47 protein-coding genes, 1 tRNA gene and 2 pseudogenes (1 of these 50 running past the window's edge) are annotated in these 57,671 nt (G+C 67.7%); 22 read left to right on the top strand and 28 right to left on the bottom strand.

What is annotated here, in order from left to right; all coding sequences use genetic code 11:
* Positions 1-17: 17 nt before the first annotated feature.
* Complete coding sequence (gene tcmP, locus NS3_RS09505; protein WP_067856840.1) at positions 18-1,187, top strand: three-Cys-motif partner protein TcmP; 1,170 nt, start codon at positions 18-20, stop codon at positions 1,185-1,187.
* On the opposite strand, the pseudogene NS3_RS30530 reads toward tcmP, so the two are convergent.
* A pseudogene (locus NS3_RS30530) lies at positions 1,174-1,260 on the bottom strand (hypothetical protein); the annotation flags it as partial. The gene tcmP and the pseudogene NS3_RS30530 sit on opposite strands and share 14 nt — an antisense overlap.
* Before the next feature lie 66 nt (positions 1,261-1,326).
* Here NS3_RS30530 and NS3_RS09500 point away from each other — a divergent pair.
* Both NS3_RS09500 and NS3_RS09495 read left to right on the top strand, forming a co-directional pair.
* On the top strand, positions 1,327-2,547 hold the full coding sequence (locus NS3_RS09500) for a tyrosine-type recombinase/integrase (RefSeq protein WP_218018207.1): 1,221 nt from the start codon (positions 1,327-1,329) through the stop codon (positions 2,545-2,547).
* Positions 2,537-4,972 (top strand): tyrosine-type recombinase/integrase, encoded by a 2,436-nt coding sequence (locus NS3_RS09495; RefSeq protein ID WP_218018206.1) that lies wholly within the window; start codon positions 2,537-2,539, stop codon positions 4,970-4,972. Before NS3_RS09500 ends, NS3_RS09495 begins: the two co-directional genes overlap by 11 nt.
* A gap of 7 nt (positions 4,973-4,979) precedes the next feature.
* Here NS3_RS09495 and NS3_RS09490 read toward each other — a convergent pair whose 3' ends face one another.
* Positions 4,980-5,870 carry a DUF5131 family protein gene (locus NS3_RS09490; RefSeq protein ID WP_067856837.1) on the bottom strand — a complete coding sequence of 297 codons (891 nt, stop codon included), beginning with the start codon at positions 5,868-5,870 and terminating at the stop codon, positions 4,980-4,982.
* A 147-nt stretch (positions 5,871-6,017) separates the two neighbouring features.
* Between NS3_RS09490 and NS3_RS30700 the strand changes: the two genes are divergently transcribed.
* The gene (locus tag NS3_RS30700) at positions 6,018-6,524 is read left to right on the top strand and encodes a nucleotidyl cyclase domain-containing protein (protein ID WP_245649538.1); all 507 of its coding nucleotides are present in this window, start codon (positions 6,018-6,020) and stop codon (positions 6,522-6,524) included.
* A 50-nt stretch (positions 6,525-6,574) separates the two neighbouring features.
* Here NS3_RS30700 and NS3_RS30695 read toward each other — a convergent pair.
* The 6 genes and pseudogenes from NS3_RS30695 to NS3_RS09465 all read right to left on the bottom strand — a co-directional run.
* A pseudogene (locus NS3_RS30695) lies at positions 6,575-7,234 on the bottom strand (DUF5131 family protein); the annotation flags it as partial.
* A gap of 229 nt (positions 7,235-7,463) precedes the next feature.
* Positions 7,464-9,254, bottom strand: coding sequence for a hypothetical protein (locus NS3_RS28985; RefSeq protein ID WP_157101248.1), 1,791 nt, complete (start codon positions 9,252-9,254; stop codon positions 7,464-7,466).
* 694 nt (positions 9,255-9,948) lie between these two features.
* A complete protein-coding gene (locus tag NS3_RS28980; protein ID WP_157101247.1) occupies positions 9,949-11,364 on the bottom strand; it encodes a hypothetical protein in 1,416 nt (471 codons plus the stop codon).
* Positions 11,361-12,440: a tyrosine-type recombinase/integrase gene (locus NS3_RS09475; protein WP_218018205.1), complete on the bottom strand. Its 1,080-nt coding sequence runs from the start codon at positions 12,438-12,440 to the stop codon at positions 11,361-11,363. Before NS3_RS09475 ends, NS3_RS28980 begins: the two co-directional genes overlap by 4 nt.
* Entirely contained in the window at positions 12,437-12,763 is a 327-nt protein-coding gene (locus NS3_RS09470) for a hypothetical protein (RefSeq protein WP_067856829.1), read from the bottom strand. Before NS3_RS09470 ends, NS3_RS09475 begins: the two co-directional genes overlap by 4 nt.
* Positions 12,764-13,004: 241 nt before the next feature.
* Positions 13,005-13,089: transfer RNA gene (locus tag NS3_RS09465), tRNA-Leu, on the bottom strand.
* Positions 13,090-13,299: 210 nt separating this feature from the next.
* Here NS3_RS09465 and NS3_RS09460 point away from each other — a divergent pair.
* The gene (locus NS3_RS09460; protein ID WP_067856826.1) at positions 13,300-15,105 is read left to right on the top strand and encodes a multicopper oxidase family protein; all 1,806 of its coding nucleotides are present in this window, start codon (positions 13,300-13,302) and stop codon (positions 15,103-15,105) included.
* A 69-nt stretch (positions 15,106-15,174) separates the two neighbouring features.
* Positions 15,175-15,702, top strand: a complete 528-nt coding sequence (locus NS3_RS09455; protein WP_084495241.1) for a pyridoxamine 5'-phosphate oxidase family protein — start codon at positions 15,175-15,177, stop codon at positions 15,700-15,702.
* 27 nt (positions 15,703-15,729) lie between these two features.
* On the opposite strand, the gene NS3_RS09450 is transcribed toward NS3_RS09455, so the two are convergent.
* Both NS3_RS09450 and NS3_RS09445 read right to left on the bottom strand, forming a co-directional pair.
* Positions 15,730-17,466 carry a sensor histidine kinase gene (locus NS3_RS09450; RefSeq protein WP_067856941.1) on the bottom strand — a complete coding sequence of 579 codons (1,737 nt, stop codon included), beginning with the start codon at positions 17,464-17,466 and terminating at the stop codon, positions 15,730-15,732.
* A 66-nt stretch (positions 17,467-17,532) separates the two neighbouring features.
* Positions 17,533-18,180 carry a response regulator gene (locus NS3_RS09445; RefSeq protein WP_067856823.1) on the bottom strand — a complete coding sequence of 216 codons (648 nt, stop codon included), beginning with the start codon at positions 18,178-18,180 and terminating at the stop codon, positions 17,533-17,535.
* Between the two features lie 177 nt (positions 18,181-18,357).
* Here NS3_RS09445 and NS3_RS09440 point away from each other — a divergent pair, with 177 nt between their 5' ends.
* Positions 18,358-19,353: an Acg family FMN-binding oxidoreductase gene (locus tag NS3_RS09440; protein WP_067856820.1), complete on the top strand. Its 996-nt coding sequence runs from the start codon at positions 18,358-18,360 to the stop codon at positions 19,351-19,353.
* A gap of 193 nt (positions 19,354-19,546) precedes the next feature.
* On the opposite strand, the gene NS3_RS09435 is transcribed toward NS3_RS09440, so the two are convergent.
* From NS3_RS09435 to NS3_RS09375, 14 genes are all read right to left on the bottom strand, one after another.
* Positions 19,547-20,476, bottom strand: a complete 930-nt coding sequence (locus NS3_RS09435) for a universal stress protein (RefSeq protein ID WP_067856817.1) — start codon at positions 20,474-20,476, stop codon at positions 19,547-19,549.
* A gap of 131 nt (positions 20,477-20,607) precedes the next feature.
* Positions 20,608-21,036 (bottom strand): nitroreductase/quinone reductase family protein, encoded by a 429-nt coding sequence (locus tag NS3_RS09430; RefSeq protein WP_067856938.1) that lies wholly within the window; start codon positions 21,034-21,036, stop codon positions 20,608-20,610.
* Between the two features lie 157 nt (positions 21,037-21,193).
* Entirely contained in the window at positions 21,194-21,595 is a 402-nt protein-coding gene (locus NS3_RS29985) for an RNA-guided endonuclease InsQ/TnpB family protein (RefSeq protein ID WP_281205250.1), read from the bottom strand.
* A gap of 23 nt (positions 21,596-21,618) precedes the next feature.
* Positions 21,619-22,341, bottom strand: a complete 723-nt coding sequence (locus NS3_RS29980) for an RNA-guided endonuclease InsQ/TnpB family protein (protein WP_245649534.1) — start codon at positions 22,339-22,341, stop codon at positions 21,619-21,621.
* A 195-nt stretch (positions 22,342-22,536) separates the two neighbouring features.
* On the bottom strand, positions 22,537-23,043 hold the full coding sequence (locus NS3_RS28975) for a hypothetical protein (protein ID WP_157101246.1): 507 nt from the start codon (positions 23,041-23,043) through the stop codon (positions 22,537-22,539).
* Between the two features lie 215 nt (positions 23,044-23,258).
* Positions 23,259-24,710, bottom strand: coding sequence for an aldehyde dehydrogenase (locus NS3_RS09415; protein ID WP_067856810.1), 1,452 nt, complete (start codon positions 24,708-24,710; stop codon positions 23,259-23,261).
* 20 nt (positions 24,711-24,730) lie between these two features.
* On the bottom strand, positions 24,731-25,051 hold the full coding sequence (locus NS3_RS09410; RefSeq protein ID WP_067856806.1) for a hypothetical protein: 321 nt from the start codon (positions 25,049-25,051) through the stop codon (positions 24,731-24,733).
* Positions 25,052-25,100: 49 nt separating this feature from the next.
* The gene (locus NS3_RS09405; RefSeq protein ID WP_067856802.1) at positions 25,101-26,345 is read right to left on the bottom strand and encodes a metal-dependent hydrolase family protein; all 1,245 of its coding nucleotides are present in this window, start codon (positions 26,343-26,345) and stop codon (positions 25,101-25,103) included.
* Positions 26,342-26,677: a hypothetical protein gene (locus tag NS3_RS09400; protein ID WP_067856799.1), complete on the bottom strand. Its 336-nt coding sequence runs from the start codon at positions 26,675-26,677 to the stop codon at positions 26,342-26,344. Before NS3_RS09400 ends, NS3_RS09405 begins: the two co-directional genes overlap by 4 nt.
* The gene (locus tag NS3_RS09395; protein ID WP_067856796.1) at positions 26,674-27,948 is read right to left on the bottom strand and encodes an aromatic ring-hydroxylating oxygenase subunit alpha; all 1,275 of its coding nucleotides are present in this window, start codon (positions 27,946-27,948) and stop codon (positions 26,674-26,676) included. Before NS3_RS09395 ends, NS3_RS09400 begins: the two co-directional genes overlap by 4 nt.
* A 30-nt stretch (positions 27,949-27,978) precedes the next feature.
* Positions 27,979-28,818 (bottom strand): TauD/TfdA dioxygenase family protein, encoded by an 840-nt coding sequence (locus tag NS3_RS09390; RefSeq protein ID WP_067856793.1) that lies wholly within the window; start codon positions 28,816-28,818, stop codon positions 27,979-27,981.
* Between the two features lie 25 nt (positions 28,819-28,843).
* Positions 28,844-29,179 carry a hypothetical protein gene (locus NS3_RS09385; RefSeq protein WP_067856790.1) on the bottom strand — a complete coding sequence of 112 codons (336 nt, stop codon included), beginning with the start codon at positions 29,177-29,179 and terminating at the stop codon, positions 28,844-28,846.
* On the bottom strand, positions 29,176-30,471 hold the full coding sequence (locus NS3_RS09380) for an aromatic ring-hydroxylating oxygenase subunit alpha (protein WP_067856787.1): 1,296 nt from the start codon (positions 30,469-30,471) through the stop codon (positions 29,176-29,178). The genes NS3_RS09385 and NS3_RS09380 overlap by 4 nt, the downstream gene beginning before the upstream one ends.
* Positions 30,472-30,559: 88 nt before the next feature.
* On the bottom strand, positions 30,560-31,330 hold the full coding sequence (locus tag NS3_RS09375) for an SDR family NAD(P)-dependent oxidoreductase (protein WP_067856785.1): 771 nt from the start codon (positions 31,328-31,330) through the stop codon (positions 30,560-30,562).
* Positions 31,331-31,727: 397 nt separating this feature from the next.
* Between NS3_RS09375 and NS3_RS09370 the strand changes: the two genes are divergently transcribed.
* The 14 genes from NS3_RS09370 to NS3_RS09305 all read left to right on the top strand — a co-directional run bounded on the left by NS3_RS09370 (position 31,728) and on the right by NS3_RS09305 (position 46,371).
* Entirely contained in the window at positions 31,728-32,324 is a 597-nt protein-coding gene (locus NS3_RS09370; protein ID WP_067856782.1) for a TetR/AcrR family transcriptional regulator, read from the top strand.
* A 494-nt stretch (positions 32,325-32,818) separates the two neighbouring features.
* Positions 32,819-33,991: a spirocyclase AveC family protein gene (locus tag NS3_RS09365; RefSeq protein WP_067856779.1), complete on the top strand. Its 1,173-nt coding sequence runs from the start codon at positions 32,819-32,821 to the stop codon at positions 33,989-33,991.
* A gap of 1 nt (position 33,992) precedes the next feature.
* Positions 33,993-34,811: a CbbQ/NirQ/NorQ/GpvN family protein gene (locus tag NS3_RS09360; RefSeq protein ID WP_067856777.1), complete on the top strand. Its 819-nt coding sequence runs from the start codon at positions 33,993-33,995 to the stop codon at positions 34,809-34,811.
* Entirely contained in the window at positions 34,808-36,511 is a 1,704-nt protein-coding gene (locus tag NS3_RS09355) for a nitric oxide reductase activation protein NorD (protein WP_067856775.1), read from the top strand. The genes NS3_RS09360 and NS3_RS09355 overlap by 4 nt, the downstream gene beginning before the upstream one ends.
* Before the next feature lie 47 nt (positions 36,512-36,558).
* Positions 36,559-37,419, top strand: coding sequence for an MlaE family ABC transporter permease (locus tag NS3_RS09350; RefSeq protein ID WP_067856773.1), 861 nt, complete (start codon positions 36,559-36,561; stop codon positions 37,417-37,419).
* Positions 37,419-38,273 carry an ABC transporter permease gene (locus NS3_RS09345; RefSeq protein WP_067856771.1) on the top strand — a complete coding sequence of 285 codons (855 nt, stop codon included), beginning with the start codon at positions 37,419-37,421 and terminating at the stop codon, positions 38,271-38,273. The genes NS3_RS09350 and NS3_RS09345 overlap by 1 nt, the downstream gene beginning before the upstream one ends.
* Before the next feature lie 4 nt (positions 38,274-38,277).
* Positions 38,278-39,567 carry an MlaD family protein gene (locus NS3_RS09340; protein WP_067856769.1) on the top strand — a complete coding sequence of 430 codons (1,290 nt, stop codon included), beginning with the start codon at positions 38,278-38,280 and terminating at the stop codon, positions 39,565-39,567.
* On the top strand, positions 39,564-40,601 hold the full coding sequence (locus tag NS3_RS09335; RefSeq protein WP_067856768.1) for an MCE family protein: 1,038 nt from the start codon (positions 39,564-39,566) through the stop codon (positions 40,599-40,601). The genes NS3_RS09340 and NS3_RS09335 overlap by 4 nt, the downstream gene beginning before the upstream one ends.
* Positions 40,598-41,677 (top strand): MCE family protein, encoded by a 1,080-nt coding sequence (locus NS3_RS09330; protein WP_245649532.1) that lies wholly within the window; start codon positions 40,598-40,600, stop codon positions 41,675-41,677. The genes NS3_RS09335 and NS3_RS09330 overlap by 4 nt, the downstream gene beginning before the upstream one ends.
* Positions 41,674-42,777: an MCE family protein gene (locus tag NS3_RS09325; RefSeq protein ID WP_067856766.1), complete on the top strand. Its 1,104-nt coding sequence runs from the start codon at positions 41,674-41,676 to the stop codon at positions 42,775-42,777. Before NS3_RS09330 ends, NS3_RS09325 begins: the two co-directional genes overlap by 4 nt.
* Entirely contained in the window at positions 42,774-43,895 is a 1,122-nt protein-coding gene (locus NS3_RS09320) for an MlaD family protein (protein WP_084495221.1), read from the top strand. Before NS3_RS09325 ends, NS3_RS09320 begins: the two co-directional genes overlap by 4 nt.
* Positions 43,892-45,166 carry an MlaD family protein gene (locus NS3_RS09315; RefSeq protein ID WP_067856761.1) on the top strand — a complete coding sequence of 425 codons (1,275 nt, stop codon included), beginning with the start codon at positions 43,892-43,894 and terminating at the stop codon, positions 45,164-45,166. The genes NS3_RS09320 and NS3_RS09315 overlap by 4 nt, the downstream gene beginning before the upstream one ends.
* A gap of 114 nt (positions 45,167-45,280) precedes the next feature.
* Entirely contained in the window at positions 45,281-45,883 is a 603-nt protein-coding gene (locus NS3_RS09310) for a TetR/AcrR family transcriptional regulator (RefSeq protein ID WP_067856759.1), read from the top strand.
* Between the two features lie 164 nt (positions 45,884-46,047).
* Positions 46,048-46,371: a hypothetical protein gene (locus NS3_RS09305; protein WP_067856757.1), complete on the top strand. Its 324-nt coding sequence runs from the start codon at positions 46,048-46,050 to the stop codon at positions 46,369-46,371.
* Positions 46,372-46,402: 31 nt separating this feature from the next.
* Here the strand turns inward: NS3_RS09305 and rox are convergent, their stop codons facing one another.
* The 4 genes from rox to NS3_RS09285 form a co-directional block, all read right to left on the bottom strand.
* The gene (rox, locus tag NS3_RS09300) at positions 46,403-47,830 is read right to left on the bottom strand and encodes a rifampin monooxygenase (RefSeq protein WP_067856755.1); all 1,428 of its coding nucleotides are present in this window, start codon (positions 47,828-47,830) and stop codon (positions 46,403-46,405) included.
* Between the two features lie 301 nt (positions 47,831-48,131).
* The gene (locus tag NS3_RS09295) at positions 48,132-49,577 is read right to left on the bottom strand and encodes an aminotransferase class I/II-fold pyridoxal phosphate-dependent enzyme (protein WP_084495219.1); all 1,446 of its coding nucleotides are present in this window, start codon (positions 49,575-49,577) and stop codon (positions 48,132-48,134) included.
* Positions 49,577-56,542, bottom strand: coding sequence for a type I polyketide synthase (locus NS3_RS29975; RefSeq protein ID WP_067856753.1), 6,966 nt, complete (start codon positions 56,540-56,542; stop codon positions 49,577-49,579). Before NS3_RS29975 ends, NS3_RS09295 begins: the two co-directional genes overlap by 1 nt.
* Before the next feature lie 17 nt (positions 56,543-56,559).
* Positions 56,560-57,198: a GNAT family N-acetyltransferase gene (locus NS3_RS09285; RefSeq protein ID WP_067856752.1), complete on the bottom strand. Its 639-nt coding sequence runs from the start codon at positions 57,196-57,198 to the stop codon at positions 56,560-56,562.
* Positions 57,199-57,446: 248 nt separating this feature from the next.
* On the opposite strand from NS3_RS09285, the gene NS3_RS09280 reads away from it, so the two are divergent.
* On the top strand, positions 57,447-57,671 hold the 5' end (the start) of the coding sequence (locus tag NS3_RS09280) for a cytochrome P450 (protein ID WP_067856750.1). 1,299 nt of this gene lie beyond the right edge of the window; the window shows 225 of its 1,524 coding nt (coding positions 1-225); its start codon is at positions 57,447-57,449; the stop codon falls past the right edge of the window.

The following is a 57,671-nucleotide window of genomic DNA, read 5'->3' as shown; positions in this document are numbered from 1 at the left end:
CGCTCTCTGGGGGAGACTTGACCAGCTTCCATAAGACGAAGAAGTCGGCAGCGGTGCTGAAGCACGAGATCCTCAACCAGTACATATCGCCCTTCGCGAGCAAGACTGGCCTGTGGTCGCAGGGCCATCGGGTGGCCGTGATCGATGGGTACGCCGGACCGGGCCGCTATGAGGACGGGAAAGAAGGATCCGGCGCCATGTTGCTGCGTAAAGCGCATCAGGCTGCCGCGATGAACTCTCCGCGCCAGGTCGAGCTCCATTTCGTGGAGAAGGAGGCTGCGTTCGCGGCGCGGCTTCGAGAGGTAGTCGTGGCCGAAGGCGTGGGCCTCACGTGCACGATCAACCAGGGTGAGATTTCGCAGCACCTGCCGAAGCTGCTGGACGCCGCAAAGGCCATCCCGTTGTTCACCTACCTCGACCCGTGCGGCCTGATCATCCCGCTCGATGAGGTCGCCAGCATCTTCGTCGACCGCCCCGGAGGGCAAGGTGCGCCCGCGACCGAGGTTCTCATCAACCTCACCGCGCATCTGCGTCGCTTCGGCGGAATGTTGAACAGTCCCAACCCGGTAGAGGCTTCTCTGAAGCGAATCGACGGGGTGTGCGGCGGGGAGTGGTGGCGCGACGCGTGGCTGGAGAAGTGCCCTTCCCAGGATCCCTCGGACGATGAGAAGACCGCCGCCGAGCTGGCTGTGGTCGAGGGATATGCCGCGAGGCTTCGCGAGCGCGCCGGCGGCGCAGGCACGTGGATCATCGATGTGCGCCCGCGCGCTGACCGCAAGCCTCTCTACTACCTCATCTTCGCGACCCGGAATGTCAACGGCATGGTCGTCTTCGGCGAATCGGCCTCCCTGGGCCTCAAAGCCTGGCGGAAGTACCACGCCGAACTCGCCGCCGAGGACACGTTGTTCGGCGCTGACGGTGCGTGGGAGGAAGCCTGGAAGGATCAGGAGAAGGTCTTGGACCGGCAGTGGATCGACACGCTCGCTGAGCGGCTCACCGGTGAGCTCGCGAAGGGCGAACCCTTCAGCATCCTCCAGAGACCAGCCGAAGTGCTCGGCGATCTTGCCGGGGTAGTCCGCGGTACTCACTTCCGCAAGGCCATCGACAAGGTTCGAAACGAGGGAAAGACGACGACCGATCCAAAGGGAGTGAACGACCTGTGGAGCCTGAAGCTCATGCCCGCGTAGGCGTCGGCATCTCGTCCCACACACGCCCGTCGAGCTCACGGCCGGCGGCCTTCGGTGTCCGTCCACCCCACTGCCCAGTTGACTGCACTAACTCCGGGCTGAGCTCGCCGCTTCCGGCCGGGCTGTTGATGATCTCCGGGTGCCGTTGAATCACGAGTTCTCCTGTGTGCATGTTGATTTGATTGAGGGCCGCTCTCGGCTGCCCCGGATAGGTGAGGTGGTGTCGGCAGACAGCCCGGTATTGCCATGGCTGGTGGTGGACGGCGCGGGCCGCGAGGAAGAACCGGTCAGCAGCTACCTGCGCGACCGAATGCTCACCGACGCAAGCCCATCCACATGCCGCAGTTACGCCTTCGATCTGCTGCGCTGGTATCGCCTGCTGTGGGCGGTCGACGTCGGCTGGGAACAGGCCACCGAAGCCGAGGCTGCCGCGCTCGTTGGTTGGCTGCGCTCGGCTCGTAATCCGCAGAGGGAGCGGCGTCAGAGCAACGGCTATCCGGCGGGTTCGGTGCACCCGAAGACCGGCAAGCCGATCCCTGCCGCCGGATACGCGCCGGCGACTATCGCGCACAACCTGTCGGTGGTGCACGGCTTCTACGCCTTCCACCTGCATTTCGGCCGCGGTCCGGCCGTCAACCCGGTCCCGGAGAACCGTGCTCGCCGTGCTGCCCTTGCGCACGCGTCGCCGATCGAGCGGCGTCGTCCGCATCGGAGGGGTCGGCTGCGCCCGAAAGTGCCTGCGCGGCAACCACGTGCAATTCCCGATTCCCAGTGGGACGAGCTGTTCGCGCGGATGGGCTGCAACCGCGATCGGGCGCTGCTGGCCTGCTACGTCAGTTCCGGCGCTCGGGCTTCGGAACTGCTCGGGGTCCGGCTGATCGATGTCGAGTGGCAGCGCGGCAAGCTTTGGGTTGTTTCCAAGGGCACTCGCCTGCGGCAACCGGTCCCGGTCTCCCCGCAAGCCCTGGCCTACCTGGCCGCCTACCTCGACGAGATCGGCCTGCCGAGCGACGGCGGCCCGATCTGGCGCACTCGCCGCGGCAAATCCCGACCGCTGACCTACTGGGCGATGCGACGCATCCTGCAGCGTGCGGGCGAACGGCTCGGCATGAACTGGACGCTGCATGACCTGCGGCACACCGCGGCTACGCGCATGGCGCGCGACCCGAGCCTGACACTGGCAGAGGTGCAGACGATTCTGCGTCATGCGCATATCACGACCACCGCCCTCTACACCGTGACCGGGTTGGACGACCTGATCGACAAACTGGCCGAGCACTACCAGCGACCAGTGCAGCCGACCCGATGGAATGCGCGCTACGACGCCGACGACATCGCGGCGGTGTTCGGTGACCAGTAACTCCGCGGCCGTCGGGCCGAGCATGCGTCCGCACCTGACGTCGAACCGGATCCAACGCCACCACCCCGACCCGCAGCCGCACCTGCTGGTCGGCCTCGATGCGACGCCCAAGCTCGTTCCGGCGCCGCCACCTGCCCAAGAGGCTCCGCCGAGGCCGTTCGGAGACCTCAGCGCCGCACCGATCGGGCATATCGCTGAGTTGGCGGGCCAGGGCTTCGGTGTCGAGCGCAACGGCATCAGCAGCTATCGGAAGGGCATGACGGCGCTGCTTGAACGGCTGGAACAGTTCCCCGGAGCCACCTGGCAGCAGCGCTGGGAGGCTGCAGGCCTCGACGAGGCCGGGCACCCGGCCCGGGATCTCGCTGGCGATGACGCAGACCTGCAGACGCGGGTGAATACTGCTGCGCTGCAAGCATTCTGCATGCGACTGATCCGTCCGACACTTCCCGCCCTTCGCTCGCAGCGGATGGTCCGATACAGCACGATGTTCCAGCGCGTTGCCGCAGACGCGCTGCTGGACGAGTTCAATGAGCGGCTCACCCAGCAGCCGGTGAGCGCGCTCAGGCGCAGGGAAGCGTTTTTCGACGTCTGCGCGATGATGACCGTCTACGGCGTTGATCTGAGCGGCCTGACGGCCGAAGCCTTGCTGCACTACTCCCAGCAGATGCCCACACACACCGCCACGGCGACTGCCTGGCCGGTGCTCCACGACATGGGCCTGATCCCGTCGTGGGCGCCCCGCACACTCCAGGACGCCACGATCCGCGGCAGGCAGACGATCGAGGAACTCGTCGGTCGGCATCAGCTGCGCAACACCGAGGTCCGTGACCTGCTGATCGACTACATCCGCCGCCGATCGGTTGAGATCGACTACTCCACCCTGGACAACCTCGTTCGCAAGCTGACCCAGTACTTCTGGAAGATCATCGAGGACATCAACCCCGACCAGACCGACCTGCGCTTGGACGAGCAGGTCGCTCAGGAATGGAAGCGGCGGCTCAGTATCCGCGCCGACGGCAAACCGCGCCAGCACATCGAGGGCCCACTGCTGACTATCCGCGCCTTCTACCTCGACATTCAGACTTGGGCGGCTGCTGAACCGCACATTTGGGCACGATGGGTCGCGCCTTGCCCAATCCGTGACGCCGACCTGCGCGGATTCAGCCAGCGCCGACGACGCCTGACCGAGCGCATGGCCAACCGCACCCGCGAACGCCAATCGCTGCTGCCGGTGCTGTCCGAATACGTCACCACCCACTGGCACCGCATGCGAGCGATCCTCGAAGCAGCCGAAAAGGCAGCTCTCGCTGAGGAATTCGTAGTCGATGGTGTCACCTGGCAACGCATGGCCTCCCGGCATGACCGCGACCACGATCTCGGCGCCGGGCGTTCGATCCGGGTGCTCAACCGCGAGACCGGGGAGCTGCTGCGCGTCACCCATGAAGAGCGAATGGCGTTTTGGCAGTGGGCGATCGTCGAGACGTTGCGGTTGGGCGGGCTGCGCCGCGAGGAGCTGATCGAGCTCACCCACCTCAGCATCCGCCAATACCAACGACCCAATGGTGAAGTCGTCGCGCTGCTGGTCGTGAGCCCCTCGAAGAGCGACCGCGAGCGGGTCATCCCGATGTCGGCAGAGCTGTTCCACGTCATCGCGCAGGTCATCCGCCGGCACATCCGCGAACACGGCACGGTCCCGGTCTGCGGTCTCTACGACCAGGGCGAACGAACATTCGCCGAGCCGCTGCCCTACCTGTTCCAACGGTTGCAGAGCGGCACCCCGCGAGCGATGTCGATCTCCTCGGCCCGCGCCATGGTCATGCGAGCGGCTAAAGCTCTGGTTCCGACGCATCCCGAGTTCGCCGACATCAGGTTCTCCCCGCACGATTTCCGGCGCCTGTTCGCCACCGACCTGGTCAACAACGGCCTGCCAATCCACATCGGTGCCGCGCTGCTCGGTCACCTCGACATCCAGACCACCCGCGGCTACGTCGCGGTCTTCGAAGAGGATGTGGTCCGCCATTACCAGGAGTTCCTCGACCGGCGGCGCGCTCAACGCCCCGCCGAGGAATACCGCAAACCGACCGAAGACGAGTGGGCCGGTTTCGAGGAGCACTTCGACAAACGTCGAGTCGAACTCGGATCCTGCGGGCGCCCCTACGGCACGGCCTGCCAGCATGAGCATGCCTGCATCCGCTGCCAAATGCTCTCGGTGAACCCGAAGATGCTTCCTCGCCTCGAGGAGATCGAAGAAGACCTTCTCGCCCGCCGTCAGCGGGCCATCACCGAGGGATGGCACGGCGAGGTCGAAGGACTGGAGCTGACCCTGACCTTCCTGCGCAGCAAGCGCGACCAGACCCGCCGCACGGCAGCGATAGGTTCCGTTGCGCTCGGAATTCCTGTGATGCCCGGCGGACGCCAGCAATGACCATTTCTCATCCATGGCCGACGCCCGCGGAGACGCGCGTCGGGTATTCATCCCAAGTCCTGCCGTCCAGAGACCGGCCTCCAGCCTTGGGCCGCACGCCCCCGACCTGTTTGAAGAACAGGCTGACGCGACGCTGCACGCAGCGATCCCGCAGTTCACGGACCCAATCGAGATCGAGCGGCCGAAACCCCGGCCCGGATTCGCCCCCGACGATCAGCCAGTCGATCGCGGTCAGATCCAGGCTGGGCAGCGGCCCCAGCAGCGGCTCGCATGACAGGAACCGGATCGCCGCCGGAGTTCGGCGCAATTCATCAGCGCGCCAACAGTATTCGTCGGTCTCGATCGACGTTCCCAACCACACGTTCGGCAGAGGCGCAGGGATCGCGCCGCTCAGCCGGTTGCGCGGATCGATCCATCGCAGCGCCGCATCCATGTCGTTGACCGGGATCGGCCCGTTGAAATTCTCCGCGACCTCCCAGAGCGCAGTCTTGACCTGGTCATAGAAGGCTCGGTCGGACAACAGGTTCGCCAGACGCTTGGGTCGCTTGGTCAGGACCTGGAACTGATGCCGAGGTGTCAGGGCCATCACCGCCCAGATCCGAGCCTGCGCCGCTGGTGAGACGCGGGCATGGGCGATGTCAGACATGCTGTTCACGAACACTTTCCGCGGTGAACGCCACCGCAGCGGCTCGGTGATCGCGTCGTCGTGAACGGCCACACCGAACCCAGGGCCAGAAGTTCGAGGATCACCGTCGGTCTGGTATTTCGCGGCACCCATCGCTTTGAGGCGCTTCGCCATCTTCAGCGCATAGCAGTTGTCGCAGCCCGCGCTGATCCGATCGCAGCCGGTGACCGGATTCCAGGTCACCTCGGTCCACTCGATACTCGACACGCTCACGCGACGCTCCCCGTTGAGATGTCGGCGAGCAAGGCCCGGCTAGAGGGACCTTCGCCCGCGAATCTTGCCGTGACGTGCAGAGGTCGTGGAACGATAGCCCAAGGGAATTGGATCCCGGCGACAAAGACAGACATGGGGAGAAGAATCATGGGCGGATACGGGGAACAGCCATTCGTGGTGCTTGACGGCCGCTGGGGTGCCGAAGAAGGTTCAGAATCGATAGAAGAGGATCTGAAATCCCTCAAGGGGCTTCTGGGGGCGGCAGGCGTCAAGGACATCGACATCTGCGTGCCGGGCTCGGCGTTTGGCGAACCCGTTGTTGCCGAGTTGATCGCGGGAAGCGTCGGGGTGCTAATCGCGGCAGTCCGGGTGCTACCTGAGTTCGTGAAGGCTCGCCGGACGGATATCACGGTCCGCATGGGGCGCGAAGAGGTCGTGATCTCGAACGCCGACTCGAAGGCAACAAAGGATGCGATTGACCTGATCGAGCGAGCGCTCCTACGCGAACAGACCCGACTGGAACAACCTGAGGATCTAGATGCTTCGGAGATTCCCTCAGGCCCAGATGCCTCCGGGTCAGCGCTCGCATCCCCAGAAGTGAGTCGTCCGATCCGGTTGCTACGCAAGGTACTTCGTTCGCTGAAAGCGCATTGAGCCTGCTTCAAGCTCAACGGGGCCTTCACATACGCCGTAGTGCAGAGAAGCTTGAAGAAGAACGCGACGTCCTGATCACAACAGGCGTCCCGCAGCTCGCGAACCCACACCGGATCGAGTTCGCGGTGCCTCGGACCACTCTCACCACCTGCGATCAGCCAATGCATCCCGCTCAGGTCGATCCCAGCCAATGAGTCCAGCAGCGGCTCAGCCGACACGAAACGAGTAGCGGCAGGCACCCGGCGGAGCGCGTCGAGCCGCCACAGCTGATCAGACGTCTCCACGCTCACCCCGAGCCACACATTGCTCGGCCAGGGAAGCTCAGCTGCCATGCTCGCTGCACGCTTCGGCCGTTTCGTCAGCAACTGGTAGGTATGCCGTGGGGTCGCCTCCATCACCTGGAACACCTCGCGGATGAAAGACGACGACACCCGCGCGTGGAACAGATCGGACATGGAGTTGACGAAGATGAGTCGCGGGGCCGACCAATGGTGCGGGATATCCAGCGCGGACGGATGCTCGGTGATCGCGAAGCCTGGTCCACTGGTGCGCGGGTCACCGTCGCTCTGATACTTCGGGTTGCCCATAGCCTTGAGCCGCTTCGCCAACGTCAACGCATAGCAGTTGTCGCACCCCGGACTAATGCGGTCACAACCGGTCGTCGGGTTCCACGTCGCCTGCGTCCACTCAATCCCGGTACCGTCCGCCATCCCATCAAGGTAGGCCAAGTGGGCATGCAGCAGTGCCACTCTCCCCAGACCCCCGGAAGCCCAACTGTCTGGTAGGGGGTGCCACCCGAAACTGGGCGGCCTGTTATCGCTGTGGGGGCTGTGAGCGAAGGCGCGTGCCTCGGGGAATCGCCGCCACGGCTCCACTCGATGATCGCACACCTTGCCCTTGAGTCATGTTCATAAGCTATCTCCACAGACTTTTGGAGGGTTACACCGAACGGTCCGACGATTCGATGGGCTCCAGGCGGAGATCCTTGAGTTGTCTCCAATCCGGTGAGGTACGCAGCAGCGCTGCAGGCGCGACGGAGGCGGTGACCACTCCCGTGGGCCGCTGGTAGCGCACCACGCCTCTCGGCGAAACAAGCCAGCGACCGCCGAGCCGAGGCCTGGACGAGGACTCTACATAGATCTCGTCGACTTCGATCCTTGAGATGTCCGCACTGTCGGAGTCGTGGGCACGCGCGCAGACCGCATCGACATCCAATGATGCACCTCTTTGTCTGGCCCGTCGCTGTGTGCATTCGCGAGCGACTGCTGGCGCATCGATGCCGAAAACGGGCGCAATCACATGCTTCCAACTCTTCGAGCGCGAACGAATTTTCGAGTCGCAGGACCGAGTGGTTCGTGGCATGGGGTATGCGCTTTGGGTGGCCAGCCAGGATGCCCATCGAGCGCGTTCGACGCGATGTCGGGTGATGGTGGTGTGACGTAGTTCGACTAGGCCGTGGTCGCGCGCGATGCGATCCAGGCTGATGATGCCGACGCGCACGATGCCGCGCGCATGTTGGATCAGGCCGCTCGTGGTCAGTGTTGCGAGGGCACGGTAGCCACTGCTGGGTGCCATCCCCGCTGCGCGGAAAGCGTCGCGGGGCGTGGTGGTGCCGTCGAGGATGGTTTCGTAGAGGCGTCGGCAATGCAGGCCGAGTACGCGCCAGGCTGGGGATACAGCCTCGACCCGAGCGCGCGCAATGCTCGCGTCACCGACCCGGCCGGTAATGCGATCGAGCGCGGGGCTCGCAAGGACGTACAGGTCAGCGTGGAGACCGCTGCCCTTGCGAAGTCGCTCGAGCGGTGCGCCAGCGATCGCACGGATGTCACGCAGGGTCTGCCAGACAGTGGTTTCGGGAAGGCCGCCGGCTATGAGTGACAGTGAGCGGCCGCCGAATTCGACAGTCGGTGATCCTTGATAGTGGGTGGGCTTGAGGGTGCTGGCGTAGGCGACAGCTTGCAGGACAGCGTGCACGGTCCACCGTTTCGGTGAGTGTGGCCATTGCGCGTCGGTCCACCGCAGGGCAGCCGCCAGCCACCGCCGTTGGGTTTCGGCTTGTGTTGCCGAGATCCCCCCTGTGTGCCTTAGGTTCTTGTGCGCGGTAGCCGAGAATTCGTGTGCGTTCTGCGAAACCCACCGGCAAGCGGCTATCCAGTCCCGGTGAAGAGCGCGTTGTCGATAGGGCCCGTAGCGGATGTAGGCGTTGGCGAGTCCGTCCCAAGAGCCTCCATTGGCAGGAAGTTCGGCCATGACGTCGGCGAGGCTGTAGCCGCGCAGTGCGGCGGTGGCGAGCACGGATTGACGGGCGGCGGATCGATCGAGCCGTCCGTCGGCAGCCCGCCAGCGATCTCCGCTGGCACGGCCATTGCGCGCGAAATCCAACACCGCGGCCGGTATCGGGCTTGACCGTCGCAAAGAAGCACGCAATCGCGCGTGATCGCCGCCGTCCTCCCAGATCTGACTCCGATCGGTGTTTCGGGCGCTGCGCGCGTCGCGCGCGATTGCCTCTGCCTCGGCGTCGGCCGCGCGCGCCGCTAAGGCATCCACCGACGTGAAGGTGGCAGCGGTGGTGACCTTAAGTTCTGCTGTAAGGCGGGGCCAGAAGTCGGCTGCCGACCCGACGGTGAGAGTATGGACAGCCTCGCCCACCGAGCCGTCGAGGGTTCGGAAACCTGTGGTTCGCCATCGGCTGCCGGGTGGAGTGATGGCGCCGGCGGTGTCGTTGAGCATCGGGGTGATGTCCAGGCTGGGCAGACGAGCAGAAAGGCATCGAAGTGCCGGCTCGAGTTGGCTGCGCGTGAGCGATAGCCCCTTAGGGAGGGGCACAAGTATGTGTCTGCCACCGGCGGGCGAGCGATCGGTCACGGTGCGAGCGCCACACGACTTCAGCAACGACAGACAGGTGTGGAAGTCTCGGTCGACGACTGCAGGGCTGTGATCGTGCTTCGCGTCGAAGTCCAGAACCAGCAGTCGGGTCCGTCGATGCAGGTACACAGGTAGCGCAGCCGCCGTGCGCGGGAGCTTTCTGGTCAGGGTCCGCGCGCGGTCGCAGTAGCGGCCCGTGACGGGGTCCCACAATCGCATGGATCGACGGGCTGCGATCAGCGGCGCTAGAGCCGCGAACACCGCAGAAGCGGTCGACAACGCTCGCTGATCCTGAGGGGCCTCGTCGGCGTCGCTCTCAACCCCCGTCGATGGATGCGCCGCTGCGCTGGCTGTAGAAGGCGCTCGGCGAAGCATGGGCGGGACGGACGGGCGAAGGTCGCTCTCCAAGGCATTTGTCATGGCCAACCTTTGTTCGCAGAAGTCGGCGGCGACCACGATCCGCGTCGGCGGATCGTGGAGCCGCTCAGTTGTCGCCCAGATGGGGCACGGGCACCTCCTGCCTAGGCAGTCACACCAGGCGACGTGCCGTCGTGGATGCCTAGGAGTTCTCCTGTGGTTGAGTTCCTCCCCGGCGCCGATGGCAGTACGGGAAGCCGAGTTCAGCTGCGCGCCCGAGGATTCGGTCGACGGTCGAGCGCGGCCAGGTCGCGTTCTGCCGCCGCGTCATCTCGGATGCGATCGATTGGGGGTTCATCCCCGATGCCGCGAGTTCGAGTATCCGCATGACTTCCTCGACAGACTTCTCAGTCCTGCGCAAGGTCACCAGCTGACGCGCGATCAACTCGAGGTCCGCATTCTCCCTCGACCTTCGACGATGGGGATCGTCGAGTTGGGGGTCCGCCGTGTGCGCCGCCGCAGCAGCTTGATCTGCGATAGCCTCGGTTTCGAAAGCGGAGTCCTGATCGTCATTGCTACGCGTGGGGTGCCGGATCTGCGCTGCTGAACGGTCTGCGATGGCATCTCCGTTGTCGGACTCCGATGTAGTCAGGTGACTGAGCAGTTCGGCGTTGCGGTTGGCGAGCCACGAATGCAGCCACATCAGCACGACCACCATGATCGGGGCGACCGAATACTCCGCGGCCCGCCCGTAGTCGCCGCCGGCGAGGTGCGGGCCGCTGTTCAGTCCGATGGTTCCGGTGAGCAATGCGGCTTCGAAGAGCGCGATGCGAGTGCGGTCGACCTTCCTCCCGAGCCGGGCTGCTGTCGAAGCATGGCCCATCACTTCCAAGATCGGCACCGAGATCATGGCCTCGATCGCGAACGACAGCACCCAGAACAGCCACCAGGTGACATCATCGGCGCCATGGTTGGAGGTGAGATTGCGGCCGACATTGACAGCCGACCAGCACAGCCCGACCATCATGACCGCACGAAGCCGCATCGAGGAACGGGTCGCCTGGCGATGCACCAATGCCAGATGGGCGTCACGATTGGTGAACCGGTCTTGGGCGGCATGTGCACGCGCATGCCAGCGGTTCTGACGCTCCTGATCGCGCTGTAGCTGGGCATCAACGCGCCGGGAGCGTCTGCGTGCCCTGACTTCTGCCCGGAACTCACGCGTGCGTTCCGCACGTAGCAGCCTGCGCATACGACGGTGACGAGACTGCTCGGCAGCGATCTCCTCGTCGTCCATCGCCTCATACAGCTCGGGCCGATCCTGCCAGGCAACCCGAACCGCGGCCGATGTCACAAGTTGCTCGAGCCTGCTGGCGACGTGCGTCTGCCGCGGATCTACAGGGGGTCCCGTGTACTCGAGCTTGCTCACCTCGCCGGGTCCGGCGAGGGAGCCGAGCCCGCTCCCCAGCTGGTCACAGCTTCGGGGCCGATAGGGATCTGGCAGTTCGAACGGCAGCGAAGCATCCTCGGCTGCGACCTGTCCGTGCAGCGAAGGATCTATGGGAGAGGTGAACTCCCTCGCGCCCAGGTCGGTGTGGAGGGACATGCGGAGAGTCATCGGGAATCTCCCTGAACGGCGGTGAGCTCCTGGCGTGTCGGTGCTGCCAATGCAGGAGAAGCGGCCACGAGGGGATGTGGTTCACCAGTGAGATGAGCAACCGCGGCGGCCACCTCCTCGAGCGTGGCGGTGGTGTAGCGCGCGGTAGTGCTACCGCTGGATCGGCTGTGACGGGCGAAAGCCGAAGCAACGGCCCCGCCGTGGTGGCGCTCGACCCAGGTAATCGTGGTGTGCCGCAACCAATGGGCCGACACACCGTGGGCATGGACCCAGGGCAGGTGCTCGCCGAGTCGCTCGAACAGGCGGTCGTAGTACCGGCGCGTGATCGGTCGACCCGAGCGAGCACGCAAGAGCTGGGATTGTGGATCGGCACCTCGCTGCTCGGCGTGGCGACACAACGCACGCATCAGCGTCGGCGACACCGGCTGCCACAGCATCGTGCCGCCCTTCTCCCGCAACAAGATCAGCGACTGGACCGGGTCCAGGTCCTGGGGCCGCAATGCCAGGGCGCCGCCGCGTCGGCACGCGGTCTCGGTGTGCAGGCGCAGCAACAGCGCGTCCAGTGCGGGGTCACGGGCGATGGCCACTGCCTCGCGCACGAGTTCGGCGAGCAGGTGCACGGGCAACCCTCGCCGGTTCGACGGCTGCTGCTTGGGGCGCCGCAGTCGAGTGGTGGGATTGTCGCGAGGATCGATGACCCGGTTGTCCTCGGCGTGCAGGTACAGCCGCCGCAGGCTGTCGATGACGTGGCGGATGACATCGTTGCCGCCGCGGTCACTGCGGCGGATCACCCGTACCTGTCGGATCTGCTCACACAAGTCACGCAGGTCCGCGGTCGTCGGCTCGGTGAGGGCCTTCTCGGCCCACCCGGCCTGAGCGAGAATCTTGTTCCAGTAGGTCGACAGATGATCACGCGTCTTGCCCGCAGGGATCGAGGCCGCCACCACGGGGATGTACTCGGCGAACGTGGGAACCTGGTGCGGCGGGCCGGTGCGGGTGAGTTCGTCGACGGTGACACCCAGCCGTTCCATCATCATCCGCACCGCGGTCACATCGGCGTCGGTGCGCGCGTTCACCGGCCACCCCCTTCGGCGAAGCGGCGAGCCAGGATATCGTCGAGCACCTGCGCCGGGTAGACCACCAGCAGTCCCAGGTCGAGGTCGGCGGCCAGCAGTACCCGGTCCCCGATCGCGATGCCCGCCGCCTCACGCGCGCGAGCGGGCAGCGACAAATACCCGCTCTTCCACACGCCTTGCTTGCCGAAGTTGCGGCGATTGATCACGACCAGTCCACCCACGACCCGCCACGACAGCAGATCGCCAGGCTCCCACCCCAACGCCGCGAGTGCCGCCCGGTCACCGATACGGCCGTTGCCGTCGACGATGCGGATGCTGTGCACGGCCGTCCGCCGAGACGATTGCTCAACATTCGCCAGAGGTAGGCCCCGGTCGGCGGTAGCCAGGCCTGGAGCGCCAGCGAACACCTCACCGATGAGTGATGCCTGAACAGGCGACAGTGTGTCGTCAATCACAAGTTTCACCCCCTTGAGGGGTGAAACCGCAGGTCGCGACGACCGGAGAAAAATGGGTGTCAGGACAGTGTCCGGACACCGGATTCGGTGCAGTTCTGCGCAGTTCTTGTGTCCGGAGGGGGACTTGAACCCCCACGCCCTAATACGGGCACTAGCACCTCAAGCTAGCGCGTCTGCCATTCCGCCACCCGGACCGGTGATGCTCAGCAAGGTTATCGGATACGGCTTCGCGGACCAAATCGCGGGTCGGCGAATCGGCATCTGTCGATATTTTGCCAGGTCAGCGGGCTAGCGGCCGAGACGGAGGGGGAGGGCCGCCGAGCCCGGGAACCTCGGGGGTGACCATACTTAATGGTATGGTCACCCCCGCCGACAGTGGCGTCGGGGTACGGAGGGCTAGCGGGATGGACAGGCCGATCGGGCGCCGGGAGGTGCTGCGCGGTGCGGGCGCGGTGGCGGCAGCTGGGGCGTTGGGCGGATTCGCGGGGAAGGCGGCGGCGGAGCCGATCGAGGTCGAGAGTCCGCTGCTGTTCCATTCGCCGGAGGTGGAGAAATTCGTCGACGAGCTGCCGCGGATTCCGGTGGTGCGGGGGTCGCGGCTGGATATCGAGGCTTCGACGACGACGCACCGGTTCCATCGGGATCTGCCGGAGGCGCCGGCGTTCGGCTACAACGGGCAGTCGTATCTGGGACCGACGATCGAACATCATCGAGACGAGCCGTTGCATGTGCGGTTCAGCAACACGATCGGCGCGCATCCATTCGCGGCGGATCTGGACACCAGCGTCCACGGGGTGCAGGAGAGCTGGCGGACCGCGCCGCCGACGTCGCTGCACCTGCACGGGGGTGTGACGCCGCCCGGCAGTGACGGGCATCCGGAGAACACGGTGATGCCGGGGCAGAGTATCGACCACAGCTATCCGCTGCGCCAAGAGGCCGGGACGCTGTGGTATCACGATCATCCGATGGGCATCACCCGCGCCAATGTGTATGCGGGGCTGGCGGGGATGATGTTGCTGCGGGACGAGTTCGACACAGGGGAGTCGGACAACACACTCGGGCTGCCCTCAGGGGAGTTCGAGATGCCTTTGGTGTTGCAGGAGAAGATCTTCCGGCCGGATGGGCAGCAGAACATCCGGACGACGGCGATGGTGCCGGAGGGACGGTGGGAGGGCGGCGGCGCGGGCGATACCGGGGTGGTGAACGGGAAGCTGTGGCCGCGGATGCCGGTCGCGCGAGGGCTCTACCGGTTCCGCACGATCAATGCCTCGCAGTTCAGTACCTGGAATCTGTTCTTCGGCAATCGGATGCGGTTCTGGGTGATCGGCAACGAGCACGGGTTGCTCGACGCGCCGGTGCCGGTGCAGAACTTCCGGTTGGCGGCCGGTGAGCGGATCGATCTGCTGGTCGATTTCTCGGGGCTGGCACCGGGGGAGAGCGTCGAGTTGTGCAACGACGAGGAGCCGGTTTTCCAGGCACGGCTGATCGGGCAGGTGGGGATGCCGGTGTTCTGCCGGTTCACCGCCGAGGAGCGGCGCGGGTTCACCGGGGCGGTGCCGGAGCGGTTGCGTGGTGAGCGCAGGCAGTCGGCGGTGTTGCCGGGGCTGGAGACGCCCACGGTGGTTCGCAACATCACCCTGAGTCAGCCTTACGAGCTGCGGATACCGCCGTCGATCATGACGTTGAACAATCTGCGCTATTCCGATCCCGACATCGAGATGCCTCGTCAGGGCACGGTCGAACAATGGAATTTCATCAATGTCACCCCTGATCCGCATCCGATCCACATTCATCTGGTGACGTTCCGCATCCTGGATCGCACGCCGTTGCGCACCCTGGACTATCAGGCCGCGAACATCCAGCCGCCCATCGGTATTCGGTGGAATCCGTCGGCGGAGGGGTTCCTGGCGGGCCCGCCGGTGGCTGCGGCGCCGTGGGAGCGGGGATGGAAGGACATCGTGCGGGTCGACGGCGGCACGGTCACCCGGATCCTGGTGCGCATTCCGACCGCCGACGAACTCGGGTTCGATCCGGACGCGTCGTTCACGCCGCTGAATCCCGCGGCGGGCGGGGGTCACGGGTCGAGCGGGCGGCATGAGGTGCACAACGGGGTGGACCACAGCAAGGATCTGCGCGGCTATGTGTGGCACTGCCACATCCTCGATCACGAGGATCACGACATGATGCTCCGGCTTCGTTTCGTGCCCTGACCACGGTGTCCAGGGGTGCCGGAGGTGATGACCTTCGGCACTGTGCCGGGTGCGGCCGCGGATGGTGCCATGGAGTTCGCAGCGACCAGTAGACAGCAGAAAGCGGGGCAGATCGTGAGTCAGCCCGAGTGCGATCCCGAGTTCGGCGAGGCGCCGCGCGGCACCGTCGAGCTGAGCCGCGCCGAGGCCATGCGGCGGCTGGCGAGCGTGCCGTTCGGGCGCATCGTGTTCACCCGCGACGCGCTTCCGGCGGTGCGGCCGGTGAATCATCTGGTGGACAGGCAGCTGATCATCGTGCGCACCGGCTTGTCCACCGGGTTGTCGAATTCGGTGCGTTCGGCGCGGTCGGTGGTGGTCGCCTACGAGGCCGACGAGATCGATCCGGTGCGCAGGCTGGGCTGGTCGGTGGTGGTCACCGGCGTGGCGCGGCCGGTGACCGACGCGAGGCTGCTCGAGGAGTACCGGCACCGGCTGCGGCCGTGGGTGAACAGTGCCGCCGACGAGGTGGTGGCGATCGAGCCGACCCTGGTCAACGGCATCGAACTGGTGGGCGGGCGGGCGCTGCGGCTGTCGCGGCCGTCCGCGCGGGGCGCATGATCACAGATCGCGCGGGGCGCGGTGTGATCAGGGAAGAGGCACCGACCAGCGGATGACGGTGCCGCCCTCGGGGACGCGTTCGGCGCTGAACTTGCCGCCGGCTTTCTCGGCGCGGGCGGCCATATTGGCCAGTCCGCTGTGGCGCTCGAGCTGGTCGGGCAGGCCGATGCCGTTGTCGGCGACCTCGAGTTCGACGTCGTCGCGGATGGTCAGGCGCACCGACAGCGCGGTCGCCTGGGCGTGGCGGACGACATTGCTGACCGCTTCGCGCAATATCGCCTCCACGTCGTCGAACATCGACGGCGCGAGCACCGACACCGGGCCGGACATGCGCATGGTGGTGCGCAACTCGGTGTTCTCGGTCATCTCGGCGAGGACCGCGTGCAGGCGCTTGCGCAGCGCCGGAGTTTCGGCAGCGGTGCTCGAGTGCAGGTCGAAGATGGAGTGACGGATGTCCTGGACGATGGACTGCACGTCGTTGACGGTGTCCATCAGCCGCGACTTGATCTCCGGGGAGCGGGCGCGCGAGACGGTGCTCTGCAGCGACAGTCCGACCGCGAAGAGCCGTTGGATGACGTGATCGTGCAGGTCGCGGGCGATACGGTCACGTTCGGAGACGACGTCGAGTTCACGCATCCGACGCTGAGTCGAGGCCATCTGCAGGGCGAGGGCGGCCTGGTCGGCGAAGGCGCTCATCATGGCCTGGCCCGCGGCGTCCACCGGGGGCAGGCCCAGGGGGCGGATGGTGGTGAGCAGACCGACGACGGAGTTGCCCACGCGCAACGGCAGCGTGAGCACCGGACCGTAGTCGACGGAGGGCGCGTACGCGAGGGCGTCGGCGGGGTCGACGGCCAGCGGGCTGCCGTCGCGGAAGACGATGCCGGTGTCGGATTCGTCCACGGGCAGCCTGCGCCCGGTGAGTGCCGCGGCGTCGGCTCCTGCCGCGGCGACGACGACGAGTTCGGTGACTTCCTCGCCGGGCAGGTCGGGGTCTTCGGGCAGAGCCAGGAAGGCGCATGCCGAGCGGGTCAGCGTCTGGGCGCGTTCGGTGATGACGGTGAACACCTCGTGGGGTTCGCCGCCTGCCAGCAATTCGGTGGCGACTTCCTGGGTGGCTTCCAGCCACAGCTGCCTGATGCGTGATTCCTCGTAGAGGCGGGCGTTGGCGATCGCGATGCCGGCCGCGGCGGCAAGTGCCTGCACGACCACTTCGTCGTCCTCGGTGAATTCCTGACCGCCGGATTTCTCGGTCAGATACAGGTTGCCGAACACGTCGCCGCCGACCTGGACGGGGACGCCGAGAAAGGTGCGCATCGGCGGGTGATGGGCGGGGAAGCCGACCGAGGACGGGTGGGTGGACATGTCGGCCAGGCGAAGTGGGCGCGGGTCGGCGATGAGCAGGCCGAGCACACCGTGGCCGCGGGGCAGATCGCCGATGCGCACGCGGGTGCGGTCGTCGATGCCTTCGTAGACGAATTCGGCGAGTTCTCTGGCATCGGGATCGCTTTCGCGCACACCGAGCGCACCGTACTTGGCGTCGACGAGTTCGATGGCGGTGTGCACGATGGTGCGCAGGGTGTTGTCCAGGTCCAGGCCGGAGGTGACCACGAGCATCGCTTCGATGAGGCGGTCCATCTGGTCGCGGACCCCGACGATCTCGGTGATCCGCTCCTGCACCTCGGCGAGGAGTTCACGCAGCCGGGACTGGGCCAGGGTCTCGATCACCGGTGGTCGATCGCCCGAGTGCGGCGAGGAGCCTTCCATGTCCTGCATCCTCTCACTTCCGCCCTGGGCTGCCGATCCGACGGTGAGCGGGCGCCGATCGCCGGATCACGGTTTGCGCGTGGGTTGTTCGAGTTTGGCCGCCAGCACCGCGGCCTGGGTGCGCCGCTCCACACCGAGTTTGGTCAGCAGGCGCGAGACATAGTTCTTGACGGTCTTCTCCGCCAGGAACATTCGTCCCGCGATCTGCCGGTTCGTCAGCCCCTCGCCGAGCAGCGACAGCAGTGTGCGTTCCTGATCGGTGAGGGTGGACAGCGGGCCGGTGTCGGCCTCGGCTTCGGCGCGGAGTTTGGCCATCAGGGCAGCGGCGGCGCGGTTGTCGAGCAGGGATTTGCCCGCGCCGATCGCGCGCACGGCGTCGACGAGGTCGGTGGTGCCGATGTCCTTGACGACATAGCCGCTGGCGCCGGCGAGGATCGCGTCCAGCATGGCCTGTTCGTCGGTGAAGGAGGTCAGGATCAGGCACCTCAGTTTGCCGCCGTGGGAGAGCAGTTCCCGGCACAACTCGATGCCGTTGCCGTCGGGCAGGCGCACATCGAGCACCGCCACGTCCGGGTCGAGCGCGGGGATGCGCGCGAGCGCCTGCGCCGCGTCGGCGGCCTCACCGATCACTTCCATGTCGGCTTCGGCGTCGATGAGGTCGGCTACGCCACGCCGCACAATGGCGTGATCGTCGACCAGAAACACCTTGACCATCGCCTGAGTCCCTTCTCTCGATGGGCTCAGCCTACGCAGGTCGCTCCGGCGTCATGAAGCGATATCGGAGGTCCGGTAGATCCGGCAACCGAAGTCCCCGACACCGGGGACATGATGCCCTTACCGGGAGCTGACCGCCGATGCGACGGTGGCGGGAACTCTCACGAAGGACGGACCATGCTGCGCGGACAGCCCGACGACACGACGATCGCCACGGCGCTCGCGTTGGCCGGGCGCGCGCCGTCGGTGCACAACATCCAGCCGTGGCGGTGGCGGGCGGACCGGCAGGGAATCCAGTTGTTCCTCGACACCGAGCGTTCGTTGCCGCACACCGACCCGGACCTGCGCGATGTGGTGATCAGTTGCGGTGCGGCGCTGCACCATGTCACGGTGGCGTTCGCGGCGATGGGCTGGGCGACGGTGGTGACCCGGATGCCCGATCCGCGCAATCCCGATCATCTGGCCTCGATCCGGTTGGTCACGCACCGAGCGACCACGCAGGACGTGGAGATGAGCGCGATGATCCCGCGGCGGCGCACCGACCGGCGGCACTACAAGGCGGTGCCGTTGCCGCCGGGATATCTGGGGTTGCTGACCGAGCGGGCGGGTGCGTTGGGCGCGATGGTGCGACTGGTCGACGACAAGGCACGGGACCGCTTGGTCGCCGCGGCGCGGGCCGCAGCCGAACGCCATGCCGAGGATCCCGACTACCGCTGGGAGCTGGCACTGTGGTCCGGCCGCTACAGCAGTGACGACGGGGTGCCCGCGCGAAACACGCCCGCGCCGCGCGCGATCGACGACCTGCCCGCGCGCCGGTTCGGATCCCCCCGGCTGCGCGATGCCCCCGCCGAGGCCGATCACGCCGATGTGCTGGTGCTGGGCACGCCGTCCGACGACCGATCGGCGCGACTTCAGGCGGGGGAGGCGTTGAGTTCGGTATTGCTGACCGCCACCAATATCGGTTTGGCGACGTGCCCGTTGACCGAGCCGTTGGAGGTGCACGCGCAACGTGAGCGCATCCGCCGCGGGGTGCTCAACGGGGCGGCACATCCGCAGGCCTGTCTGCGGATCGGGTGGGCGCCGGACACCGAGGATCCGCTGCCGCGCACGCCGAGGCGGGCGGTGACCGACATGCTCGTCGGTGACCGGCCTCGACTGTCCCGACCGTCCTGAGCGTTCGCCTCCTCGACGCGCTCGTCTCCACGGCGGACCCGCTGCCGACGCCGACCCGCTCGCCGCGCCGAGCCGGTGCGGATCAGTTCGTCATCGGTCGAGCGGCGAGCCTATCGACAGGCTGTGCGATGTCGCCGAGTCGATCGCGGGCACCCGCACGCCGCCGTGACCGACGATGCGGGCGCCCACGGCTTCACTGCGGTGAGACCGAGCCGGGATGTACGACCATGACGGGGCAGTGCGCCTGCTGGACGAGCGCATTGCTGGTGGAGCCGAGCAGCAGGCGCCGGAATCCACCGCGCCCGCGACTGCCGACGACCACCAGTTGCGCCGGTTTGGACCATTCGATGAGATGGTGGCGCGGGCCGGACAGATACGCCTTGCGGGCGACTCGCACCTGCGGATATTTCTCGTCCCAGCCGGCCAATTGTTCGGCGAGCAGGTCGCGGGAGGCGGTTTCGATCTTCTGGTCGTCGATGGTGTCGGGCAGACCGGTGAGCTGTTCGAAACGCAGATCGCTCCAGCAGTGCACGGCGATGAGAGTGGTGCGGCGCTCGGCGGCTTCGGCGAAGGCAGCGCCGATGGCGGCCTGGTTGTGCTCGCCGCCGCCGTCGATGCCGACGACGACCGGGCCGGTGCGGCGGACGTGGAGTTCGCCGCCCGGAGCCCGCACCACGACCACGGCGCCGCGACCGTGCGCGACGACCGCGGACACCGTCGAGCCGAGGTAGCCGAGGACCCCGGCGTTGCCGGTGCCGAGGACGGTGCACAGTGCGGATGTGGAGCGGTCGGTGAGCACTTCGGCGGCCGAGCCCTCGACGAGTTCGGTGTCGACGGCGAGACCGGGTGCGGTTTCGACGGCGAGTTGTTGTGCCGCGGCGAGGTATTCGACGCCCTGCGCGCGCAGTTCGGTGGTGACCGAGGGGATGAGCCGGTCGTTGGGGGCGAAAACCGTGCGGGTGGCGACCAGGTCCAGCGCGTGGACCAGATGCAGGCGCCTGCGGCGGGCCAGGGCGACTTCGGCCGCCCAGCGCACCGCCAGATCACTTGCCGCCGAGTCGTCGACGCCGACGACGAGTGGGGCGGTGTGCCGGTCCTGCCCGCTGTTGTGCTGTCCGACCATGAGAGGCGCTTCCTTACCGAAGGCGGTGGTGATGCTCTCAGGCTAGGAATTGTGACGGTCGCCGCACGGCGGCCGGAGGTCCCCGGGTCCGGGGCCGAAGGCCACCCTTCCCGGGGATCAGGGCGAGGTGGTCAGGCGCGGCGCAGGGCGATGACCGGAATAATGCGGATACCTTCGGTTTTGGTGGCGTAGTCGCCGAATCCCGGCATGCGCCTTACTTGCTCGGCGAAGAGACGGTCCCGGTCGGGCCCGGTGATCTCGGTGACGGTGACGGGGTAGCGTTCGGTGCCGCGTTCGATCTCGGTGCGGCCGGCGACGACCAGGTTGTGGTACCAGTCGGGGTGGGTGGGGGCGCCGGCTTTGCTGGCGAAGACGTAGATGAGGTCGGGGTCGTGCTCATCGGGCAGGTAGACCAGCGGGGTGAGCAGTTCGCGACCGGACTTGCGGCCGCGGTGGTGCACCAGGACCATCGGCGCCCCTTCGAACGGTCCGCCGACCCGGCCCTCGTTGGCACGGAATTCCTCGATGATGCCGGTGTTCCAGTCGTTGGTATCGGTCATGCCGTCCATCCTTCCGGTGACGGCAGCCGCATGCCAGGCCGGTGCGGTGGTGTCGGCCTGCCGTTGACGTCCTCCCGGCCATGAATGGCAGGGATTCCTACCAGCACCCAGGCGGGCGCTCTCGGTGGGTTCCTGTTTCACCGGGACTCGCCCTCCGCTACGCGGCTGGACTTACGGTCCCTCCACAAGCGTTTAACCTCTCGGCCCGCCCGGCCGCGAGGATGTTGACCGCCGCGTTCATGTCACGATCGTGAGTCACACCGCACCCACAAGTCCATTCACGCACGTGCAAAGGCTTCTTGTCCCCGACCACCCCACAGTGCGAACACATGCGGGTGGAAGGCAACCAGCGGTCCACCTCGGCGAACGTCCGCCCCCACGTGCGGGCTTTCTCCTCCAACATGGTCACGAACATCGACCAGCCCGCATCGTGAACCGACTTCGCCAACCGGGTGCGGGCCAGACCCCTCACACACAAGTCCTCCACGAACACCGCTTGGTTCTCGCGAATGATCCGTGTCGAATGCTTGTGCGCCCAGTCTCGCCGCGTATCCGCCACCCTGGCATGCGCACGAGCGACCTTCAGCCCCGAGCCTTCGCCCGGTTCTTCGACCCCTTCTCCTTCCGCGACAGGGCCTGCTGCGCCTTGCGTAGACGGCGTTCGGCCCGCCGCAAGAAACGCGGGGAATCGATCGTCTTGCCGTTGGACAACACCGCGAACGTCGTCAACCCCAGATCGATACCCACCTCGGTATCCAGTTCGGGCAACGGCTGACCGTCGGTCTGCACGACGAACGATGCGAAGTACCGGCCCGCCGCATCTTTGATCACCGTCACCGACGATGGATCGGACGGCAGGTTGCGCGACCACGCAACTCTCACCTCACCGATCTTCGGCAGTCGCAGCTTCCCGCCGACCGTGACCGCGAACCGGGCATTCTTCGTGAACCGGATCGCCTGCCTGCTATCCCGCCGAGACCGGAACCGAGGCAGCCCGACCCGTGCACCCTTCCGCTTCCCCGAAATCGAGGCGAAGAAGTTGCGGTAGGCGGTGTTCAGATCGGCCAACGCCTGCTGCAACACCACACTCGACACTTCACCCAGCCACGCCCGATCCGGAGTGGCCTTCGACGCGGTGAGCCGCTTCGACAACTCCGTGTCGCTGATCCGCTCACCCTTACCGAACGCCTCCATCCGGGCGGCGAGCGCGTCGTTGTACACCACCCGCGCACACCCGAACGCCCGTGCCAGCGCGATCTGCTGGCCGGGCGTCGGATAGACGCGGTAACTGTACCGAAGCTGCACGCCCAAATCTTATCACCCGGATACCGAATCATGTTCTACCACAACATGTCTCATGCTCCGGTCTACGGCACACTCGGGCCTCTAGGCCCTCCCGCGTGGGCTTTCACCACCGCCCTGAAGGGCGGCGCACTGGCCCACATTTCGGTAGCAGGGCGGCTGGACGCACGGCTTCGAGTTCGACGGCGCGGCCCGAGTTCAGCCAGCGGCGTTCGCTGTCGTCGAGTGCGATCGTCCCGGAAAGCGGCGTGGCCTGGGAGATCGGCCCCGTATCGGTGTGGACAGGTGCAGCGATCCGGCTTGTCGTGGCCGCAGCCCGATCGACACGACCCGCGCGTTCTCCGGCAGGTCGGTGCGTGCACGGATGCGGACGGGGAAGCTCATTCCGTCGGCGCTCGCCTCGTGCAGGAGATAGACCGTGCCGGAGACACGTTCGAGCATGGCCGTCATGTCAGGGTGCAGGGGCAGTTCTGCGACGCTCGAGGACCGGGCACGCCGATTCCATCGGCAGGCCGTTGGCGCGCAGCATGTCCGCGATGGCGTGGGATGCGCAGAGGAGAAGGCGGGGCAGTCCGTAGTGGAAATCTCGGTCAACGACGGCAGATGCTTGCGCCCGGCCGCGTAATACAGTTGCCTCCCCGTGTAATACAGGTCCTGCCCGGCGCGGAGCTTGTCCACCAGCCGGCGCATCCGCTCGTCGTGCATGGCGAAGAGGTCTTCCTTCGGTTCCAGCGCGAAGGGTCTTGTGGCAGCGCGAACAGCGTCGGTCGGTGCGTTCCTTGCGTAGCAGATTCGTCTGGCAGTTCGGGCAGATCACCTTCTCATGGTCACCTACGGAGCATGATCGCGCTGCCGGTCGGTGGATCGGCTCTGCGGGACGCCGGCGGCCTCGGCCGGGTCGGTTGTCGAGGAAAGTGTCGTCATAGCAGCTCACGGACCGAGATCGAGATCGTTTCCAGGTAGCCCGCGAGACCCTCGCGACCGAATTCGCGTCCGATTCCGCTGTGCTTGACGCCGCCGAACGGCGCGACGGGGTCCATCGTGTAGGGCTGGTTGATGCCGAGGGTGCCCGTGCGGATGCGCCCGGCCAACGCCAGGCCGCGGTCGATATCCGATGTCCATACCGAGCCGGAGAGTCCGTATTCGGTGGCCTCGGCGATCTCGACGGCGTGGTCGTCGTCGGTGTAGGTGTGCACGGTCAGGACCGGACCGAAGACTTCCTCTCTGGCGATGCGCATCGAGATATCGACGTCGGCGAACACCGTCGGGCGGATGTACCACCCGCGCTCGACCGTCTCGGGTAGATCGCTGCCGCCGAGCACCAGACGCGCACCCTGTTCCCGCGCGTGTTCGATATAGCCGCGCACCCGCTGCTGGTGACGTTGCGAGACCATCGGGCCTACTCGGGTCGCCGGGTCGAAAGGATCACCGACAGTGAGGTTCTCGACTCCGACCACCAGTGCGTCGAGGAATTCGCGACGGCGGCGGTGCGGCACCAGTACCCGGGTCTGGGCCACGCACGCCTGGCCGCTGTTCATGAGTCCGGCGACGAGCATGCCCTGAGCGACATCCTCGGGATCGGCGTCATCGAGGACGACAGCGGCGGATTTGCCGCCGAGCTCCAAGCTCACCCGGCGCAGAGCCGCGCCGCATACCTCGGCGACCTGACGTCCCGCGGCGGTGGACCCGGTGAACGACACCTTGTCCACGCCCTCGTGGGCGACGAGATGGCGCCCGATGTCGCGATCGCCGGGCAGGACACTCACCACCCCGGGCGGCAGATCGAGCTCGTCGAGCAGTTCGGCCATCAAGTTGGCGTCCAGCGACGTCTCCGGGGACGGCTTGACCACGACGGCGCATCCGGCGAGCAGGGCGGGAATCAGTTTCGCCACGATCAGGAACATCGGCATGTTCCACGGAATCACCGCCGCGACGACCCCGACCGGTCGATGCTCGACCACGACGTCACTGCCGAGAAAGCCCGAGCGGGTCTCCCGCCACGGGAACTTCTCGGCGATATCGGCGAAGGCCCGCATCATGACACCGGGCAGCCGGGCGTGCGCGGAGCGCGAGAAGGTGATCGGCGCGCCCATTTCGGTGGTGATCAACCGGGCGAGCTCGTCCTCGCGGGCGGTGTAGAGCGCTGCCAGCCGGCGGATCACATCGACCCGCTCGGCCGGGTCGGTGTGTGGCCAGGGGCCGTCGTCGAATGCCGCGCGGGCGGCGGTCACCGCGCGATCGACATCGGCGGGTGAGGCTGCGGGGACACGGGCGACGAGCTGCTCGGTGTGCGGCGAGATGACCGCGATGGTGTCGGCGGTCGCGGGGGACACCCACCGCCCGCCGATGTACAGGTCCTCATAGGTCGCCATGGATATGCCGCGCCCGTCCGTCACACCGAGTGCGCGCTGATGTCGCGATAGAAACGCACGGTCGGCGGCGGGTCGGTGCGGAGTCCGACCGGCGCGGTGAATCCTCCGGCTTTCGTGATCTCGGCCAATCTCGCCTGCACGTGCGCGATATCGTCGGCTTCGATCTCGTAGACCGCGACGAATTGCCCCTCTCCGGTCACGGGCGCGAAGCGGCGGGCCGCGACCAGTCCTTCGATGCCGAGCATCTCCTTCATGTGGATCTCGTCGTACCAGCGGTGGTATGCCTGGGCGGCTTGTGCCGAGATCGGCTGCGACTCGACGAGCAGAATTCCCTTGTCCATCGAACAACTCCTCAGGTTCGTGACGGCCCAGAGTTTCCGGCCGTGCGGGTCACATGTGTTTGCATATCCGGCCGTCCTTCATGACGAATCGCACGTCCTGGACGGTGGTGATGTCGGCGGTCGGGTCGCCGGGGACGGCGATGATGTCGGCGAGCAGTCCGGGGGCCAGACGGCCGCGGTCGTCGGCATCGATGAGTTCGGCGCTGGTGACGGTGGCCGCGCGCAGGGCTTGTGCCGGTGTCATGCCGCGGTCGACCAATGCCCAGAGCTCCTTGGCGTTGTCGCCGTGTGGCACGGCGGGAGCGTCGGTGCCGCAGGCGATCCTGACTCCCGCCGCGATGGCTTTGCGCAGCGTTTCGCGGGCCCTGGGAAAGACCTCGGCGGCCTTCTTCCGTAGTGCGGGTGCGGCTTTGGAGACGTCGAGCCCCTCGGACAGATAGCTGGTCGGGACGAGGAAAGTGCCGTGGTCGACCATCATGGCGATGGTGTCCTCGCTTGCCAGTGACCCGTGTTCGATGCAGTCCACCCCGGCACGGATGCAGGCGCGGATGCCCGCGTCGCCGTGGGCGTGGGCGGCGACCCGCACACCCGCGCGGTGGGCTTCGTCGACGATCGCGGACAGCTCCTCGTCGGAGTACTGCTGGGCTCCGGCGAGGGTGCCGTGCGACATGACGCCGCCGGAGGCGGAGATCTTGATGACCTCGGCGCCGTATTTGATCTGGTAGCGCACCGATTCGCGGACCTGCGGTACCCCGTTGGCGCGCCCTTCCTCCACGCCGATCGGCATGATGTGCGGGGCCAGACGCTGGAACATGGTCGGGTCCAGGTGGCCGCCGGTCGGTGTGATGGCGTGCCCTGCCCCCACGATGCGCGGACCTTCGCACCAGCCCTGCTCGATGGCCCGGTGCAGGTCGACGTCCAGCAGATAACCGCCGGTTTTCACCATGAGGCCGAGGTTTCGGACGGTGGTGAACCCCGCGTGCAAGGTGGTGCGCGCGTTCACGGTAGCCCGCAAGGTGCGGTAGACGGGGTCGTCCTGAACGCCGTGCATCGGGTTCGGCAACCCGGTCGGGGTGTCGGGTCCGCCGATGAGCAGGTTGATCTCCATATCCATCAACCCGGGCAGCAGGGTGAGCTCGCCCAGATCGATCACCTGGGCGTCCGGCGGTGGCTGTGGCGGGTCGACGGCGACGATACGGTTGCCCTCGATCACGATCACCGCGGGCGTGTGCCTGTGGCCGGTCTCGACGTCGACCCACCCGGCCGCGCGCAGGACGACTCGGTGCCCGCTCACAACGGCGGCTCGATCACACAGGTCAGCGACGCCGCCCCGGTGTCGGGAATGCGGGGTTGGCTCCACACCTCGACCGGAAAGGACACCTGGATCATCGAGTAGAGCAGATACATCAGATTTCGCGCGTCCTCGGGCATATCGTCGACGGCGAATTTGTCGCAGTAGGCGATCGCGTCCTCGGCCCTGGGAGTGATCGCGTCGTAGAACCGCTGCATCTCCTCCATGGAACTGTTCAGCCGCGCGTCGTATCGCTCGGTTTCGGTGGAAAGACACCACCGCGGGGCGAACGATTCCAGATCCGCGAATTCCGGTGGCAACAACGACGTGCTCATGCCTGTGCTCCCTCCGCGCGTTCGCGCTGGTAGTCGCCGACCCAGTCGGCGGCGACCTTGTGCAGGTGCCGCAGCAGGATCTCCTGATCGTTGAGCGGGAAGGTGGTAACCGCACGGGACTCGAGCATGAGCTGAGTCGCTTCCAACGTCGAGGAATCCTGCAATCCATACTCTTTGAAGGTGACCGCGGCCATCTCGTGGGCGACGCGGTCGCGGGGGGTACGGGCGGGTGGGAAGTACAGGTTGCCTTCGAAGATGTGGCTGTTGTGCGAGGTCGGCCAGTAGTGGTAGGTCAGATACCAGCCGCCGGACCAGATGAGGATCACGAAATTGGGCCACAGCTGGAACGAGTCGAGCCCCCACGGATCGCAGCCGGCCGGATTGAGCCCCTTGGGCATCGGGCCCAGATCCGGGACGTCCCAGGGGCCGAACAATCCACTGCGGGTGATGTCCTCCATGGGTTTGCGCATGGTGGGGTCCAGTTCCCAGGTGACCACGCCGGAGGTGCTGACCAGCCGGTGCGGGCCCTCCAATCGGTAGTGCGGCGCCTCGAATCCGGCCTGCTGCGCGGCGACGGAGAAATTGTCGGGTGTCTGTTTTCCGTGCAGCACCGGTGCGTGGTAGAACTCCTGGAAGGCATCCATGTAGAGCTTCCAGTTCGCGCCGACTTCGGTTCGGTAGCTGTAGCGCTCGGTGAGTTCCCCGAAGGGATAGCCGTCGAGATCGGTGATCATGGGGCCGAGGAATTCGGTCAGCGACTGGCGGGGCTCGCGATCGAGGTTGACGAAGATGAAGCCCGACCACACCTCGCACGCCACGCCGGCCAAACCGAGGCTGTTCTTGTCGAGGTCGAAGAATTCCTCCTCCTGCTGCACGAAGGTCAGGCCACCGTCGAGGCCGTAGCGCCAGCCGTGGTACTTGCAGGTGAACTGGCGGCAGGTGCCCGAGGTCTCCGCGTTGGGAAATTCGTCCCAGACGAGTTTGTTGCCGCGGTGGCGGCAGATGTTGTGGAACGCCCGTATCGTGCCGTCGCGGTCGCGGGCGACGATGACCGAGGTGTGCGCGGCGTGGATCTCCTTGGTGAAATAGCTTCCGGTGCGGGGCAATTGCTCGACGCGGCCGACATTGAGCCAGGCGCGTTTGAAGATGGCCGTACGCTCGAGGTCGAAGAACTCCGGCGAGATGGAGTCCTCGTAGGACATGGGCGCGGTGCCCAGTTCGGGATAGTGCTGGGTCCAGCTGCCCTCGGCGGGCTTGGGCCAACGAGGCATGGGTGACTCCTGGAACGTTCGGTATGTGGGCTATTCGATCGGTTCTTCACCGAGCACGGTGGTGCGCAACATCTCTCGCGGCGAATCCACCGGATAGGGGGCGGCGCGGTGGATCACCCCGCGGTTGTCCCATATCACCGTGTCGCCCACCGCCCACTCGTGCCGGTACACACGCTCGGGCGCGGTGCAGCGGCGCAGCAGATCGTCGAGCAGCGCGCGGCTGCGCTCGGGTTCCATGCCGACGATGTGATCGGTGGAGGCGCCGAGTACGAGGGATCGGCGCCCGGACTTGTGGGTCCAGACCAGCGGGTGTTCCTTGGCCGGGCGTCGCCGCCATGCCTCGAGCTGCTCCGGTGTGGGTTCGGGGGTGACCAGTCGCTGGGACGCCTCGAGTGTGTGCACGACCCGCAGCGGCGTGAGGTGGTCGCGTTCGGCGGTGCCGAGATCGTCGAATGCCCGATACGTGCTGGCGAATTCGGTCTCGCCACCGCTGGGGGCGACCGCCCTCGCGCTGAGCATCGTGGCTTTCTGCGGGTAGGCGTCGTCCTCGGGCGTACAGCCGTCGATATGCCAGTCGAACGTCGCGCGCAGATAGCTCGCCGACGAGTTCTTGCTGGTATCCAGACTGACCCGGTAGATGCCGGGCACGGGATGGTGGCCCGGTGAGGTGTCGACCTCGCCGAGTTTGCGACAGAATTCAACCTGGGTGCGCGGGTCCAGATGCAGGTCGCGGAAGACGAGCACCCCGTGCTCCTCCAGGGCGTCGAGAACCACTTCGGGCAGGGACTCGTCGGTGAGCAGGGTCTCGGCCCACACGCCGCGCACCTCGGCGCCGACGGTGTCGCTGAGTTCGTCGATCGTGATCGTCATGGCAGGAGTCCTTTTCGGCCGTCGTTCACGGCCATGGTTCGGCGATACGTTCGAGTTCGGCGTCGGCGCTGTCGACGGGTGTGGCCTGCTGGAAGATCTCGATCGCCATCGCGACCATCACCAGCGAATACACCAGGTGCAGCAGGTTGAGCGCGTCTTCGGGCAGCTCGTCGAGGGGGAACTTGTCGCAGTAGGTGATGGCGTCGTCCACCCGCGGAAAGCAGGCGTCGTAGAACTCGCGCATCTGCGGCATCGGTGTCTTCAGCCGGCGCGCGTAGCGTTCGTTTTCGGTGGGCAGGCACCAGGTCTCGGCGAACGGCTCGAGATCGAGGAACGCTGTCGGCAGCAGGGTGTCGGTCATCGGGCCTCCGTTCCGGCGAGTTCGGCGAGGTGTTGATCGACCCAGTCGGCGACCGTCTTGTGGAAGTGCCGCACCAGGATTTCCTGGTCGTTGACCGGGAAATGGGTCACACCGGCGGTGCGGTAGGCCGATTCCAGCGCGGTCTGGGTGCCGGTCAGCATGCCCGCGTCCTGCAAGGCGAATTCCTTGAACACCACCGAGGCGACTTCGTGTTCGACGCGCTCACGCACCGTGCGGGCAGGCTGGAAACACAGCATTCCCTCGAAGCGGTGGCTGTTGTAGGAGGTCGGCCAGTACCGGTAGAGCAGATACCAGCCGCGGTAGATGAGGATCTCGATATTGGGGAAGATCTGGAAATTGTCGATGCCCCACGGCTCGACCCGGCCGGGGTTGAGTCCCGGCGGCGGTGTCCCGATGTCGGGTGATTCCCACGGACCGACCAGCCCGCTGCGGGTGAGCCGCTCGATCGGATACATGAACTCCGCGGGCAGCGTCCAGCGCCGGGGGCCGCCGGTGGACACCATCCGGTGCGGACCGTCGACCTGGAAGTGCGCGCATTCGAACCCTTTACCGGGGGTGCGCACTCCGCTGGGCACCTGCTGGGAGTGCAGGCCGGGCACGTGGTAGTACTCCTGGAAGGCGTCGGCGAACAATTTCCAGTTGCTCTGGTTGTCGGCCCGGAATTCGTACCACTCGGTCATCTTCTCGAACGGATAGCCGTCCAGTCCGGTGATCATCGGCCCGAGGAATTCCCGCAGGGTCTGGCGCGGCTCGGCGGCGAGGTTGACGAAGATGAATCCGGACCACACCTCGCAGTGCACCCGAACCAGCGACAGATCCTTCTCGTCCAGATCGAAGAACTCGTCCGGCTGCTGCACGAACGCCAACGACCCGTCCAGACCGTAACGCCAGCCGTGGTACTTGCAGGTGAACTGGCGGCAGGTTCCGGCGTCCTCCGCGCGCGGGAATTCGTTCCACACCAGTTTGTTCCCGCGATGGCGGCACACATTGTGGAAGGCGTTGATGCTCCCGTCGCGGTCACGAGCCACGATGATCGAGGTCCGTACGACGTCGAGTTCCTTGGTGAAGTAGCTGCCCGTGCGGGGAAGCTGTTCGACGCGGCCGACATTGAGCCAAGCGCGCTTGAAGATGGCCTCGCGTTCGAGTTCGAAGAACTCCGGCGACACCGAATCCTCGAACGACATCATTCCGGTTCCCAGCTCCGGGTAATGCTGTGTCCACGTGCCTTCGGCGGGTCTGGGCCATTGACGGGGTTTCGCTGGTGCGCTCACGGTCGTTCCTCCGCTTCCGGTCGTGAAGGGGTTCGGGTGTGGTCGTGGTCGAACTGCGGCGGCGGATCCTGCCGGGGGACCGGGGGCGTCAAATGACCGACCCGCCGTTCACGCCCAGCACCTGCCCGGTGATGTAGCCGGCTGCCTCGGAGCACAGGAACAGGCAGGCCGCGGCGATGTCCTCGCCGGTGCCCAGATGTCCGACCGGGATGGCGCGGGCCATGACGGAGTCGTCGGGCAGGTGTCCGGCCGCCTGCGATTGCCGCTGCATAGGGGTGTCGATTCCCGATGGCGGGATGGTGTTCACGGTGATGCCGGCGGCTGCGTATTCGCGCGCCAGGCCCTTGGTCATCGCCACCACGGCGCCCTTGGCGGCCGTGTAGTGCACCATGCCCGGGGAGCCGCGTTGGGCGCTCGAGGACGAGATGGTCACGATGCGTCCCCAGCCTGCCGCGATCATGTCCGGTATCGCGGCCTGGACGCAATGGAAGACACCGTTCAGATTGACGTCGATCAGCCGGTTCCACGCCTGCGCCGAGATCTCGGTGAAGGGCGAGAACCCGACCAAACCAGCACTGGTGACCAGGATTTCGACCGGGCCGAACTCGGCGCGAACCTTGCGCAGCGCGTCGTCCACGGCCGCTCGGTCGGTGACATCGGCTTCACAGGCGATGGCCGTGCCGCCGCGAGCACGAATGCCCTCGGCGATGCGCTGGGCCCCGCCGCCGTCGATGTCGAGCACGGCGACCCGGTACCCGTTCGCAGCCATCAACTGACAGATCGACACTCCCATCCCGGATGCGCCGCCCGTCACCACCGTGACACGGCCCGGTGCGGCAGTGCCTGCGCGCGGGGTCATCGGATCTGCCTCTCGCCTCGCCAGAGTGGGCCGAACGTGCGGTCAGGGGGAGTGGGCCACGGTCTCACCGGGGCAGCAGCACAGGGAAATGACACGAGCGACACTCACATTCTTCGCGTGGCCACACGGTGGTCCCATTGCCACCATCAGAGCGTCGGAATGCCCGTAGGCGCAGCTCCGGAGCCTTGAGCGAGTGATTAAGGTATACGTGACCCACGTCGCAGCTGTCAACGGCGCTGGGGGAGCGGACTTCCGGCGGCCGGTGCGCACTCGGCGTCAGGACGGCCGGCCGATTTCCGGGGTCCGCTGCCGCACGCCAGGGGTGCGGTGCCGCGATACTGCCGAGGTAGGGTGCGCACAACGATCGGGCATGCGGCCCCAGAGTGAGAGGCTGGAGATGACACCGGCTCGGGAGCCAGACGGCCAGGACTCGCCTACCCGCAACGCATTGCTCGACGCCGCCGAGGAGATCATGCGCGCCGAGGGTTACGCCGCGGTCAGCACCCGCCGCCTGGCCGCCCGCGCCGAGGCCAATCCCGCACTGGTCTACTACTACTTCGGCAACATGGACAACCTGTTCGTCGAACTGTTCCGGCGCGGCGCCGAACGCAGCTATCAGCGTCAGCTCGACGCCCTGTCCTCCCGCCAGCCGCTGTGGTCGCTGTGGGAAGCCATCCACGACCAGTCGCACACAGCACTGACCATGGAATTCGTCGCGCTCGCCAACCACAGGAAGGCGATCCGCGCCGAAATCGCCGAATCCTCACGGCGGTTCCGCGCGCTCCAGCTCGACATCGTGTCGCGAGTGCTGGCCGATCGCGGTCCACGCGCCGCCGCCTACACTCCGGGCGCGCTGGTGCTGCTGATGTCGGGCATTTCCCGCCTCCTGCGCATGGAGGAGGCGTTCGACCTCGACACCGCGCACGAAGACGCTGTCGCACTGGTCGAAGACTTCTTGCACGAGATCGAAGGCGAACGCAAGCACTCCGCCTGAACCGCGGCGGGCCGGCTGGGTCCGAAGCGAACCGGTACTGGACACCGCAGGCAGCGCGGTCCCGTGGCCGCCAGGCCTGCGACACTCCCACTCCGAGCATGTGTTGCGCCTCGGCCTCCACGCCGACGGGCACACCGAGGGCGGATCGAAAGCGCCGGCGATAGAGCATATTTCGCTGTGAATCATGGCCCCGCGAGATCCGCGCGGGGCTGGTCGTCGTCGATGCCGTTCGCAACGAAAGCGAACAGTCGCGTCCGAGTCGACATGCCGCTGCCCGCCGTTCCGCCGCAAACAGACCGCTCATCAGGATCTGTGAAACCTATTGGATGCGCAGATTCTCAGTGGTATCTTCAGGCGGGCAGGCCCCGAGAAAATGGGGTGAACGACTCTCCGTCCCACGCCTACCCCCATGACGTTGAGCCCGTCGCCGATCCGTATCCCCGTGCGCGAACGGATATGTGCGCTGTACTGCGACGATCCCGAAGGAGACAGTCGTGAGCGAACTGTCGAACAAGAAGAATTCCCCCACTGTCACCGAGCCGATCGGCGCGACGGCCGCACTCGGCGCCAAGGTGCAGTCCCCGAGTAGACCCGTACTGATCTGGGCTGTCATCGGCGGTGTGATCCTGGCGTTCCAGATGTACATCTGGATCCGCTGGGCCACCGGCCCTCATTTCGTGCGCGTACCGACGGGCCCGAGCGACCCACCGACGTGGATGAAGACGATTCTGATCACCTGGACGACGGTGATCCTGGTCGGCTGGCCGGTCGGCGTCTACTTCTTCATCGTCAGGCCGTGGCGGCGCGAGCGGCGGATCACCACCGACGGAATGCTGCTGGTCGCCTGCGGTCTGATGTTCTTCCAGGATCCGCTGCTGAACTATTTCAACACCTGGAGCACCTACAACACCTGGATGTTCAACCGGGGTTCGTGGGTGGCCGAGATTCCGGGCTGGCGGTCGTATGCCGAACCGGGACAGATGATGGCCGAGCCTTTGCTGATGAACGCGGCGGGCTATTCCTACGGCGTTCTGCTGTGCACGATCCTGGGCTGCTGGATCATGCGGCGCGCCAAGGCGAAATGGCCGAACATCAGCAACCTCGGGCTCATCGGCGTGCTGATCGTGTGGACGTTCTTCTTCGATCTGGTCATCGAGGGCATGTTCCTGATGCCGATGGGTCTTTTCACCTACCCCGGCGCGATCCAATCCCTGTCGATCAACGCGGGCACCTACTACCAATGGCCGATCTACGAAGGGCTCATGTGGGGCGGTGTGCAGGCGGGCCTGTGCGCGCTGCGCTACTACACCGACGATCGCGGCCGGACCTTCGTCGAACGCGGATCCGAGCACATCCGGGGCGGTTTCGTGAAGCAGCAGACCACGCGCTTCCTTGCCATCTTCGCCGCGGTCAGCATGTTCTTCTTCGTCTGTTACAACCTTCCCGCCCAGTGGTTTGCGATGAACGCCGACCCGTGGCCCGAGGACGTCCAGAAACGTTCCTACTTCAACATGGGCGTCTGCGGTGACGGCACCGGGCGACTGTGCCCCGATCCGGTGCTTCCGATTCCCGGCGAGGGCACCGCCTACATCGATCCCGACGGACGGGTCGTGCTCCCGGAGGGCGCCGAGCTTCCGAAAATCGTGCCGTTCGAGCGAGGAAACTGATATGTCGAGCAATTCATCCACCGCACTGCTGCCCGCTGTCGACGCGCCGTTCTACCGCGCGGTCGGTGACGAGGTCGAGGTCTTCCGCGCCGCGGCCCGCCGTGGTCTGCCGGTGCTGCTGAAGGGGCCCACCGGATGCGGCAAGACCCGCTTCGTCGAGGCGATGGCCCACGAACTCGGCCGCGAGCTGATCACCGCCGCGGGGCACGAGGACATGACCTCCGCGGATCTGGTCGGGCGTTTCCTGCTGAAGGGCGGCGAGACGGTCTGGGTCGACGGACCGCTGACCCGGGCCGTGCGCGAAGGCGCCATCTGCTATCTGGACGAGGTGGTGGAGGCACGCCAGGACACCACGGTGGTCATCCATCCCCTCGCCGATCACCGCCGCGAGCTCCCCATCGATCGGCTCGCCACCACCTTGCGGGCAGCACCGGGGTTCCAGCTGGTCATCTCCTACAACCCCGGTTACCAGAGCGTCCTGAAAAGCCTGAAAGAGTCCACCCGCCAACGGTTCATCGCTATCGAACTCGGCTTTCCGCCCGCGGAGACGGAGATCGACGTGGTCGCCCACGAAGCCGGGATCGATATCGGGGCTGCGAGCGAACTGGTGACGCTGGGCAACGCTATTCGCACGCTGGACGGCTCGCCGTTGCGGGAGGTGGCCTCGACGCGGCTGTTGATTCTGGCAGGCGGTCTCATCGGCGAAGGGTTGAGCCTGCGCGCGGCTGTTCAGTCGGCGATCGTGCAGACGCTGTCCGATGATGCCGATGTCGTGCGCGCCCTCGGCGAGCTCGTCGACGCCGTTGTGTCACGGCCATGAACAGCTCGAGCACCGAGGGTCTGGACCGGTTCACGTTCCTGGCCACCTATCTCGCCGGTCGCTCTGTCCAGGTGGCGCAGGCGCCGGCGGGCCGGGCAGCGCACACGAACGGCCAGGTCGTGTTCGTCTCCGCGGGCCGGTCCCTCGCCGAGCAGCGACGCGAGATGCTGGTCCAGTCCGCGCTCCTCGGCGCGGGCAGTCTGGATCGGCAGCTGGTGAAGGCGCTGCGAGCGCGTCCGGCCCTGGCCCGCCGTTACCTTGCCCTGGAGGGGTGGCGAGTCCTCGCCGACCTCGCCCGGCGGCTGCCTCTGGCCGCCGATGTCGGCCTCGAACAGCCGCCGGTGACGGCAACCGCCGAGGAGTCACTGCGGCTGGCGACCAGCCGATCGGAGATCGCCGATCCGCCCGAGTGGTTCGGTGCGATCAAACCCGCCCTCCTGGTGAAGTCTCCTGCCGGACCAGGGGGGCGGGTCGCCGACAAAGAACTGCGCTTGGAATTCGATCTTGCCGACCTGCCCGAGGCCGACGACGACGATGACGATGACGATGACGGTGGACAGTCCGGACAGAGCAGAATCCTCAGGCTGTTCGAGAATCCCCTGTTCAACTCCCGCGCCCTGTCGGACCAGTTGCGCAAGCTGCTCGGCAACTCCCGTTCTTCCGGGGACGGGTCGGCCGGGGCGGAGACGCCGGTGCGCGCGGTGCGGCGAGCCCGCACGGTCGGTACGAACGCCCGGCCGCTGCCCACCCGGATCCGGTTCACCGACGACGGCGCACCGGGCGCCGCGACCGGTGTCGGCGGGGCGCTGTACCCGGAGTGGGATGTCCACAACGGCAGGTACCGGCCGGACTGGTGCCGGGTTCTGGATTTCCCGCTGACCGTCGCCGCCGACATCTCGGCCGCGGACGTCGGGCACGACGATGTGCTGCGGCGACGGTTGTCGCGGGTCGGTCTCGGTCCCAAGGTTCTGCGTCGCCGTCCCGATGGCGACGACCTGGACGTCGAAGCGCTCATCGACCTGGTCATCGATCTGCGCTCGGGTTACTCACCGCCCGAACAGGTCTACCTCGAACACCGCAAACTCGCCAGGAATCTCGGCGTTCTGATCCTGATCGATGCCTCGGGTTCGGCCACCGACACCGATCCGCAGGGATTGGCCGTCCACGACCATCAGCGACGAGCGGCGGCCACGCTCGCCCACACACTGGAAGAACTCGGCGACCGCGTCGCGGTCTACGCCTTCCGCTCGCAGGGCCGCCACGCGGTCCATCTGCCTGCGATCAAAACCTTCGACCAACGTTTCGGCGCTCTCGGGCGGGCCCGGCTCAATCAGCTCCAGCCGTCGAACTACACCCGCCTGGGCGCAGGCATCCGCGGCGCGGGCGAGATCCTCAAAAACGAAGCGGGGACCCAGAACCGGATGCTGCTCGTCCTGTCAGACGGCTTCCCCTATGACGACGGCTACGAAGGTCGCTACGCCGACGCCGATGCCCGCAAAGCTCTCGAGGAGTTGCGCGTCGACGGCGTCGCCTGCCTGTGCCTGACGGTCGGAGCCGCCACTGGCGGCGAAGTTCTCGAACGCGTCTTCGGTTCCGTCGGTTACGCCGCGGCCGCGACCCTGTCCGAACTGAGCCCGCGAATGGATGAACTGTTCCTGGCGTCGCTACGAGAGCTCGCCGCGCCGACGATCCGCACGTAGTACCCGATCCTTCGAGGAAGGGCACCTTCGATGAGAAGAGGCTCGCAATGAAACTCGACGAGACACCGCTCCCGGCCGCGCCTGCCGCTGCTACCGAGATCAGGGAGTGGACAACCGGTTACCTCCAGCGGCATCCAGCCGCCTCGCTTCGGACGGTCGGCCGCCAAGTCGTGCTCGGGCGCAGCGCCGTGCGTTACCTCGTCACCGACATCGCCCGGCGCCGCTTCCCCTTCGACGAGTTCGTCGCCCAGGCGGCGTTCATGGTCAAGACCTCCCTGCTCCCGACGGTGGCGGTCGCGCTGCCCATCAGCGCCACCCTGTCGATCCAGTTCGGTTTGCTGGCAGGCCAGGTCGGGGCGACCGCGCTGGCGGGTGCGGCCAGCGGCCTGGCCGTGATCCGCCAGTCGGCGCCGTTGGTGACCGCCATTCTGCTCGCGGCGGCGGTCGGCTCGGCGCTGTGCGCGGATCTGGGCTCACGCAAGATCCGCGACGAGATCGACGCGATGGAGGTCATGGGTGTCTCGGTGTTGCGACGGCTGGTGGTACCGCGACTGGCCGCGTGCGTCGTGGTGGCCATGGCCCTCACCGGCCTCAGTTGTTTCGTCGGATTCCTGTCCGGATATCTGTTCAACGTCTATGTCCAGAACGGGACACCCGGAAGCTACCTGGCGACCTTCTCCTCCTTCGCCACCGCCGGTGATCTGTACCTGAGCATGATCAAAGCGGCCGTGTTCGGGGTGATCGTCGCCGTCATCGCCTGCGAGAAGGGGCTGAACACCCGAGGCGGACCGGGTGGTGTGGCGAACTCGGTCAACGCCGCGGTGGTGGCCTCGATCATCGCGCTGATGGTGGTGAATCTCGGGTTCACCGAGATGTACACCATCCTGTTCCCGAGGACCACACTGTAATGGCCAGCACCTACCATCCTCCCGGCACGCGCACGCTGCTCGCGCTCGCGCGCCCACTGTGGTACAGCGTCCTCCGGCTCGGGCACATGTTCAGCTTCTTCAGCCGTGCGGTCACCGCGATCCCGGTGACGCTGCGCCACTACGGCCGGGAAACCTTGCGGATTCTGTCCGACGTCACCTGGGGCAACGGGTCGCTGATCGTCGGCGGCGGCACGGCGGGGGTGATGATCATCCTCGGGGCCACCGCCGGGGGCATCGTCGGCATCGAGGGATTCAACGCGCTCAAACTGCTGGGCATGGAGCCTGCGACCGGGATGATCGCCGCCACCGCCGCGACCCGCGAGCTGGCCCCGATCATGGCCTCCATCGCGTTCGCCGCCCAAGCGGGATGCCGGTTCACCGCGCAGCTGGGCGCGATGCGGATCTCCGAAGAGATCGATGCCCTCGATTCCCTCGCGATCCGCCCGATCCCGTTCCTGGTCACCACACGACTGATCGCCTCGGTCGTCGCGGTCATCCCGTTGTTCCTCGCCGGACTCGCCGCCGGCTACCTCGCGGTGAAGGTCTTCGTCGGGGTGGCGGGCGGTCAATCCTCCGGCACCTACGATCACTATTTCGATCTGGTGCTCAGCGGCAACGACATCGCCTACGCGCTGCTGAAAGCGATCGTATTCGTCATCGTCACCACCACCATCCAGTGCTACTACGGCTATTACGCCAGCGGCGGACCGCAGGGAGTCGGCATCGCGGCCGGGCGTGCGATGCGCGCGAGCATCACGGTGATGATCTCGGTGAATCTGCTGATGACGTTGGCGCTGTGGGGTTTCGACGCCGGTTCCAGGATCAGCGGGTAGCGCGATGTCGATACTGTTCGAATCCGACGACAGGAATCTGACCACTCTCGGCTTGTTCGTGCGTGGCGTGATCGCGCTCGTCGTGATCACCACGGCCGCCGCGGCGATGATCGCCCGCTCCGAAGGAGTGTTCACACCCACCGTCGAGGTGACCGCCGCACTGGTCGACGTCGGGGACGGACTGCCCACCAAGTCCGATGTGAAATACCGCGGCGTGCTGGTCGGCAGCGTCCGCGAGGTCGTCCCCGCCACCGACGGCAGGCCCAACATCGTGCGTATCGATCTGATCCCCGAGCACGCCGCCGGGATTCCGGCGACCGTGACCGCGCGTGTGGTCCCGAGCAATGTGTTCGCGGTCCCGTCGATCCAGCTCATGGACAACGGTCCGGGAGCCGCCATCGCGGCAGGCGCGTCGATCCCCGAGGACCACAGCGACGCAGGGGTGAAACTGCAGACCTCGCTGACCGCTCTGAACCGCATCGTCGCCGCCGTGGGGCGACCGGACTCCGATCCCACCGTCGGCATCCTCGAGACCATCGAGCGAGCCACCCGCGGCCGTGGCGAGGACGCGCGGCGAGCCGCGACCCAGCTCGAGCGGATCGTGCGCACCTACAACGAGCAGGCGAATCCCGGCGACGGCGCCTCGGTGCTCGTCGAACTCGCGCAGGCAGTGCACGGGCTACAGCAGTCCGCACCCGACTTGCTGGCCGCGCTGCACGACGCGGTCGTCCCCCTGCGCGGCGTGGCCGAGCAACGGCTCCAGTTGACGCGATTGCTGACCGGCGGCATCACCACCACCACGACCGTCGGCACAGCGCTGACCAACCGAGCCGATTCCGTCATCGACCTCACCGCCCGATTGGGGCCGGTTCTGCGGATTCTCGCCGCGGGCAGCGACAACTTCGTCCAGATGACGACCTCGCAGACCCGCGTGGCCCGGATATTCAACACCGAGTTCTGGAACGCCGAAAGCCAGAGCGGCACAGCGCGAATCATCGTCGAACTCACCCCCCACAAGCAGTACACCCGCACCGACTGCCCCCGCTACGGCGAACTGGCCGGGGCGAGCTGCCACAACGGTCCCGCCGCCGAGCCTTCGGTCATCGACAGCCTCGACGTGCCGGCCGGCACACCCGAGCAACGCCGACGCCTCGGCGAACAGTTCGGCCTGCCCACCGAATTCGCCGGGATCGCCGAACTGTTCGGCTTCGCACATCCACCCACCGACCCCGGCGTCCAGGGCGCCGCCCCGACGACATCGCCCACGCCGCCGGAACCGGGAGCCCCGCGATGAAACACAAGCCCGACCTCGCCGTCCTGATCGTCTTCCTGCTCGTCGCCGGTCTGCTGACCTGGATGGTCCATGTGACCTTGGAACGCGACGTCACGGTCGTCACCCACACCTATTCCGCGGTGTTCACCGATGTCTCCGGACTGCGGGTGGGCGATGACGTCCGGGTCGCCGGGGTGCGGGTGGGCCGGGTCGATGCCATCGACGTCCACGGACCGCACGCCGAGGTCACCTTCCGGCTCGACCGAAACCAGGTCGTCCACGGCAACACCGTGGCCTCGGTGACCTACCAGAATCTGATCGGGCAACGCTATCTCGGACTGAGCCTGTCCGAGACCGGCGATCCCGCGCCCCTGGCACCGGGCACGCAGATCCCGCTGGAGCGCACCCGCCCCTCCTTCGATCTGTCCGGCCTGCTCGACGGATTCCAGCCGCTGTTCAGCACGCTCGATCCCCGCGACGTCGACGATCTGACCGCCGCGCTGATCCGAGCCCTGCAAGGCGACGACGGCGCGGTCGCCGCCTTGATCAGCCAGACCGCGACGCTGGCGCAGACCTTCGACGGATCCGACCGGATACTGGGCGCACTCATCGACAATCTCGCGGCGGTCATGACCACACTCGCCGGGCAGAGCGGCGCGATGCAGACGACGATCGAGCAGACACGCAAGATCTTCGACGGCCTCGAAGCGCGCCGTGATCTGCTGATCGACCAGACCTCCCGGATCGCGACGGTTGTGTCCGATGCCGCGGCCACAGTGTCGGGCGCCGCCCCGTCGCTGACCGACTTCATCGCCCGGGAACCCGGATTCGCCCACCACTTCGTCGAGGGCCGCGATCGTTTCGCTTTCCTCGGATTCAACATCCCGCTGGTGCTACAGGCCATGACCCGGGCCGTGGACAGCGGCGCCTGGGTCAACGCCTACGTCTGCGACATCGGATTCAGCCTCGTCCCCGGAGTCGATCCCGTGATCTCGCAGGTCCTGGGCGTCTCCTCACCCACCCATCGACCCCAGAACTCGGCGATATGCAGATGACGACGATGCACCGGCGACCACGCACTCTCACCCGGCTGCTGCCGCGACGTGAAACAGATTCTGCGGCAACCGATATCGATACATCCCTGCGCCTGGGACTCACCGCCGTCATCGTGCTGGTGCTGGTGCTGGTCGCGACGATCGGGATCAACTCGCTGCACCTGGGCTCACGGACCTACCACGCCGAATTCGCCCAGGCCGCCGGAATCGGCGCGGGCGACGCGGTGACCTGGGCAGGCATCCCCGTGGGCACGGTGACCGGCACACGACTGGCCGGCGACCGCGTCGAGGTCACCATGAAGATCGACAACGACGAGATCACCCTCGGCGCCGACACACAGGCCGCGATCGAACTCACCACCCTGCTCGGCTCCCGCTACGTCGAACTGCGCTCCACCGGAGTCGGCGAGCTTCCCGGCAACCGGATCCCCCTGTCGCAGACCACGGTGCCCTACGACCTCGAGACCGCACTGCAGGACGTCACGAGCACGTTCGACCAGATCGACGCCGACCGGATCGCCGAATCGATGACCGCGCTCTCACGCGGGCTCGACGGCACGCCCGCGCTCATCCCCGGCGTCCTGCGCGACGTCCGATCCCTGTCGACGGTCATCGCGCAGCGTCGCGACCAGATCGGCGCGCTGCTCACCAGCACCGGCCAGGTCACCACCGTCCTGCGCGACCAGCAGACCGATCTCGCGGCGGTGATCGGCCAGGGCCGCACCCTGCTCCAGCAGATCGACGCCCGCCAGGACTCGCTGCGCCGGCTGCTGGAGGCCGTCACCTCCTTGGTCCGGCAGTTGGAGCCGATCGTCGTCGGCGAGCACGACGAGATCGACCAACTGCTCGCCGACCTGCACGAGATGACCGCGATGATCGCCGGGCACGACGACCTGCTGCGCAACATCCTGCAGATCCTGCCGGTCCCGTGGCGCCTGTTCGCCAACGCCACCGGCACCGGCGCGGAACTGAACGCCAATATCCCCGACGGCGCGTTCTTCGACTCCTGGATGTGCGCCATCAGCGCCGCCGCCGTCACCGCAGGACAAGCCCCCTACCTCCAGGACTGCCGATGAGTGTTCTCTTCTCGACCCTGAAACTCGCCGTCGTCGCACTCACCGCCGCCTGTTCGGTCGGCTGCTCGATCGGCGCAGGCGGCGAGAACACCACCGTCACCGCCCATTTCGCCAACGCCAACGGCCTCTACGAGGGCAACCCGGTCTCGGTGCTGGGTATGCGCGTCGGCCGCATCACGCGCATCGACGCTCACGGCACCGACGTCGAAGTCGAGATGAGCATCGACGACGGAATCCGGCTGCCCGCCGATGTGCGGGCGGTCACGATCTCCGACTCCGTTCTCACCGACCGCCACATCGAACTGACACCGGTCTACCGAGGCGGGCCCACCCTGCCCGACGGCGCCGTCCTGGACACCACCCGAACCAAGACCCCGGTCGAATTCGACGCACTGCTGGCGATGACGCAGCAGCTGACCACCGCGCTGGGCGGCGACGGCAACGGTTCGGGCCCGATCGCCGACCTGATGGACCTGGGCACCGCGGGGACCGCGGGCAACGGCGCCGAGATCCGCTCCGCACTCGGCGAGCTCGCACGAGCACTGGAACAGGGAACCGACAACGGCGCCGCCACCCGCGACGCCATCACCACCGTCGTCACCAACCTCGACTCGATGACCGCCGCCGCCGCACGCAACGAGTCGACGCTTCGTGAATTCGGCTCCGGGGTAGCGATGCTCAGCGATTTCCTGGCCGAGCAGCACCTGGGCACCGGATCGACCGGCGCCGCGCTGAACCGGATCATCTCCCAGGTCGCCGACCTCCTGCGTCGCCACCAGGGCACCATCGCTGCTCTGGCCCGCGACACCGACACGCTGGCGGAATCGCTGGCCGCCTACGACTACAACCTCGCCGAATTCCTCGATGTCTTCCCACTGGTCACCGACAACGCCTACAACGCCATCGATCACGATGTCGGCGCGTTGCGCGCGGGCGTCGATCTGAACCGGGTCCTGCTCGACGGCCAGATGATCAAGGAGATCTGCAATCTGTTGCAGTTGACCGATCTGGGCTGCGCCACCGGCACCTTGCGGGACATGGGACCGGATTTCGGCATCACCGCCATCCTGACCGGACTCGCGGAAGTGCACAGCCGATGACGCCGCCACTGTCACCGTCGGTGCGCCCGTTTCGCATGACCGTCGTCACCGCCGCACTCGCTGTGTCGCTCACCGGCTGCGCCGCCGGCCTGGACCGGTTGCCGCTGCCTGCCCCAGAGCTCAGTGGCGAGACCTACACCCTGACAGCGACATTCGCCAATGCCCTCAATCTGCCGGCCGAGGCGAAGGTGAAACTCAACGGCGCCGACATCGGCCGAGTCGACTCCATGACCGCGCGCGACTACACCGCCGTGGTGACGCTGCGCATCACGGCGGCCGTGCGCCTGCCCGTCGGCACGTCCGCGGAGCTGAGGTCGGCCACGCCGATGGGCGATGTGTTCGTCGCGATGAACCCGCCCGCCGCCGCGGACCCGGCGACCGCGATGCTCGATGATGGCAGCGCGATTCCGTTGGAGTCGACCTCGGCCGCCAGCACCATCGAGGAAATGCTTACTCGCGCATCGCTTCTGGTGAGTGGAGGCACCATCTCCGCACTCACCGAGGTGATTTCCGCACTCGGCGAGCACGTCGGTGGTCGCGGCGAGCGACTCGCGGTGCTGCTCGAGCAGACGCGGACGTTGCTGGGCACGCTCGCCGCCCGATCCGAACAGATCGCCGAGGTCCTGCACTCGGCCACCGACCTCACCGCCACCATCGCCGCACAACGCACCGGAATCGCCGACACGGTCGCCGCCGCCGGACCCGCCATGCAGGTTCTGGCCGAGAACACCGACTCCTTCGCGACCCTCGTCGACCGCATCCACACCGTCACCGCACAGCTCGCACGGTTCCCCAGTATTCAAGGCACCAATCAGACGAGCATGGCCGCCGACCTCGACCGGCTCGCCGCCGGTCTCGGCGCCGCGGCCGTCAATCCCGAAGCCGACCTCGACGAGCTCAACAGCATGCTGTCGATCGTCCTGAAGATGATCAGCGGTCCCAACGGACACGTCGACGTCGATGTCGCACAGGTGGCTGTCGGCGCCGTCCCGGACCCCGGATTCCCCGGCACGCTCGGCGGCAGGCTGCCCGACGCGACGGACTGGACGGCTTTCGTGGGCTCGCTACAGCACATGCTCACCCGCTTGGGCGACCGTCTGGGAGGCACGCCGCGATGACCAGCTCACCTCGCCGCAGTCTCTGGGAGCCGCCCGCCCGTGTGCTGGTCGGCGCCGTCCGCCGCGCGCACCGGTACCGGCTCGCGGTGTCGCTGCTCGGCCTGCTCGCCATCCTCGCGGTCGGCAGCGGCTCTCTGTTGTTCGGCACTCTCGGCATCACTCCGCTCGAGAACTCGTATCGCGTGCGCGTCGAGCTGGACCGATCCGGCGGACTCCTTCCCGGCCAGGACGTCACTGTGCGCGGGGTCCGCGTCGGACGCGTCGAGGCCGTCGACGTCGCCGGTGAGAAGGTGATCGCCGTCGCCGCCATCGGCGAACAGGTCCGGATTCCCGCCTCCGGTCAGGTCCATGTCGCGAGCCTGTCCGCGGCGGGCGAGCAATACCTGGACTTCCTGCCCGCCACCGATGGCGGCCCCTATCTCACCGACGGTGATGTCGTCACCGTCGACCGCACCGCGACCCCGGTCCCGCTGTCGGACATGCTCGAAAGCCTCGGCGCCACACTTGCCCAGATCGATCCCGCCCAGCTCGCGGCGATATCTCGGGAACTGGGGGTCGGCCATGCCGGTCCCGACAAACTGGCCGCGATCATCGACGGCGGCACCTTCCTGATCTCCACGCTGGACGCCGTGCTGCCGCAGACGGTGAGCCTGCTCCACAACAGCAGAGTGGTGCTGGGCGTCCTGAGCGACGGGGCGCCGATTCTGCGATCCACGGCGGCCGATCTTTCGGCCACTCTCGGCGGCATGTCCGCGATGACCGGCGGCTACGAGCAACTGGTCACACAGACACCGCCGATGCTGTCGGCGCTAGAAGCCGTCATCGCCGAGAACTCACCGACGATGGTCCAGTTGCTGGGCAACCTGCTCACCGTCTCCCAAGTCGCCTACTCCCGGATCCCCGCGCTCACCGAGTTCTTCTTTCCCCAGCAGCGGGCCGGATCGGCGCTCGACGCCGTGGCCTCGGCGTTCCACGACGGCGGCGTCTGGGCACTGGCGAGCATCTACCCTCGCTACGCCTGCGACTACAACACGCCACGACGCCCCGGTTCGGTCCCCGACTACGCCCAGCCCTACCTGCACGCCGACTGCGCCGATCCCGACACCACCCTGCTGCCGCGTGGCGCCCGCAACGCCCCGCGCCCGCCTGATGATCCGGTGCCACGCCCGCCGCAGGGTGATCCTTTCCAGACCGCCGACCCCGTGCCTGTCGGTCCGCTGACCATCCCCACCCCCTTCGGTGGTCCCTCCGCCCCCGTCCCGGTCCCGTGACAACGCGAGCGTGGGCCTGGTGGCGCGCCCGATCCCGTGCGGTCGACCGTTCAGGAAACCGGCTGGTATCCGGCATGGCGAGAGGGTTCTTGAATACCACGTATTGTTGGCAGCATGGCTGAGCGTTGGACGAAGGAACGGCGCCTCGAGCACACCCGTTCGCTGCTCCTGGACGCCGCGGAGGAGGTCTTCGCCGAAAGAGGCTTCACGGCAGCGACTCTCGACGACATCGCCTATACCGCGGGTTACACCAAAGGCGCCATCTACAAGCACTTTCCCACCAAGGAAGACCTCTTCCTGGCGGTGAGCGACCGGCATTGGCGTCGCTACTTCGACAATTTCGCCGAAATACTGCTGGCGGGCACCGAGGTGGGACCGCGCGAGCTCGACAAGGTCGCCCAACGCTGGCGCGAGCTCAGCCGCGCCCGCGGCGCCGCGCACGCGGCCTTGGGCTACGAGTTCACCTTGTATCTGCTCCGCAATCCCGAGGCACGCGAGCGGGTGGCCGCCAAGCGGCTGGAAGTGGCCGAGGAGCTGGGCAAGTTCGTCGTGGAGGGCTTGGACCGATTCGGCGGGACCCTGCTCATCCCGCCGTTGACCTTTGCCCATGTCCTCATCCACACCAGCGACTCGGTCGTGCTCGGGAGCAAACTCGACGACCACGACCTCTACCGGCCGATCCTCGAGATGTATATGTCGGTGATCAAACTGCGCTGACCGGCGGTTCTCACCCGGCGGAACCGCCCCCGCCGGCCATATCGAACCCTGGGCGATGCCTTGCGCGTCCAGACGTGCCATCATGGGAACATGTGTTCGATTGCGGTGGTGTTGCGGGACGCGGGTCCGGTGCGGGGTCGCGGGCCGGGGCCGGGTGATCGACTATGAGCGAGGGCGAGGTCTCCGCTGTCCGTCGGCTGGCCCGGCCCCGGCCGGTGTTGATCGATCCGAAGCGGGTGTGGTTGCTGCCCGCGCGGCCGGGGCCCGGCCGCCCGAGCCTCGGGGTGTCGTCGAACAGCCTGGACCCACGGTTCCAGGAGCCGTGGGTGCCGGCCACGCAATTCGGTTGGGTGCGACTGCATCTCGGTCACTACGTGGCGTGGTACGCGGAGGTGGCGGTGGACTACCGCACCCGCAACAAGCTGACGGAGACGACGCTGCGGCATTGGGTGCCGTGGGATGCGGTGCGTTTGCCAGATGGTCGTTGATGGTGCGGATCGGGCCGCCGGACGCTACCGCTCAGCGCGCCGGTGCACCGAACCACCGCGCCAGGTGGGCGTGCATGTCCTGATGGTCCTCGCCTGCCCAGGCCACGTGGCCGTCGGGACGCAGCAGCACCGCCGGCGCGCTCAGTTCTTCGCTCACGTCGACGACGTGATCGACCCGGTCGGCCCAGCCGTCGATCGACAGGCGGCCGGTCTGGTCCAGCAGCAGCCCGCGACCGGTGTGCATCAGTTCGTAGAGGCGGCCGTCCTTCAGTCGCAGGTCGCGCATCCGGCGGCCGAGGAGTTCGTGGCCTTCGCCGAAGTCGTAGCGGACCGAGATCGCGGTGACCTTCTCGATGAGGTAGCGATTGACCTCCTCGAATCGCATCAGCTCGGTCAGCACGGTGCGGATCGCCTGCGGTCCGGGTTCGGTGGACATCAGCTCGATCTGGGCGCGGGTGTTGTTGAGCACGTCGGCGGCCACCGGGTGACGTTCGGCTTCGTAGGTGTCGAGCAGACCGGGCGGCGCCCAGCCCGCGATCTCGGCGGCCAGTTTCCAGCCGAGGTTGAAGGCGTCCTGGATGCCGAGGTTGAGGCCTTGGCCGCCGGTCGGTGGGTGGATGTGGGCGGCGTCGCCCGCCAGCAGGACGCGCCCGTCCCGGTAGCGTTCGGCCTGGCGGGTGGCGTCACCGAAACGCGAGAGCCAGCGTGGTGAGTGCACACCGAAGTCGGTGCCCGCGACCGCTCGGAGCTGGGTACGGAAATCCTCGAGCGTCGGGGGGATCGAGCGGTCCTCGCTGACTCCCGCGGCTGGCACCACAACGCGATACACGCCGTCCTCCAACGGCATCAGCCCGAATCGCTTCTGGGTCTTGCGGACTTCGGCGACGACGGCGGCCACCTGCTCCGGCGATTCGGTGACCGTCATCTCGCCGAGCAGGGTCTCGACCTTGGCGGGTTCGCCGGGGAAGCCGATGCCGAGGAGTTTGCGCACGGTGCTGCGGCCGCCGTCGCAGCCGACGAGGTAGCGGGCGCGCAACCGGGAGCCGTCGGCCAGTTCCGCGGACACCCCGTCGGTGTCCTGGCCGATTCCGACCAGTTCACAACCGCGCCGGATCTCGGCACCGACCGCGAGCGCGTGCTCGTTCATGAGTCTTTCGACGGCGGGTTGGGGGATCGCCAGGACGTAGGCGTGAGAGGTGTCCATCCGTTCGGGCCAGGGCTGATCGATGCCGGCGAAGAAGCCGCCGACGGTGTATTTCTGCCCGAGTTCGAGGAAGGGCTCGAGCAGGCCGCGCTGGTCCATCACCTCGATGCTGCGCGCGTGCAGGCCGCCCGCGCGCACGATCTTCGTCGGCTCGGCCTCCCTTTCCACGATCACGGTGCGCAGTCCGTGCAGTCGTAGTTCGGCGGCCAGCATCAAGCCGGTCGGTCCGCCGCCTGCGATGATCACGTCGATCATGAAGTCCCATCTGTCACGAGTCGTCTGCCTGCCGAGCCTTGCGTGTGGGCAAGGCGCGTCGGGTATCCCGCGTCTGCGGAACCCGCACCCCGCGGACCTGAGTGTTTACACAGGTCGCGGCGTTGGCTCGACGATTCTGCGGCACGACCCGGGTCTTGCGGCAAGCCCCCCTGTGCGCTATACCTTGAAAAGGGGATGGGGAATCCACACAGTTCCGGCACGTTCTGGTGTTGTTGCGCCGCAGCCACATGCCGACGACGGCAGCCGCCCAGGGATCAACGATCCGGATGTCGCCGGGAGACTACGCGCGGCGGGTTCGATGCGGCGGTAGTCCGTCCAGACCCGTCGGGGTTCCGGGGGCGCCGATGCCGACGTCGGGGATGTGGTCGACGATGCGCAGGATGTCGGCCAGTTCGTCGGCGGTGTCGAGCAATTGGCGTTCGGTGTGTTCGCTGGTGAGGAAGAACCGCAGGCGTTCGGTGCCCGCGGGCACGACGGGGGACAGGATCGCGCCCGCGTTGTAGCCGCGTTGCAGCAGAGCCGCGGAGGCGTAGCCCGCGCGGATCTCGCCGGGGACGATGACCGGGACGATGGGGGTGGATTCGGAGTCGGCGAGGTCCATGCCGCGCTCGTGCAGGGCGGCGGTGAACAGCAGCGCGTTGGACCACAGCCGGGCCAGCCGGTCGGGCTCGTCGGCGAGCACGTCGAGCGCGGCCGAGACGGCGGCGATATTGGCGGGGGAGGGGCCTGCGGTGTAGAGGGCTAGGCCGGGGGCGGCGTATTTGAGCGCGCGCACCAGTTCGCTGTCTCCGGCGACGAATCCGCCGGTGCTGCCGAGGGATTTCGACAGGCTGCCCACCCACAGGTCGACCGTTCCCGGCGGGAGGGCGAAGTGTTCGCCGCTGCCGAGTCCGTGCGGGCCGAGCACGCCCAGGGCGTGGGCTTCGTCGACCAGGACGGCGCAGTCGTATTCGTGGGCGACGGCGGCGAGTTCGGTGATGCGGCCGAGGTCGCCGTCCATGCTGTAGTGGCCTTCGAGGACGACCAGGGCGCGGTCGTAGCGGTGGCGGGTGGAGCGCAGCAGGGCGGTCAGGGAGTCGGGGTCGTTGTGGCGGAAAGCGACTCGCTTGCAGCCTGCCCACTGGGTGCCCGCCACCAGGCTGGCGTGGGCGAGGGAATCGCACACGGCGAGGTCGCGGTCGCCGAGCAGGAAGCCGATGACGGCGGCGTTGGTGAGGAATCCGCTGGAGCAGACCAGGGCGGCGCCGGTGTCGTAGATGTCGGCGAGGCGCTGTTCCAGCACGCCGTAGAGGGGGATCTCGCCGGTGACGATGCGGGTGGCCGAGGCGGAGGTGCCGTAGCGTCGCGCGGCGTCGTCGGCGGCCTGGACGACGCGTGGGTGCTGGGCGAGTTCGAGGTAGTTGTAGGAGCTGTAGTTGACCAGTTCGCTTCCGCGCGAACGGATCACCGCGCCGTTGTGGCCGTCGGGGGACAGGAACAGCGGATGCGGCAGTCCGGTGGTGTCGATCAACTGCTGGATGGCCGCCTGTTTCTCGAGCGCGGCGACCACGGCGGGGTGGTCGGCGAACTGCCTGCCGGGACCGCGCCTGCGGATGGCGGGCCCGCGCCGGTCGGGGACCGCGGGTGAGACCGCCTGCACGGCTCGGGCGGATCGCGTGGCCGTGGGGTCGGCGCCGGCGAGCAGGCGGCGGGCGATGTCGCGTTCGTTCGCGCTGTCGGCGGTCATCATCGCGCTCCCGCGGTGCTGTCCGCGCCGACGACGAGGTCGGCGATGCGCGCACCGGCTTGGGCGAGGCTGAACGAGCGACCCAGTTGCATGCTGTTCATCTCCACACCGAGGGTTTTGCCGACCAGCGCACCGAATTCGACGGCCATCAGCGAGTCGAGGCCGAGTTCGGGCAACGGCACCGACAGATCGATGGAGTCGGCGGCCACGCCCATCACTTCGGCGAGTTGTTCGGCCAGGACGTAGCCGACGACGGCGGCGCGCTGGACTTCCTCGAGCGCGGTGATCTCCGCGCGCAGGCGAGCGGCGGCCGAATTGTCCTCGGCGGCATCGGCGATGAGGTGCGCCAGGCGTGCGGTGTGAGCCAGTTGCGGGGCGGCGAGCACGACTTTGCCCCATTCGACGGGGATGACCGCCGCGGTGCGAACCCCCAGGCGCAGCAGTTCGGTGAGGTAGCCGGTGCCCGCGTCCATGTCGATGGCGTCGAAACCGGCGATGCGCAGGTAGCGTTGCACGGTTTCGTCGGCGTCGACCATGCCACCGCCGGACATCGCGCCCCAGCCCACGCACAGCACGCGCTCGCCCCGCCGGGCCAGCACTTCCGCCATCGCCTGCAACGCGAGATTGGCCGCGGTGTAGGAGTATTGGCCGATGCCGCCCATGATGGCGCTGCCCGAGGAGTACAGCACGATCAGGTCCGGCCGGACGGCGGCGGCGGCGAGCCCGTCGGCCAGTGCGCGGGCGCCGTCGAGTTTCGGGGCGAAGACCGCGGCCAGGCTGTCCCTGCTCATGGTGGTGATGCGCTGATCGTCGAGCACGCCCGCGGCGTGGAAGACGCCACGCAGCGGCCGGTCGGGGGTGTGTGTGCGTGCGATGAGGTCGGTGACCGCGACGGGGTCGGTGATGTCGAGGCGCTCGACGCGCACGTCGATGCCCTCGGCGCGCCATCGGTCCACCTGGTCGCGGGCGCTGTCGGTGCGGGCGCCGCCGCGACCGACCAGGACCAGGCCGCGAGCGCCCTGCGCGACCAGGCGGCGGGCGGTGGCCAGACCGAACGCGCCGAGGCCGCCGGTGACGAGGTAGCGGCCGTCGGCGTGGACCGCCACCTCGGTGGCGGCGGGGCGGACCGGGGGCGCCTGGGTGGACAGGTCCAGGGTGATGCGGCCCAGGCGGGTGGAGCGCAGCGCTTCTTCGAAGGCCGCCCCGACCTGGTCGGCGCCGAAACTGTGGTAGGGCAACGGGCGATAGGTGCCTTCGGCGAGGCGATCGTTGACGGCTTGGACGCGGGCGATGACCTCGCCGCGGCGCAGGGCGAGCATGCGGTCGAGGTCGAAGGAGAAGTAGGCGATGTTCTTGTCGAAATTGCGCAGGTCCAGCACGCCGCCGGAGTAGATGTCGGCTTTCCCGATCTCGACGATGCGCCCGAATTCGGCGACGGCTTTGAAGTTCTGGCGCACGATCTCGCCCGGTGCGGTGCTGAGCACGATGTCGGCGCCGCGTCCACCGGTGAGGCCGAGGACGTCGTCGACGAAGTTCAGTGAACGGGAGTCGAGCACGTCGTCGGCGCCCTGGTCGAGGGCGTAGGCGCGGCGTTCGTCGCTGCCCGCGGTGCCGATCACCCTCGCGCCGTGCAGTTTCGCGACCTGGATGGCGCAGGCGCCGACACCGCCCGCCGCGCCGTGCACGAGCACCGTCTCGCCGGGGCGGACCCGCGCCAGCTCGAGCAGGGCGTATTCGGCGGTCACCATCGACACCGTGGAACTGCACAGTTCGGGGCGGATGGTGTCGGCGGCCGGGCCGACCAGCTCGGCGCTGGTGACGTGGTAGCGCTCGATCATGCCCGGCGAGGCCAGGCCGACGCGGTCGCCGACACACAGTCCGGAGACGCCGGGCCCGACGCGCACGATCGTGCCCGCCCCCTCCATGCCCGGCGAGGTGCCGAAATGTGTTCCGGCGAGATCGTTCTCGTCGAGGACGCCCAGGATCTTGAGCGGGTCCTTGAAGCCGAGGCCGATGGCAGCCATCCGGACTTCGACTTCACCCGGGCCGGGGTCACGGCGTTCGGCGCGCCGCCAGCCGAGCTGGGAAAGGACGCGCGAGCGGGGGACGTCGAGGGCGAAGTTGGCCTCGAGGTCGAGCAGCGGGGCGGCGACGTCCAGGGCGGCGGTCCGTTCGGGGAGGGCGCGTTCGACGATGCTGGTCCAGCGCAGGCCGTTACGCAGGAAGATCTCGTCGGTGCCGTCGGCTCCGAAGGCGCCGGGCACGCGCAGTTCGGCGGCGAGTTCGGCATCGGTGGTGCCGGGGTCGATGTCGATCAGGCGCCAGCGCAGCGAAGGTTGTTCGTTGAGCAGGACGCGGCGGGCGCCGGCGAGGGCGGCGTGGGTGGGGTCGGGAGCGGTGGGGTCGTCGGGATGGACGAAGGCGCGCTCGGTGACGAGGCTGACGTGGAGCGAGCCGTCGCCGGTGAGCGGCAGCGGTTCGGGGTTGATGTCGTCGGCGAAGCGCTCGACGGTCAGGGCGAGGCGGCTGAGCAGCCACAGTGCGGGCACCGGGTCGCCGGTGCCCGCGACGACACAGACGTGGAGGCGTTCGATGCCGTCGCGGGAGTGCGCGGTATGCAGGCGGGTGCGCAGGTGCTCGGCGATCGGCTCGTCCACGTGGGTGACGACACCGGGGGTTGCGCGGCTCATGTCGGCGACGGTGCCGAGCGACGCCGACGAGTGATCTCCGACCGCGGAATTCGGAGCCGGAAGTGTTTCCGACGTGCGGGTGGTTTCCGCGGCGACCACGGGACCGGCCGCGGAATGGGTGGTCGCCGAACTGCCGGCCGTCGATGCGGTGGACTGCGCGGGGCCGCGACCCGTGCCGGGGCCGACGAGGTTTGCGGCATCGAGGATTTCGACGGTTCCGCTCGGCCGGGCGGCGCGGGTGACGCGGTCGGCGGTGGCGCCGGGGAGCAGCACGATCAGGGTGTGCGCGGGGCCGGTCTGCTCGACGGTGGCGATCGGGTCGAGCAGGGTCCAGCGTTCCTCGTAGTAGAGCGGTTCGAGAGTGCGGAGTGCACCGCCGCCGAAGGGGACGGCGCGGAAGCGGGCGCCGAGGATCTGCAGGACCGGGTGGTGTTCGCTGTCCAGGACGGTGATGTCGGCGCGTAGCGGGGCGGTCAGGTGGGCGATCACGACGACCTGCGATGGGAGGTCGGCGAACTGGCGGACCGCGTCGGCGCCGACCGGGATCACCGCGCCGTCGAGTTCGGGGCCACCCGCGTCGCCGAGGGACACGATCTGCCAGGCGGCGTCCAGGACGCAGGGGTGAGCCTGGTGACCGGAGTATCCGGTGCCGGTGCCGAGCTCGATGTTCGGGTCGGCGGCGTTCGTTCCGGGCCCGCTCCTCGGGCCGAGAGCGGTGCTCGTACCGAGGCCGCTGCTCGTGTCTGCGGCAGCGCTCCTGTCGGCGGCAGCGCTCCTGTCGGCGGCGACGATGTGCGCTACGACGGTGTCACCGGCCACCCATGCTCGCCGGACCAGCTGGAAGGCGGGGCCGTGCTCGACGCCGGTGGCACGCAGATCGGCGTAGAGCCGGGCCGGGTCGGCGGGGGTCATGGTGGTGGTGTCGGGAACGATGATCTCGGCGGGTTCGTAGTCGCCGTCGACCAGGCGGGCGGTGGCGTGTTCGGTCCAGACCGCGCCGAGGGCGGGGCGCGAGCGGATGGTGAGGCGGCCGGTGGATTTCTCCACCCGGACATCGAAGATCGGAATGTCGCCCGGCTCGATGATCAGGGGGGCGGTGAAGCGCACGTCCTCGACCGCGGCGCGGCATCGCGCGGTGCGGGCGGTGGTGGCGGCGGAGCGTTCGACGGCGGCGGCGCTGAGAGCGGCGTCGAGGTAGGCGGCACCGGGCAGCATGCGGGACCCGTCGACGATGTGGTCGTCGAGCCAGGGCAGGGTGGCGGCGGCCAACTGGAGGGTCCAGCGGTGGTCCTCGTCGAGGGCGGGGTCGCCGAGCATGGTGGGGATGCCGGGGGTCCCGTGGCGCTGCTGGGTGAATTCGGGCAGGTCCGAGCGCAAGTGGCGGCGTTGCCACGGGTAGCGCGGAAGCGGCTGGTGTGGTGCGGGTTCCGAGCCGAGCAGGGCGGGCAGGTCGAGGGCGCCTGCGGCGTAGAGGCCGGCGATGGTGCGGCGCAGGCTCGAGTCGTCGGGTTGTTTGCGGTCCAGTGTGGCCACGGTGGCGCCGTTCTCGCCGGTCTGCAGCAGGATTTCGCGGAGGTTGGCGCCGAGGACGGGGTGGGGGCCGACTTCGAGGAAGACCCGCCCGCCGTCGGCGAGCAGGGTTCGGGCGGCATCGGCGAAGCGGACCGGTTCGCGGACATTGGCGCACCAGTAGTCCGCGTCCCAGTCCGCGCTGGTGACGGCGGCCCCGGTGACGGTGGAGTAGAGCGGGACGGCGGGTGTACGGGGTTGCAGCCCGGCCAGCTCGGTGCGCAGCTCGTCGAGGATGGGATTCATGAGCGCGCTGTGATAGGGGACTTCGACGTGTAGCCGGCGCGCGAATATGCCCTGTGCGGTGAGGGTTTCGGCGATCTCGTCGAGGCGGTCGGCCGCGCCGGACAGCGTGGTGGCGTTCGGGCTGTTGACGGCGGCGATGTCCACGCCTTCGCCGGTGAATTCGCGGGCCCGATCGGCGGGCAGGCCGACGGCGAGCATGGCGCCCGTGCCCGCGGTGCGGGCTTGCAGCCGGGCGCGGTGGTAGGCGACGGTGACCGCGTCGGTCAGGGAGAGCATGCCGGTGACGTAGGCGGCCGAGACCTCGCCGACGCTGTGGCCGACGACGGCGGCGGGCCGGATGCCGAGTTCGGCCAGGGTTTCGGTGAGAGCCACCTGGACCAAGAAGTTCGCGGGCTGGGCGATCTCGGTGGCGGTGACGCGCGACTGGTCTTCGGGGCGGGTGAGTTCGGCGCGGATCGACCAGTCGGCGAGGGCGGTGAAGACGGTGTCGACGCGTTCGGCGGCCGCGGCGAATGTCGCGTTCTCGGTGAGCAGTCGGCGCGCCATCCCCCACCATTGCGGGCCCATGCCGGTGTAGACGAAGACGATGCCGGTCTCGGGTGTCGCGACGGTGCGGGTGGGTGCGCGGCCCTCGCCCGCGGCGAAGGCGCGCAGGTCGGTGATCAGGGTCGCGGTGTCGGTGAAGGGCATCCCGAGCCGGAACGGGTGGTGCGCGCGCCGGGTCCACGCGGCCGTGGCGAGCCGGTCCGGGTCGGCTCCGGCTTCCAGTTCGCCGGCGAACGCGGCGGCGAGATCACGGACGGCTTGTTCGCTGCGCGCCGACAGGGGCAACACTCCACCGCCGACCACCCGGGCGATCGCGGCGGGTTTGTTCCGGGCGTGTGCGACCCCGGCTTGCGTACTCGCGGCATACGGAGGCGCGCTTCGCGCGTGCGCAGCGGGCGTGACCTCGGGCTGCCCTGTCTCGGCGCCCGCGCGCTCGGCCCCCGCACGCTCGGCCCGCACACTCTCAGCCCGTGCGACGCCGGCCTGCTCGATCTCCGCGCGGCCGATCTCCGCGCGGCCGATCTCCGCACGCTCGGTCCGCGTCTGCTGAGCTGCTGCGTGAGTGGCGCTGATCCGCGCGGCCGTGGGCTGCCCGGACAGGTGTCGCCCGGTGACAGGGCCGGGCCGATACTCGCGCAGGATGGCGTGTGCGTTGGTGCCGCCGTAGCCGAATCCGTTGACGGCCACCACCATCGGTGTGTCCCCGGTCGGCGGTTCGGCGCGGGTCTGGATCGTCAGGTTCAGGGCGTCCAGGTCGAGGTCGGGGTTGAGTTCGTCGTCGAGCCAGCCTTGCGGGGGCAGGGTGCGGTGGGTGAGGGCGAGGGCGGATTTGATGACGCTCGCGATGCCGGCGGCGGCTTCGGTGTGTCCGAGGGTGGCTTTGACCGAGCCGACGCCGAGGGGGCGGGTGCGGCCGGGGACGGCGCCGTAGGCGCGGCCGATGGCGCGCAGTTCCAGGGGGTCGCCGACGGGGGTGCCGGTGCCGTGGGCTTCGACGTAGTCGATCTCGTGCGGCGCCCTGCCCGCGCGTGCGCGGACGGTGTCGGCGAGGCGTTGCTGGGCGTCGGGGTTGGGGACGGTGATGGCGGTGGTGCGGCCGTCCTGGTTGACACCGGTCGCCTCGAGCACCGCGTAGACGCGATCGCCGTCGCGTTCGGCGGCGGCCAGCGGTTTGAGCACGACCATGCCCGCGCCCTCGCCGCGGCCGTAGCCGTCGGCGCTCGCGCCGAAGGACTTGCTGCGGCCGTCCTCGGCGAGGAAACCGCCCTTGCACATGGACACGAAGGTGCCCGGTTGCAGCATGAGGTTGACCCCGCCCGCCAGGGCCATCTCGCAGTCGCCGTCGGCGAGCGCCCGGCAGGCGGCGTGCAGTGCCACCAGCGACGACGAGCAGGCGGTGTCGACAGTCAGGCTGGGACCGGCGAGATCGAGGGCGTAGGAGATGCGGTTGGACAGCATGGTGTAGGACGCGCCCGCCGAGGAGTGCATATCGATGTGGGGCAGTGCGGCGCCGGTGAATCCGACGGCGAGCTGGTCGAGGGTGAACGCGCCGAGGTAGACGCCGACCGGTGCGTCCGTGGCGCGCCCGGCCACGCCCGCGTCGTCGAGCGCTTCCCAGGCGACTTCGAGGGCGAGGCGCTGCTGCGGGTCCATGGCGGTGGCCTCGCGCGGGGAGATGCCGAAGAAGTCGGGGTCGAAGGCCCACGGGTCGGTGGTGAGGAAGGCCGCGCGCCGGGTGTACATGCGGCCGGGGGCGCGGCGGTCCGGGTCGTAGAAGCGGCGGTGGTCCCAGCGGTCGGCGGGGATGTCGGTGACCGCGTCGCCGCCGCCGATGACGAAGTCCCAGAAGGTTTCCGGTGAATCGATGCCTGCGCCGTAGCGGCAGCCGATGCCGATGATCGCGATGTCGGACACGGATCGTGCTCCTTCGCTCATTCGCCGCTCGCGCGCAGACTGCGCGGCAGCCACATCATGACGTTGACGTCGGGGCCGCGACGGCCGAGCCGGACGCGTCCGATCCGCAGCGCGCCACCGGCCTCGTAGTAGGCGACGTTGCCGTCCTTGCAGAGTCCGAACATGGGCGCCTCGGCACGTTCGAGTTCGCCCATGACGTGCGCGAGCAACGCGCGTCCGACCCCGCCGCGTTGCTGCTCGGGGGCCACCGCGAGGCTGACGCCGAAGAAGTGCGGCAGTCCGGTCGCGATGGCGGACATGGTGGCGTCCATGCGCAGGACACGGGGACCGGCCGAGCCCATGGCCCAGGCGAATTCGGGGATCGCGGCCAGGTAGCGCAGCGGGCCGAAGCGGTGGTCCGGTTTCTGCCACAAGCCCACGCCGGCGACACGGCCGTCGACGGTGGCCACGAGCGCGCCGTCGTTGGGCAGGTATTGGTGGCGCAGCATCGCGCGGTGCAGCCGATGCTGGTGGCGGGGCCTGCGCGCGGGGTCGGGGAACATGTATTCGCCGAACGGGTCGTCGCTGCCGAAGGCGCGGTCGAGGATCGACACCATTTCGGGCACATCGGCTTTCACCGCCGATCTGACGACGATCTCGGTATCGGTAGCGGTCACCGCACACCCCTGCTTTCGCATCGGCCACGCCCGGAGCAGGCGGCCTGCACACCATTGACAGACAGCAACGTACACCAATAGGCTCCGACGCGCACCAGATCGCTACTGACGAGTAACACAGCGAAACATCAACGGCATGTGGATGTTTCGCGTGTGCGCCGCGTGCCACCCGCAGGCGGCGCGCACCCCGTTCACGGCGACGTGTCCTGCCCTCTCGACGACAACACTCGACGTAAGGATGGCCCGTCATGGCGTCTCCGCCGTCCGACATCGCCCCGCCCGACGGCGACACCACTCTGTATCCGCCGCGCTGGCAACCCGCTCCCATGCGCTGGCATCGCACCCGCGTCGGCTGGCGCGAATCCTGGTGTTATGTCGCGCAATTCGTGCCGCGCTGGCGTGATCGCAGCCTGATCCACTATCTGGCCGCCGAACTGCCCGGCGCCGACGACGTGCTGGTGACCCGGCTGCCG

This window comes from Nocardia shimofusensis NBRC 100134 (genome assembly GCF_001613125.1).
GTDB classification, from domain to species: Bacteria; Actinomycetota; Actinomycetes; order Mycobacteriales; family Mycobacteriaceae; genus Nocardia; species Nocardia shimofusensis.
Note: the sequence above shows the minus strand (reverse complement) of the source record. Positions and strands in the feature narration are given on the sequence as shown.

Excerpts from the sequence above, each read along its gene's own strand:
- NS3_RS09350 (WP_067856773.1), top strand. The coding sequence starts at position 36,559 with ATGAAACTCGACGAGACACCGCTCCCGGCCGCGCCTGCCGCTGCTACC.
- NS3_RS09455 (WP_084495241.1), top strand. The coding sequence starts at position 15,175 with ATGGAGTTCGCAGCGACCAGTAGACAGCAGAAAGCGGGGCAGATCGTG.
- NS3_RS28975 (WP_157101246.1), bottom strand. The coding sequence starts at position 23,043 with ATGCACGACGAGCGGATGCGCCGGCTGGTGGACAAGCTCCGCGCCGGG.
- NS3_RS09445 (WP_067856823.1), bottom strand. The coding sequence starts at position 18,180 with ATGGTCAAGGTGTTTCTGGTCGACGATCACGCCATTGTGCGGCGTGGC.
- NS3_RS09375 (WP_067856785.1), bottom strand. The coding sequence starts at position 31,330 with ATGACCCCGCGCGCAGGCACTGCCGCACCGGGCCGTGTCACGGTGGTG.
- NS3_RS09360 (WP_067856777.1), top strand. The coding sequence starts at position 33,993 with ATGTCGAGCAATTCATCCACCGCACTGCTGCCCGCTGTCGACGCGCCG.
- NS3_RS09385 (WP_067856790.1), bottom strand. The coding sequence starts at position 29,179 with ATGACCGACACCCTGCTGCCGACAGCGTTCCTCGATCTCGAGCCGTTC.
- NS3_RS09450 (WP_067856941.1), bottom strand. The coding sequence starts at position 17,466 with ATGGAAGGCTCCTCGCCGCACTCGGGCGATCGACCACCGGTGATCGAG.
- NS3_RS09295 (WP_084495219.1), bottom strand. The coding sequence starts at position 49,577 with ATGACCGCCGACAGCGCGAACGAACGCGACATCGCCCGCCGCCTGCTC.
- NS3_RS09460 (WP_067856826.1), top strand. The coding sequence starts at position 13,300 with ATGGACAGGCCGATCGGGCGCCGGGAGGTGCTGCGCGGTGCGGGCGCG.
- NS3_RS09340 (WP_067856769.1), top strand. The coding sequence starts at position 38,278 with ATGTCGATACTGTTCGAATCCGACGACAGGAATCTGACCACTCTCGGC.
- NS3_RS30700 (WP_245649538.1), top strand. The coding sequence starts at position 6,018 with ATGGGCGGATACGGGGAACAGCCATTCGTGGTGCTTGACGGCCGCTGG.
- NS3_RS09305 (WP_067856757.1), top strand. The coding sequence starts at position 46,048 with ATGAGCGAGGGCGAGGTCTCCGCTGTCCGTCGGCTGGCCCGGCCCCGG.
- NS3_RS09410 (WP_067856806.1), bottom strand. The coding sequence starts at position 25,051 with ATGGACAAGGGAATTCTGCTCGTCGAGTCGCAGCCGATCTCGGCACAA.
- NS3_RS09400 (WP_067856799.1), bottom strand. The coding sequence starts at position 26,677 with ATGAGCACGTCGTTGTTGCCACCGGAATTCGCGGATCTGGAATCGTTC.
- NS3_RS09330 (WP_245649532.1), top strand. The coding sequence starts at position 40,598 with ATGACGACGATGCACCGGCGACCACGCACTCTCACCCGGCTGCTGCCG.
- NS3_RS09395 (WP_067856796.1), bottom strand. The coding sequence starts at position 27,948 with ATGCCTCGTTGGCCCAAGCCCGCCGAGGGCAGCTGGACCCAGCACTAT.
- NS3_RS09435 (WP_067856817.1), bottom strand. The coding sequence starts at position 20,476 with ATGGTCGGACAGCACAACAGCGGGCAGGACCGGCACACCGCCCCACTC.
- NS3_RS09440 (WP_067856820.1), top strand. The coding sequence starts at position 18,358 with ATGCTGCGCGGACAGCCCGACGACACGACGATCGCCACGGCGCTCGCG.
- NS3_RS09325 (WP_067856766.1), top strand. The coding sequence starts at position 41,674 with ATGAGTGTTCTCTTCTCGACCCTGAAACTCGCCGTCGTCGCACTCACC.
- NS3_RS09390 (WP_067856793.1), bottom strand. The coding sequence starts at position 28,818 with ATGACGATCACGATCGACGAACTCAGCGACACCGTCGGCGCCGAGGTG.
- NS3_RS09355 (WP_067856775.1), top strand. The coding sequence starts at position 34,808 with ATGAACAGCTCGAGCACCGAGGGTCTGGACCGGTTCACGTTCCTGGCC.
- NS3_RS28985 (WP_157101248.1), bottom strand. The coding sequence starts at position 9,254 with ATGCTCAACGACACCGCCGGCGCCATCACTCCACCCGGCAGCCGATGG.
- NS3_RS09335 (WP_067856768.1), top strand. The coding sequence starts at position 39,564 with ATGAAACACAAGCCCGACCTCGCCGTCCTGATCGTCTTCCTGCTCGTC.
- NS3_RS09315 (WP_067856761.1), top strand. The coding sequence starts at position 43,892 with ATGACCAGCTCACCTCGCCGCAGTCTCTGGGAGCCGCCCGCCCGTGTG.
- NS3_RS09310 (WP_067856759.1), top strand. The coding sequence starts at position 45,281 with ATGGCTGAGCGTTGGACGAAGGAACGGCGCCTCGAGCACACCCGTTCG.
- NS3_RS09415 (WP_067856810.1), bottom strand. The coding sequence starts at position 24,710 with ATGGCGACCTATGAGGACCTGTACATCGGCGGGCGGTGGGTGTCCCCC.
- NS3_RS09370 (WP_067856782.1), top strand. The coding sequence starts at position 31,728 with ATGACACCGGCTCGGGAGCCAGACGGCCAGGACTCGCCTACCCGCAAC.
- NS3_RS09320 (WP_084495221.1), top strand. The coding sequence starts at position 42,774 with ATGACGCCGCCACTGTCACCGTCGGTGCGCCCGTTTCGCATGACCGTC.
- rox (WP_067856755.1), bottom strand. The coding sequence starts at position 47,830 with ATGATCGACGTGATCATCGCAGGCGGCGGACCGACCGGCTTGATGCTG.
- NS3_RS28980 (WP_157101247.1), bottom strand. The coding sequence starts at position 11,364 with ATGACTCTCCGCATGTCCCTCCACACCGACCTGGGCGCGAGGGAGTTC.
- NS3_RS09430 (WP_067856938.1), bottom strand. The coding sequence starts at position 21,036 with ATGACCGATACCAACGACTGGAACACCGGCATCATCGAGGAATTCCGT.
- NS3_RS09345 (WP_067856771.1), top strand. The coding sequence starts at position 37,419 with ATGGCCAGCACCTACCATCCTCCCGGCACGCGCACGCTGCTCGCGCTC.